Annotated in this window: 54 protein-coding genes and 1 pseudogene (1 of these 55 only partly in view); 33 read left to right on the top strand and 22 right to left on the bottom strand. The window is 55.7% G+C overall.

Annotation, left to right across the window (positions count from 1 at the left end; all coding sequences use genetic code 11):
• The coding region (locus E0L35_RS16100) for an IS3 family transposase (RefSeq protein ID WP_138800849.1) at positions 1–192 on the top strand (192 nt) is incomplete at its 5' end.
• Between the two features lie 61 nt (positions 193–253).
• On the opposite strand, the gene E0L35_RS16095 is transcribed toward E0L35_RS16100, so the two are convergent.
• Together E0L35_RS16095 and E0L35_RS16090 are read right to left on the bottom strand one after the other, a co-directional pair.
• Positions 254–1,342, bottom strand: coding sequence for a histone deacetylase (locus E0L35_RS16095; RefSeq protein WP_138800848.1), 1,089 nt, complete (start codon positions 1,340–1,342; stop codon positions 254–256).
• A gap of 150 nt (positions 1,343–1,492) precedes the next feature.
• Positions 1,493–1,969 (bottom strand): flavodoxin family protein, encoded by a 477-nt coding sequence (locus E0L35_RS16090; RefSeq protein WP_138800847.1) that lies wholly within the window; start codon positions 1,967–1,969, stop codon positions 1,493–1,495.
• A gap of 93 nt (positions 1,970–2,062) precedes the next feature.
• Here E0L35_RS16090 and E0L35_RS16085 point away from each other — a divergent pair, with 93 nt between their 5' ends.
• From E0L35_RS16085 to E0L35_RS16075, 3 genes are all read left to right on the top strand, one after another.
• Entirely contained in the window at positions 2,063–2,464 is a 402-nt protein-coding gene (locus E0L35_RS16085; protein WP_009287121.1) for a DUF393 domain-containing protein, read from the top strand.
• 16 nt (positions 2,465–2,480) lie between these two features.
• Positions 2,481–2,957: a YbhB/YbcL family Raf kinase inhibitor-like protein gene (locus E0L35_RS16080; protein ID WP_138800846.1), complete on the top strand. Its 477-nt coding sequence runs from the start codon at positions 2,481–2,483 to the stop codon at positions 2,955–2,957.
• A 76-nt stretch (positions 2,958–3,033) separates the two neighbouring features.
• Complete coding sequence (locus tag E0L35_RS16075) at positions 3,034–3,375, top strand: zinc ribbon domain-containing protein YjdM (RefSeq protein WP_138800845.1); 342 nt, start codon at positions 3,034–3,036, stop codon at positions 3,373–3,375.
• Positions 3,376–3,451: 76 nt separating this feature from the next.
• Here E0L35_RS16075 and E0L35_RS16070 read toward each other — a convergent pair whose 3' ends face one another.
• Entirely contained in the window at positions 3,452–3,655 is a 204-nt protein-coding gene (locus tag E0L35_RS16070; protein WP_022522973.1) for a putative motility protein, read from the bottom strand.
• 296 nt (positions 3,656–3,951) lie between these two features.
• On the opposite strand from E0L35_RS16070, the gene E0L35_RS16065 reads away from it, so the two are divergent.
• The 7 genes from E0L35_RS16065 (at position 3,952) to E0L35_RS16035 (ending at position 10,766) form a co-directional block, all read left to right on the top strand.
• Complete coding sequence (locus tag E0L35_RS16065; protein ID WP_022522974.1) at positions 3,952–4,416, top strand: SUF system Fe-S cluster assembly regulator; 465 nt, start codon at positions 3,952–3,954, stop codon at positions 4,414–4,416.
• A gap of 78 nt (positions 4,417–4,494) precedes the next feature.
• Positions 4,495–5,937 (top strand): Fe-S cluster assembly protein SufB, encoded by a 1,443-nt coding sequence (sufB, locus tag E0L35_RS16060; RefSeq protein ID WP_022522975.1) that lies wholly within the window; start codon positions 4,495–4,497, stop codon positions 5,935–5,937.
• A gap of 73 nt (positions 5,938–6,010) precedes the next feature.
• Positions 6,011–6,760 (top strand): Fe-S cluster assembly ATPase SufC, encoded by a 750-nt coding sequence (gene sufC, locus E0L35_RS16055; RefSeq protein WP_022522976.1) that lies wholly within the window; start codon positions 6,011–6,013, stop codon positions 6,758–6,760.
• Positions 6,757–8,097, top strand: coding sequence for a Fe-S cluster assembly protein SufD (gene sufD / locus E0L35_RS16050; protein ID WP_027958667.1), 1,341 nt, complete (start codon positions 6,757–6,759; stop codon positions 8,095–8,097). Before sufC ends, sufD begins: the two co-directional genes overlap by 4 nt.
• Positions 8,098–8,123: 26 nt before the next feature.
• On the top strand, positions 8,124–9,419 hold the full coding sequence (locus E0L35_RS16045; RefSeq protein WP_138800844.1) for a cysteine desulfurase: 1,296 nt from the start codon (positions 8,124–8,126) through the stop codon (positions 9,417–9,419).
• Positions 9,420–9,455: 36 nt separating this feature from the next.
• Positions 9,456–10,025: a putative Fe-S cluster assembly protein SufT gene (gene sufT / locus E0L35_RS16040; RefSeq protein WP_009287114.1), complete on the top strand. Its 570-nt coding sequence runs from the start codon at positions 9,456–9,458 to the stop codon at positions 10,023–10,025.
• 18 nt (positions 10,026–10,043) lie between these two features.
• A complete protein-coding gene (locus E0L35_RS16035) occupies positions 10,044–10,766 on the top strand; it encodes an ElyC/SanA/YdcF family protein (protein WP_138800843.1) in 723 nt (240 codons plus the stop codon).
• Positions 10,767–10,843: 77 nt separating this feature from the next.
• Here the strand turns inward: E0L35_RS16035 and E0L35_RS16030 are convergent, their stop codons facing one another.
• The 4 genes from E0L35_RS16030 to E0L35_RS16015 all read right to left on the bottom strand — a co-directional run bounded on the left by E0L35_RS16030 (position 10,844) and on the right by E0L35_RS16015 (position 13,839).
• Positions 10,844–11,290 carry a hypothetical protein gene (locus E0L35_RS16030; RefSeq protein WP_009287112.1) on the bottom strand — a complete coding sequence of 149 codons (447 nt, stop codon included), beginning with the start codon at positions 11,288–11,290 and terminating at the stop codon, positions 10,844–10,846.
• Between the two features lie 87 nt (positions 11,291–11,377).
• Entirely contained in the window at positions 11,378–12,286 is a 909-nt protein-coding gene (gene rimK / locus E0L35_RS16025; RefSeq protein ID WP_009287111.1) for a 30S ribosomal protein S6--L-glutamate ligase, read from the bottom strand.
• Between the two features lie 41 nt (positions 12,287–12,327).
• Positions 12,328–12,768, bottom strand: coding sequence for a RimK/LysX family protein (locus E0L35_RS16020; protein WP_009287110.1), 441 nt, complete (start codon positions 12,766–12,768; stop codon positions 12,328–12,330).
• A 33-nt stretch (positions 12,769–12,801) separates the two neighbouring features.
• Positions 12,802–13,839: a DUF3549 family protein gene (locus E0L35_RS16015; protein ID WP_009287109.1), complete on the bottom strand. Its 1,038-nt coding sequence runs from the start codon at positions 13,837–13,839 to the stop codon at positions 12,802–12,804.
• Positions 13,840–14,167: 328 nt separating this feature from the next.
• Between E0L35_RS16015 and E0L35_RS16010 the strand changes: the two genes are divergently transcribed.
• Positions 14,168–14,503: a YqcC family protein gene (locus tag E0L35_RS16010; protein WP_027958669.1), complete on the top strand. Its 336-nt coding sequence runs from the start codon at positions 14,168–14,170 to the stop codon at positions 14,501–14,503.
• Between the two features lie 80 nt (positions 14,504–14,583).
• On the opposite strand, the gene E0L35_RS16005 is transcribed toward E0L35_RS16010, so the two are convergent.
• Positions 14,584–15,210 (bottom strand): OmpW family outer membrane protein, encoded by a 627-nt coding sequence (locus E0L35_RS16005; protein ID WP_009287107.1) that lies wholly within the window; start codon positions 15,208–15,210, stop codon positions 14,584–14,586.
• 529 nt (positions 15,211–15,739) lie between these two features.
• Between E0L35_RS16005 and E0L35_RS16000 the strand changes: the two genes are divergently transcribed.
• Both E0L35_RS16000 and E0L35_RS15995 read left to right on the top strand, forming a co-directional pair.
• Positions 15,740–16,234, top strand: coding sequence for an ATP-binding protein (locus tag E0L35_RS16000; protein WP_039859235.1), 495 nt, complete (start codon positions 15,740–15,742; stop codon positions 16,232–16,234).
• Positions 16,235–16,325: 91 nt separating this feature from the next.
• Complete coding sequence (locus E0L35_RS15995; RefSeq protein ID WP_035538312.1) at positions 16,326–16,655, top strand: VOC family protein; 330 nt, start codon at positions 16,326–16,328, stop codon at positions 16,653–16,655.
• Between the two features lie 72 nt (positions 16,656–16,727).
• Here E0L35_RS15995 and E0L35_RS26480 read toward each other — a convergent pair.
• A pseudogene (locus tag E0L35_RS26480) lies at positions 16,728–16,856 on the bottom strand (type II toxin-antitoxin system RelE/ParE family toxin); the annotation flags it as partial.
• A gap of 130 nt (positions 16,857–16,986) precedes the next feature.
• On the opposite strand from E0L35_RS26480, the gene E0L35_RS15985 reads away from it, so the two are divergent.
• The 4 genes from E0L35_RS15985 to E0L35_RS15970 all read left to right on the top strand — a co-directional run bounded on the left by E0L35_RS15985 (position 16,987) and on the right by E0L35_RS15970 (position 18,520).
• Complete coding sequence (locus tag E0L35_RS15985; protein ID WP_027958672.1) at positions 16,987–17,313, top strand: hypothetical protein; 327 nt, start codon at positions 16,987–16,989, stop codon at positions 17,311–17,313.
• 51 nt (positions 17,314–17,364) lie between these two features.
• Entirely contained in the window at positions 17,365–17,901 is a 537-nt protein-coding gene (locus tag E0L35_RS15980) for a hypothetical protein (protein WP_041158648.1), read from the top strand.
• Positions 17,902–18,017: 116 nt separating this feature from the next.
• Positions 18,018–18,260, top strand: a complete 243-nt coding sequence (locus E0L35_RS15975) for a type II toxin-antitoxin system Phd/YefM family antitoxin (protein ID WP_138800842.1) — start codon at positions 18,018–18,020, stop codon at positions 18,258–18,260.
• Positions 18,257–18,520: a Txe/YoeB family addiction module toxin gene (locus E0L35_RS15970; protein WP_039859212.1), complete on the top strand. Its 264-nt coding sequence runs from the start codon at positions 18,257–18,259 to the stop codon at positions 18,518–18,520. The genes E0L35_RS15975 and E0L35_RS15970 overlap by 4 nt, the downstream gene beginning before the upstream one ends.
• A gap of 171 nt (positions 18,521–18,691) precedes the next feature.
• Here E0L35_RS15970 and putA (E0L35_RS15965) read toward each other — a convergent pair whose 3' ends face one another.
• The 6 genes from putA (E0L35_RS15965) to E0L35_RS15940 all read right to left on the bottom strand — a co-directional run bounded on the left by putA (E0L35_RS15965) (position 18,692) and on the right by E0L35_RS15940 (position 29,450).
• Complete coding sequence (gene putA, locus E0L35_RS15965) at positions 18,692–22,357, bottom strand: bifunctional proline dehydrogenase/L-glutamate gamma-semialdehyde dehydrogenase PutA (protein ID WP_138800841.1); 3,666 nt, start codon at positions 22,355–22,357, stop codon at positions 18,692–18,694.
• A gap of 78 nt (positions 22,358–22,435) precedes the next feature.
• Positions 22,436–23,926, bottom strand: a complete 1,491-nt coding sequence (gene putP / locus E0L35_RS15960; RefSeq protein ID WP_138800840.1) for a sodium/proline symporter PutP — start codon at positions 23,924–23,926, stop codon at positions 22,436–22,438.
• A gap of 251 nt (positions 23,927–24,177) precedes the next feature.
• Positions 24,178–27,369 (bottom strand): bifunctional proline dehydrogenase/L-glutamate gamma-semialdehyde dehydrogenase PutA, encoded by a 3,192-nt coding sequence (gene putA, locus E0L35_RS15955; protein WP_138800839.1) that lies wholly within the window; start codon positions 27,367–27,369, stop codon positions 24,178–24,180.
• Positions 27,370–27,531: 162 nt separating this feature from the next.
• Positions 27,532–28,353, bottom strand: a complete 822-nt coding sequence (locus E0L35_RS15950; protein WP_022522991.1) for an AraC family transcriptional regulator — start codon at positions 28,351–28,353, stop codon at positions 27,532–27,534.
• Positions 28,354–28,413: 60 nt separating this feature from the next.
• Positions 28,414–28,773, bottom strand: coding sequence for a hypothetical protein (locus tag E0L35_RS15945; RefSeq protein ID WP_138800838.1), 360 nt, complete (start codon positions 28,771–28,773; stop codon positions 28,414–28,416).
• Positions 28,774–29,042: 269 nt separating this feature from the next.
• Positions 29,043–29,450 carry a CBS domain-containing protein gene (locus E0L35_RS15940; RefSeq protein ID WP_022522993.1) on the bottom strand — a complete coding sequence of 136 codons (408 nt, stop codon included), beginning with the start codon at positions 29,448–29,450 and terminating at the stop codon, positions 29,043–29,045.
• Between the two features lie 241 nt (positions 29,451–29,691).
• On the opposite strand from E0L35_RS15940, the gene E0L35_RS15935 reads away from it, so the two are divergent.
• From E0L35_RS15935 to E0L35_RS15900, 8 genes are all read left to right on the top strand, one after another.
• Positions 29,692–30,252 (top strand): YqaE/Pmp3 family membrane protein, encoded by a 561-nt coding sequence (locus E0L35_RS15935; protein WP_138800837.1) that lies wholly within the window; start codon positions 29,692–29,694, stop codon positions 30,250–30,252.
• An 88-nt stretch (positions 30,253–30,340) separates the two neighbouring features.
• The gene (locus E0L35_RS15930; RefSeq protein ID WP_022522995.1) at positions 30,341–31,210 is read left to right on the top strand and encodes a carboxylate/amino acid/amine transporter; all 870 of its coding nucleotides are present in this window, start codon (positions 30,341–30,343) and stop codon (positions 31,208–31,210) included.
• A 63-nt stretch (positions 31,211–31,273) separates the two neighbouring features.
• Complete coding sequence (locus tag E0L35_RS15925; protein WP_027958678.1) at positions 31,274–32,209, top strand: NAD(+) kinase; 936 nt, start codon at positions 31,274–31,276, stop codon at positions 32,207–32,209.
• Positions 32,210–32,211: 2 nt separating this feature from the next.
• Entirely contained in the window at positions 32,212–33,198 is a 987-nt protein-coding gene (locus tag E0L35_RS15920) for a metallophosphoesterase (protein ID WP_027958679.1), read from the top strand.
• Positions 33,199–33,438: 240 nt separating this feature from the next.
• Positions 33,439–34,290: a rhomboid family intramembrane serine protease gene (locus tag E0L35_RS15915; RefSeq protein ID WP_009287098.1), complete on the top strand. Its 852-nt coding sequence runs from the start codon at positions 33,439–33,441 to the stop codon at positions 34,288–34,290.
• Between the two features lie 10 nt (positions 34,291–34,300).
• Positions 34,301–34,585: a DUF1315 family protein gene (locus E0L35_RS15910; RefSeq protein WP_022522996.1), complete on the top strand. Its 285-nt coding sequence runs from the start codon at positions 34,301–34,303 to the stop codon at positions 34,583–34,585.
• Positions 34,569–35,429 carry a DUF2797 domain-containing protein gene (locus E0L35_RS15905; RefSeq protein WP_051430530.1) on the top strand — a complete coding sequence of 287 codons (861 nt, stop codon included), beginning with the start codon at positions 34,569–34,571 and terminating at the stop codon, positions 35,427–35,429. The genes E0L35_RS15910 and E0L35_RS15905 overlap by 17 nt, the downstream gene beginning before the upstream one ends.
• A 78-nt stretch (positions 35,430–35,507) precedes the next feature.
• Positions 35,508–35,933, top strand: a complete 426-nt coding sequence (locus tag E0L35_RS15900; protein ID WP_022522998.1) for a CopD family protein — start codon at positions 35,508–35,510, stop codon at positions 35,931–35,933.
• Between the two features lie 25 nt (positions 35,934–35,958).
• Here E0L35_RS15900 and E0L35_RS15895 read toward each other — a convergent pair whose 3' ends face one another.
• Positions 35,959–36,420: a DUF2231 domain-containing protein gene (locus tag E0L35_RS15895; RefSeq protein ID WP_022522999.1), complete on the bottom strand. Its 462-nt coding sequence runs from the start codon at positions 36,418–36,420 to the stop codon at positions 35,959–35,961.
• Positions 36,421–36,456: 36 nt separating this feature from the next.
• Here E0L35_RS15895 and coxB point away from each other — a divergent pair, with 36 nt between their 5' ends.
• Genes coxB through E0L35_RS15875 form a run of 4 tightly spaced genes read left to right on the top strand, consistent with a single transcriptional unit; the run spans position 36,457 to position 42,580 of the window.
• A complete protein-coding gene (gene coxB / locus E0L35_RS15890) occupies positions 36,457–37,500 on the top strand; it encodes a cytochrome c oxidase subunit II (protein ID WP_138800836.1) in 1,044 nt (347 codons plus the stop codon).
• On the top strand, positions 37,497–40,037 hold the full coding sequence (gene ctaD / locus E0L35_RS15885) for a cytochrome c oxidase subunit I (protein WP_138800835.1): 2,541 nt from the start codon (positions 37,497–37,499) through the stop codon (positions 40,035–40,037). The genes coxB and ctaD overlap by 4 nt, the downstream gene beginning before the upstream one ends.
• A gap of 3 nt (positions 40,038–40,040) precedes the next feature.
• On the top strand, positions 40,041–40,388 hold the full coding sequence (locus tag E0L35_RS15880) for a hypothetical protein (protein WP_138800834.1): 348 nt from the start codon (positions 40,041–40,043) through the stop codon (positions 40,386–40,388).
• Positions 40,389–40,435: 47 nt separating this feature from the next.
• Positions 40,436–42,580: a cation-translocating P-type ATPase gene (locus E0L35_RS15875; protein ID WP_138800853.1), complete on the top strand. Its 2,145-nt coding sequence runs from the start codon at positions 40,436–40,438 to the stop codon at positions 42,578–42,580.
• On the opposite strand, the gene E0L35_RS15870 is transcribed toward E0L35_RS15875, so the two are convergent.
• Positions 42,577–42,876, bottom strand: a complete 300-nt coding sequence (locus E0L35_RS15870; RefSeq protein WP_138800833.1) for a winged helix-turn-helix domain-containing protein — start codon at positions 42,874–42,876, stop codon at positions 42,577–42,579. The genes E0L35_RS15875 and E0L35_RS15870 overlap by 4 nt on opposite strands.
• Before the next feature lie 41 nt (positions 42,877–42,917).
• Positions 42,918–43,991 carry a PA0069 family radical SAM protein gene (locus E0L35_RS15865; protein WP_009287094.1) on the bottom strand — a complete coding sequence of 358 codons (1,074 nt, stop codon included), beginning with the start codon at positions 43,989–43,991 and terminating at the stop codon, positions 42,918–42,920.
• 169 nt (positions 43,992–44,160) lie between these two features.
• On the opposite strand from E0L35_RS15865, the gene E0L35_RS15860 reads away from it, so the two are divergent.
• Together E0L35_RS15860 and E0L35_RS15855 are read left to right on the top strand one after the other, a co-directional pair.
• The gene (locus tag E0L35_RS15860; protein ID WP_022523005.1) at positions 44,161–44,892 is read left to right on the top strand and encodes an SDR family oxidoreductase; all 732 of its coding nucleotides are present in this window, start codon (positions 44,161–44,163) and stop codon (positions 44,890–44,892) included.
• Between the two features lie 60 nt (positions 44,893–44,952).
• Complete coding sequence (locus tag E0L35_RS15855; RefSeq protein WP_009287093.1) at positions 44,953–45,492, top strand: DinB family protein; 540 nt, start codon at positions 44,953–44,955, stop codon at positions 45,490–45,492.
• A gap of 132 nt (positions 45,493–45,624) precedes the next feature.
• Here E0L35_RS15855 and pgi read toward each other — a convergent pair whose 3' ends face one another.
• The 4 genes from pgi to ptsP form a co-directional block, all read right to left on the bottom strand.
• Complete coding sequence (pgi, locus tag E0L35_RS15850; RefSeq protein ID WP_009287092.1) at positions 45,625–47,292, bottom strand: glucose-6-phosphate isomerase; 1,668 nt, start codon at positions 47,290–47,292, stop codon at positions 45,625–45,627.
• 178 nt (positions 47,293–47,470) lie between these two features.
• Positions 47,471–49,210, bottom strand: coding sequence for a PTS fructose-like transporter subunit IIB (locus E0L35_RS15845; RefSeq protein ID WP_138800832.1), 1,740 nt, complete (start codon positions 49,208–49,210; stop codon positions 47,471–47,473).
• The gene (gene pfkB / locus E0L35_RS15840; protein ID WP_138800831.1) at positions 49,207–50,190 is read right to left on the bottom strand and encodes a 1-phosphofructokinase; all 984 of its coding nucleotides are present in this window, start codon (positions 50,188–50,190) and stop codon (positions 49,207–49,209) included. Before pfkB ends, E0L35_RS15845 begins: the two co-directional genes overlap by 4 nt.
• Entirely contained in the window at positions 50,190–53,060 is a 2,871-nt protein-coding gene (ptsP, locus tag E0L35_RS15835; RefSeq protein WP_138800830.1) for a phosphoenolpyruvate--protein phosphotransferase, read from the bottom strand. The genes pfkB and ptsP overlap by 1 nt, the downstream gene beginning before the upstream one ends.
• 300 nt (positions 53,061–53,360) lie before the next feature.
• On the opposite strand from ptsP, the gene cra reads away from it, so the two are divergent.
• Positions 53,361–53,721: the 5' portion of a catabolite repressor/activator gene (gene cra / locus E0L35_RS15830; protein ID WP_138800829.1), read on the top strand. 617 nt of this gene lie beyond the right edge of the window; only the first 361 of its 978 coding nucleotides appear in the window; the start codon lies at positions 53,361–53,363; the stop codon falls past the right edge of the window.

Genomic DNA, 53,721 nt, shown 5'->3' with positions numbered 1-53,721 from the left:
GATAATGCCGCAATGGAGAGCTTCTTTGGTACGCTGAAGTCAGAATATTTTTACCTGAACCGCTTTGACACCATTGAGCAATTACAGGCGGGCATTCGGCACTATATCCATTACTACAATCACGAGCAGATTAAGACCAAATTAAAAGGCCTGAGTCCGGTGCAGTACCGAAATCAGGCCTTGGCTGCTTAGTTTTTCACTGTCCAAGTTTATGGGGTCAGTTCACGAGGTGCCGTTTTTATGAGCAGCGAAATTATTCCGATTGAAAAGCCGTGCGGTGGAAATCCGCCGCGGCTTGGACTTCCGCAATGCCGCAGGTATCGGGCACAGGCACGGTGTTGCCCGCTAATACTGCAAGTACGGCTCTAGTGCCGTTGGACAGTGACTCCAGGTTGTAGCCGCCCTCTAATACGAACACCAAACGGCCATCGCAGTGTTGTTCGGCCAGTTGTTGCATGAAACCGGTCAGTGCGCCAAAACCTTCATAGGAAACGTTTAAGGCTAAATCGTGCCAATGGGGGTCAAATCCTGCCGAGACTAAAATGATGTCGGGCTTAAACCACGCTGCGGCCGGGGCAAGAATGTCACGGAATGCCTTGAGATACGCTTCGTCGCCAGCGCCAGCCGGTAACGGAACATTGATCGTGGTGCCTTCAGCTAAACCGGCGCCCACCTCTTCCAGGTGGCCTGAGCCGGGATAGAAGGGCGCCGCGCGGTGAATATCGAAAAACATCACATCCGGCTCTGCCCAAAAAATATCCTGGGTGCCGTTGCCGTGATGGGCGTCCCAATCAACAATCAGCACTCTTTCGCAACCCAGCGCGCTGCGCGCATGGGCTGCGGCGACCGCTACATTGTTGAATAAACAAAAGCCACGGGCGCGAACGGGCTCTGCGTGGTGCCCTGGCGGGCGCACAAGTGCAAAGGCACTTTTAGCGCGCTTCTCCATGACCGCTTCTACTGCGGCAATGGCCGTTCCCGCGGCGACTTCGGCGGCATCGACGCTACCCGGTGAGACCGCTGTGGTATCCACATCCAACCAGGCATTTTTCCCGCGTAGGCTAAAAATATCGCTTAGATAGGACGTGGTATGCACCCTGGCGAGTTGTTCATGGGTGGCTACTTTGCCACCTTCAATGTGCAGGCCCGCAATGGGCGCTTTCTCAAGCAGGTGCTGAATGGCTTTCAAACGGCCGGGGTGCTCGGGGTATTTCCATGGCACAGGGAGCCCTGCAAGCAGATGTCGAATGCGCTTATCGATCCGTTGGGGTAGAAAGTCGGCGTCAATATTGGGCTCGTGAGCGAGCACCCGATCATCATAGAAAGCAATGACTTTATGCATAATGGCTACCTAATGTACGTGCGTTAAGTAACAGCAGTAAATTCAAGCAAGTACTGCCGCCCTTTAATCGCACAATGGGCACGAAATGCTTATCTACAGTAAGGCAGGCTAGGCGAGGTTATACAATATCACTCTCAAACCATGTCACTTTCAAACAATGCCACTCTCAACACTAAACGCTAGGGTCATGCTGAGCTCTTCTACCTGATCTGCAAATGAGGGCTGCCACTCGCCGCACAAAATGAGCGGTGGCTGTACCCATCGCCAGCGTAAGCCAGTGACGATGCTTTCTACTGCGCGTTGGGTGCCCGTGCCATCGTGCCCCGCGCGAATATAGAGCGCGCAGGGTAATCCCTGTTTCTTTTCAATGACAGAATAGTAGCTGCGATCAAAAAAATCCTTGAGGGCGCCGCTCATATAACCCAGGTTTTCTGTGGTGCCGAGCAGAATCGCATCGCAAGCAAGCACGTCGTCTGGTCCAGCTTCCAAGGGCGCTTTCACCACACAGTGCAGCTGCTCAAGGTCGGGATGACTCGCGCCCTGGAAAGCCGCATCACGCAATAAGCGGGTATTCGCCGAAGGGGCATGGGCAACAATTAATAGCTGTTTTTTGAACTCAGATGTCATAGCCGTAGCCTAAATAAGCAGTGAATATGTAAAGGTTTGCGACTAGTACTGAAAATGCCACACTGCTTTAGTGTCGTTAACTAGAGAGGCTATATGCCCAATAAGACTTCTATCAATGTCTTTTACGATGCGAAGTGCCCGCTGTGCCGTAAAGAGCGCCGCCGCTATGAGCGCTGGTCGGGGCGGCATGCCGCTGATATCGCTTGGCTTGATGTGAGTGAACATCACCAGGCGCTACAGCAAAAGGGCGTCGATCCCGACATGGCACTGCGTTCTCTGCATATCGAAACAGCATCTGGGCAATTGGTGGAGGGGATCGATGCTTACCGTTTATTAATGAAGCGTATTCCCTTGTTGGCGCCGGCTGCCTGGATCATTGGTCTACCGGGCATTAAATCGGGCTTGCGGGCGCTTTATGATGCCTGGGTTAAGCGCCGCCTGAAGAAACAAGGCCGGTGGAGTTGTGAGACTAGGAGCGAAAGGCACATTAGATAAACCAAGGAGATAAAACATGACATTTGCACTTTCATCAATGCAGGTTACCAGCCCGGCGTTTGCTGACCATCAGGCGATACCTGCCAAGCACACCGGGGAAGGTGAGGATGTTTCGCCAGCACTTGCTTGGCAAGACGCTCCCGAGGGAACCCAAGGGTTTGCAGTGATCTGTCATGACCCGGACGCGCCGTTGGTCAAAGACGGTAGCTATGGCTTTGTCCACTGGGTGCTCTATAACCTACCCGGCGATATTCAAGAATTAACTGAAAAGACGGCGGCGGGCACCTTCGGCGCAAATGATAAAGGTGGTACTGGCTATTGTGGCCCGATGCCGCCAGAAGGGCACGGCAAGCATCTTTATTATTTCTGGGTGCTGGCGCTGGATCATCAAACCTCGCTCCCTGAAGGGCTCACGCTGGCTGAACTGCTCAAAGAAGTAGAGCCTCACCTGCTGGGGATGAACCGTTTGGTGGGTACTTACCAGCGCGATTGATCTAGCCTTTGGCTGGACATTTTGCGTAACCCGTGTAGGCTCCATCGCTTTCTAACTGTGGTGATGGAGCCGTCTGATGAGTGACCTGCCTAACTGTCCTGCCTGTGCCTCTGAGTTTAGCTACGATGATGGTCTTCAATATGTCTGCCCAGAGTGCGGCCATGAGTGGTCAAAAGTGGCAGAAGAAGAGGGCGCTGATGACGCTTCAGGCGTGCGCGATGCCAACGGCAATATGCTAGCCGACGGTGATAGCGTAACGGTGATCAAGGACTTGAAGGTTAAGGGCAGTTCACTGGTGGTTAAAGTGGGCACTAAAGTGAAAGGCATTCGCTTAGTTGAAGGCGACCACGATATCGACTGTAAAATTGACGGTATCGGCCCGATGAAGCTTAAATCCGAATTTGTTAAGAAAGCCTAGCGTTAAAACCGATCGTTAAAAAAATAGCCCCCTGGCGTTGGCCAGGGGGCTATTGATTTATCTAGCCTAACGTTTATTACGCAGTCGTATTAATCTGCGTACCTACGCTGCCGCTGGTAGCCAGCTGTGGATCTAAAGCAACGCTATCCATCAGGGCGGTGATTTGCGCTGCCTGGCCGTCTAATGCCTCTTTAAAAACACCGAACTGAGCCTGTTGGATCGCTTGCGCCTGCCTCATATCCAGCGTTGCATTTACCATGTTATTAACTGCTACATCCATAGTCTGCCTCCTACAAATATTGGGATGCCTCATACAGTAGGGGCATCTAATACGTTCTGACGCTATCAGAATCGGCTACTCAATGCAAAGCAGCAGATACAGAAGTAATAGCTTTTCTAAATGATAATGATTGTTGTTTTTGATGCTATCAGCGCCGAACGTGCCGATATTTTGCGTAAATTGCTATCCATTTTGCTCAGGGGCTTCACATCAAATTTATACAGGACTAAAATGGTACTCAATTGACGTGGCGACCATTTGATTTGCTGCGTACTGATGACATAAAGGGAGTCGACATGCTTAAGCTTTCTCGGCTGACAGACTATGCCGCGGTGGTCATGGCGCAAATTGCCCGCCATTCCCAGGCGTCGCATGCAGCGGCAGAGTTAGCAGAGGCCGTGCAGTTGCCCCATCCGACGGTGAGTAAAACGCTCAAAATGCTAGTGCGGGCAGGGCTGCTGGTTTCTCAGCGTGGCGCCCAAGGCGGTTACCGCCTGGCCCGGCCCGCATCGCAGATTACTGCCGCCGATATTATTGCGGCGATTGAAGGCCCCGTCGCCATGACCGAGTGCAGCCAAGCAGAAGGCGATTGTGAGCTTGTGGCTACCTGCGGTGTGGCAGACAACTGGCAGCGGGTCTCTTTGGCCATGCGTACTCTGCTAGAGAGCGTGACCCTGGCGCATCTGGCTGATACAGCGCCGATTAAGCTGCCAGTACAACTGCCTATTCAAACGATCAGCCTGTCGGCGGCGTCGGCCTAACGGCGGCGCGAGTACAGCAGGCCTAATTTATTATTAAAGGCGATGACCTCGCCACCCAACTGCCCGGAGGGTATCACCATGGCAAGCGAAGAAATGGAACAGTTGGTTCGTCGCGAATACAAAGATGGCTTTGTAACCGATATTGAGAGCGACACCCTGCCACCTGGCCTGGATGAAAACACCATCGCCTTTATTTCCAAAAAGAAGGGCGAGCCGGAGTGGATGCTGGAGTGGCGTCTGGATGCCTACCGCCAGTGGTTGAAGATGGAAGCTCCTTCCTGGGCGCATCTCGACTATCCGCCGATTGATTACCAATCGATCTCCTATTTCAGTGCGCCGAAACGCCCGGAAGACCGCCCGCAAAGCCTGGATGAAGTGGATCCCAAACTGCTGGAAACCTATGAGAAACTGGGTATTCCGTTGCACGAACGCGCCGCGCTGGCAGGAGTTGCCGTCGATGCGGTGTTTGACTCCGTTTCGGTCGCCACTACCTTCAAAAAGCAGCTTGGCGAAGCAGGGGTTATCTTCTGCTCCATTTCTGAAGCCATTCGCGACTACCCGGAACTGATCAAACAGTACTTGGGCACGGTCGTTCCCGTGGCGGACAACTACTTTGCCGCGCTGAACTCAGCGGTGTTTACCGATGGCTCCTTTGTGTTTGTGCCAGAAGGCGTGACTTGCCCGATGGAGCTGTCTACGTACTTCCGCATTAACGCGGCCAACACTGGCCAGTTTGAGCGCACGCTGATTATTTGCGAAAGCCGTGCCCAGGTCTCTTACCTGGAAGGCTGTACGGCTCCAATGCGCGATGAGAACCAGCTTCACGCCGCGGTGGTCGAGCTTGTCGCTCTGGACGACGCCTATATCAAATACTCCACCGTGCAGAACTGGTACCCCGGTGATGAAAATGGCGTAGGCGGTATCTATAACTTCGTCACCAAGCGCGGCGATTGCCGTGGTGACCGTTCACGGATTAGCTGGACGCAGGTAGAAACCGGCTCGGCTATTACCTGGAAGTACCCCTCCTGCGTACTGCGCGGCAAAGACAGTATCGGCGAGTTCTACTCCGTCGCCGTTACCAATGGTCGCCAGCAGGCCGATACCGGCACCAAGATGATTCATATTGGCGAAGGCACGCGTTCGTATATCGTCGCCAAAGGTATCTCAGCGGGCAGGAGTGACCAATCCTATCGCGGCCTGGTGAAAATTGGCCCGCGGGCCAAAGGGGCGCGTAACTTCACCCAGTGTGACTCGCTGTTGATAGGTGATAAGTGCGGTGCGCATACTTTCCCTTATCAGGAAATTGGCAATAGCACGGCGACCATTGAGCACGAAGCGACCACCTCGAAAATCGGTGAAGACCAGCTGTTCTACTGCCAGAGCCGCGGTATCTCTGAAGAGGATGCGGTCAGCATGATTGTTAACGGCTTCTGTAAGGATGTCTTCCAAGAGTTGCCCATGGAGTTCGCCGTCGAAGCGGAAGCGCTGCTCAATGTGACCCTGGAAGGCGCGGTCGGCTAACCGCTGCCCATTTATTCCAATTAATTATATTAGTGTCGCCGTGGCGACTCGCCAGAATCAGAAGGTAATCAATATGTTGCAAGTGAATGATTTACACGTCTCCGTCGAAGGTAATGAAATCCTCAAAGGCTTGACCCTGACCATCAAGGCGGGTGAAGTGCACGCCATTATGGGGCCGAACGGCGCGGGTAAATCGACGCTATCCGCGGTGATTGCCGGTAAAGATGGCTACGAAGTTACCCAGGGCACGATTACCTTTGAAGGCAAAGACGTGCTCGAAATGGAAATTGAAGAGCGCGCCCAGGCTGGCTTGCTATTGGGTTTCCAGTACCCGGTCGAGATTCCAGGGGTTAAAAATATTTACCTGCTGAAGTCTGCGCTTAATGCCCAGCGCGTAGCCCGCGGCGAAGGCGAAATGCCAGCGCCAGAGTTTATGAAGCTGGTGAAAGAGAAGCTTGGTTACATGAAAATGGACGCTAGCTTCCTACAGCGCGCCGTTAACGAAGGTTTCTCAGGCGGCGAGAAAAAGCGCAACGAGATCCTGCAAATGCTGGTGCTTCAGCCGAAGCTTGCGATGCTCGATGAGATCGACTCCGGCCTGGATATCGACGCCATGAAAGTGGTCGCCGATGGTGTCAACAGCCTGCGCGCTGAAGACCGCGCCATTCTGCTGGTCACCCACTACCAGCGTCTGCTGGATTACATCGTGCCAGACCAAGTTCATGTACTGGTCGATGGCCGTATTGTCAAAACCGGTGACGCCGAGCTGGCCAAACAGCTGGAAGCCAATGGGTACGAAGGTATCGAGGAGTCTGTGGCATGAGCGATACGCAAACCTTTTTAGACACGCTGAAGGCGCGCAGCTCGAACTACACAGCGGAACCGACCTGGATTGCTGCTCGTCGCCAGGCGGGTGCTGCACGTTTTGAGGCGCTGGGTTTTCCTACGCGTCGCGATGAAGAGTGGAAGTACACCGACGTACGTTCGATTGCCCAGGGCAACTTTGCAATAGCCGACAACGCTGAGTTCTCTCCGGCCACCGCCGCGGCGCTAACGTTGCCGATTGATGCCTACCGGCTGACCTTCGTGGATGGCGTTTTCTCATCGGCGCTCTCTGATTTGGATTCACTGCCGTCAAGCGTTCAGGTATTACCGCTTTCCAAGGCGCTAGCAGAGAACCACGAAGCCGTGGGTGGCCCGCTTGGGCGCTTAACCGGTGTCGATTTTTCGCCCTTCGCCGCGCTAAACACGGCGTTTATGGAAGAGGGGGCAGTGGTTCGCATTGCACCGGGAACAGTGGTTGAGAAGCCCATCCTGCTGCAGTTTCTGTCCCGCGCAGGCCAGCCGGTGATGTGTCACCCGCGGGTGCTGGTGGAGGCAGGAGGCCGCAGCGAGGCGACGCTGATTGAGCACTACACAGGTGAAAGCGAAGCGACGAACTTCACCAACGTAGTTGGCGAGCTGATGCTAGACCGGGGCGCGATACTGGCCCACTACAAGCTGCAAGAAGCGCCGTTGGGTGATTTGCACGTGGCGAGCATTCACGTAGAGCAGGGCCGCGATACGCGCTATACCTCCTATAACCTGAGCCTGGGCGGTGCGCTGGTGCGCAACGATCTGATCAGTGACTTGAACGGCCAGGGCGCTGAAACCAACTTCCTGGGTCTGTTCTTTGGTCAGGGTCGCCAACACGTCGACAACCATACCAAGGTCAACCACAATGCGCCGCTGACGTTCTCCAATGAGAACTACAAGGGCATTCTGGATGATCGCGCCCACGGGGTGTTTAACGGCAAGGTCTACGTCAAGCGCGATAGCCAGAAGATCGAAGGTTTTCAGAGTAATCAAAACCTACTGCTATCGGATCGCGCCCACATTGATGCCAAGCCTGAGCTTGAGATTTACGCCGATGACGTTAAGTGCTCACACGGCACGACTACGGGCCAGCTAGACGAAGAGGCGATTTATGCGCTGCGTACCCGCGGTATCGATGAAGCCACCGCTCGCGGTCTGCTAACGCTCGCTTTCGCTGGCGAGGTGTTGGACAAAGTCACCCTGGATGCGATTGCCGAGCGCGTTGAGTTAGCGGTCGCCGGTAAGCTGCCAGAGCGCTTCAACCTTGCCGGGCTTGTCGAAGCGGCGGTTTCACTTAACGACTAGCGCCACTACCCAATCAGGAGCGTCTGATGCCACATTCCGTTATTGAGCCAACGTCTAGCTCTTCTCAAACAGGCACTGTGCAAACAAGCCCTGCGCAAGCGATCTTTGATGTTATGCGCCTGCGCCAGGACTTTCCGGTGCTGGCCCGTGAGGTGCACGGCAAGCCGCTGATCTATTTAGATAATGCGGCCACTAGCCAAACGCCTCAGCAGGTGATTGACGTGTTTAGCGATTACTACTCGCGCTATAATGCCAATATTCACCGTGGGCTGCATACTCTCGCCGATGAGGCGACGGCGGCGTTTGAAGGCACGCGCCACCGGGTTAAGGCGTTCCTTAATGCGGAAGATGCGCGTCAGATCATCTTTACCCGCGGCACCACGGAAGCGATTAATCTGGTCGTGCATAGCTGGGGGCGTGCAAATCTTGCGCCTGGCGATGAGGTGTTGATTTCGATGTTGGAGCACCACTCCAATATTGTTCCCTGGCAGCTGTTGGCCGCCGAGATTGGTTTTACCATTAAGGTGATTCCCGTTGAGGCCAACGGCGCGCTGGATATGGCTGCCTATCGCTTGCTGCTGAGTGAGCGCACTAAGCTGGTGGCGGTGAACCATGTCTCTAATGCCCTGGGAACCATTAACCCGGTGCAAGAGATGGCAACCCTTGCCCATCAGCAGGGTGCGCTGATTCTGATTGATGGTGCTCAGGCAGCACCTCACCAAGTGGTCGATGTGCAGGCAATCGATGCTGACTTCTATGCCTTCTCTGGCCACAAAGTGTATGGGCCGACAGGCGTTGGCGTGCTCTACGGCAAGCAGGCGCTGCTTGAAGCGATGCCACCCTGGCAGGGCGGTGGTGAGATGATCAGCACCGTCTCTTTTGATGCGGGCACAACCTTTGCCGCTATTCCGCATAAGTTTGAAGCGGGCACGCCCGCTGTTGCAGAGGTCATTGCCCTGGGTCGAGCGCTTGAGTGGATGGAGAGCATTGGCATAGATGCCATCGGCGCCTGGGAAGGCCAACTGCTCGATCACGCTACCCAGGCGGTCGGTCAAATCGATGGTCTACGTATTTTAGGCACTGCGCCGGATAAAGCGGCCGTTCTTTCCTTTATTGTGGAAGGGGCGCATTCGCAAGATATCGGCCTGCTGATCGATCAGCTCGGCGTCGCTATTCGTACCGGCCACCATTGCGCACAGCCCTTGTTGCATCATTTTGGGGTCGACGCGACGTGCCGTGCTTCATTTGCGGCGTATAATACCCTCGATGAAGTGGATCGCTTTGTAGAAGCACTCCAACGTGTCATTGGTATGGTGCGTTAAGGTCGATTCTTTAGGAATCGTCATTTAAGGACAGTTATGGATCTTGAGCAAGTTGCCAGCCTCGAACGTGGCCAACAGTTACCGCTCCAGCGCGATGTGGAAGCCATTGCCATTCCGTTTGGCAGTACGGAAACACTGGCTGAAGATAGCGTTGTTAGCGTTATGCAGGCGAAAGGCAGTACGGTAAGCGTCGGTTTTGAGGGGCGCCTCTATTTGATTGAGGGGCAAAACCTGGATGCCCTGGGGCTTGAGTCGCTCCCGCGTCCTACGCTGCCCGAAACGGCTACCGAGGAAGAGATTGAGCAGTTCGTGTGGGATCAACTGCGCACCTGCTTTGACCCGGAGATACCGGTCAATATCGTTGACTTAGGGCTTGTCTACGGCTGCCGTATCGAGCGCCTTATCAGTGGTGAGCGTATGGTAACTATCCGCATGACGCTGACCGCCCCTGGGTGTGGGATGGGCGATGTAATCGCGGCGGATGCGCGCAATAAGATCCTCGGTGCGCCGCAGATCAGCAAGGTTCACACCGAAATAGTCTTCAGCCCGCCCTGGAGCCGTGACATGATGAGTGACGAGGCCAAGCTTGAACTCGGCATGTTCTAACCCCGGCTGGGGAGCTGGATGCATAACCTTTTGTTGAAATGGCTAAAGCGTTTATTAATGTCGCTAGGAGCACTGTCGCTGCTGGCGACATTGCTGTTTATAGGCGGCAATTTTTGGGTGCTCGCGACGACCGCCGCTTACATTGAGCGTCAGCCGCAGCAGTGTCATCCAGCAGAAGTGGGGATTGTCTTCGGCACGTCTCACTGGACGCGTAGCGGGGTGCGAAACCCGCACTTCCATGCGCGCATGCGAACCGCTGCTACTTTAATTGAGCAGGCTCAGGTCGAGCATCTTTTGCTCTCTGGGGATAATCGTACCCAGGCGTATAACGAGCCGCGCGCAATGTGGCGCGAGCTGTATCGACGCGGTGTCGCGTCTGAACAGCTGACCATGGATTTTGCTGGTTTTAGCACCTACGACACGCTAGCGCGTGCCCGAGACGTTTTTCAGCTGGATAAAGCCCTGCTGATCACCCAGAGCTGGCATCTTCCCCGCGCGGTATTTATTGGTCGTGCGCTAGGTATCGATGTCACTGGCTGTGTGGCGGATGATCCTACCGTAGCAGTGGGGTGGCGTTTAAAGCTGCGCGAGTGGGCAGCACGCGTAGCCACCCTGGGTGATCTCTATGTATGGGGGAGGGAGCCCTATTTTCTCGGTACGCCTGAGCCCATCGAATTACCCAGGCGGACGCCCATAGACCTTATTCTGCCATCACTAAACGAGCGCTTTAGCCCTCCATAGCCCTTTGACCAGGCCCTTGAGCATAGAGGTCCTGAGCATAGATAGCTTAAAGCCCCTAGCAGCGTGTCTATAGGGCGTTAGCGGTGGGTTTTGCGCTTTTGCAGCGCATACAGCTCGCGGATAAGCTTACGGCACCCCTGCATGCACTCTTCTACCACCGGTTCAATCGGATCGGGTAACGGGTGGGTATACAGAGAGGAGAGCGCCTGCATTAATACACGCTCTTGCTCTAATAGCTCATTGATGAGTACTTGGCTATCGTTGCCGACAAAGCTTTTTAGACGGCTCCACAGCCATAAAAAATCATCGCGCTCAACGTCTGCATCCCGGGGCAGCATTTTTAAATGCGCACGGGCCAGATCCTGCAGCTGGCGCATCTGCTTGAGCCGCGCAGCATAATGCGGCTTTAAAGCGTCACGCAGCGACGGGCGCAGGCGTTCAATATTGTCTTGGAAATAATCAATGCTATCGGCCAGCGCTTCCAATACGCTGTCCATCGCCACTTGGCGATTATCGAGAAACATGAGCGTCTACCTCCTTCGGTGACGCAGATTGTGGGGGTGACAGCGACTATTTGCCACCCCCGAAACGGATTATTTTAATATTTTGCCTTAGCCTTTAGGCTTGGGCGGTGCTTTACGGGCTGGTGAAGCGTTTCTTTCAATGTGCTCAATGATCATTCCCGCAATATCTTTGCCGGTGGCGTTCTCAATGCCCTGCAAACCAGGCGAAGAGTTAACCTCCATAATCACCGGGCCGTGATTGGAGCGTAGCAAATCGACACCGGCAACGCGCAGGCCCATGGCTTTGGCTGCACGGATCGCCGTTGAACGTTCCTCAGGGGTGATGCGGATCACGGTGGCGGTGCCGCCGCGGTGTAGATTCGAGCGAAACTCACCGTCCGCCGCCTGGCGCTTCATTGAAGCGACCACTTTATCGCCAATCACGAAGCAGCGAATATCGGCGCCACGCGCCTCTTTGATGTACTCCTGCACCATGATATTGGCTTTCATGCCCATGAACGCTTGAATGACGGATTCAGCGGCTTGGTTGGTTTCCGCCAATACCACACCAATCCCCTGGGTGCCTTCGAGCAGCTTAATGACCAGCGGCGCACCTTTGACCATGGTGATCAGGTCGGGAATGTCATCGGGGGAGTGGGCAAAGCCGGTAATTGGCAGCCCCAACCCCTTACGCGACAGCAGTTGCAGTGAGCGTAATTTATCCCGCGAACGGGTAATCGAGACGTTATCGTTGATAACGTAGGTGCCCATCATTTCAAACTGGCGCAGCACCGCACAGCCGTAAAAGGTGACCGATGAACCAATGCGCGGGATCACCGCATCGAAAGGCTCAATCTCTTGGCCTTTATAGTGGATCGAAGGGTGGTGCGAGGTAATGCTCATATAGCAACGCAGCGTGTCCACCACGCGGGCGGTATGCCCACGCTGCTCTGCGGCTTCAACCAGGCGGCGGGTAGAGTACAAATTGCGATTGCGTGACAGCAGAGCGATATGCATGTAGGAGACTCCGAGCTGAGATTGAAGCGACTAATAAGGGGTTAAGGCTCACCGTGCAAGAATGCGGCACCGGGGGCCACCAGGAGGCGGCGCATGGCACTACGGCCTAGTAGCATCGGGTGGCGCATATTGCTGCGGTCAGTAAGGGTCAGTTCAATGGGGAAATTCAAATCGCCCATCTGCATCGGGGTACGTATAACATAGCGCCACTCGCTATGACCGTTGGAACTGGTGACCCGGCGTCGATCATGCAGGTGCAAACGGAAGCGATGCGCTGGCGTGTCTGGCCCTCCGCTATGGGTGATAAAGCTAACCCACAGTTGACCATGGTCATCTTCATCGGTCTCTATCTCTTCTGCATGCAGTGCAGATGTTCGCGCGCCAGTGTCAGCTTTACAGCATAGGTGAAGCCCTAGTTCAGGTAGCGTCACCATCTCGCGGCGGCCAATGACCGCTTTGGCCTGATAGGGTAATTCCTTCACGGCTCACTCCTTGCAATTAAAAGTGACATCGGATCAAGCGTTCCTCTGTGACATCATCAGTGTCAAACGGCGTTGGGTTGCGGAGCCAGCAGGCGCATCCCGCAGTGCCATCATGACCGGTAAGCGTAGTCGTGGTATTAACGCAATATCACGCACTACGGCGGCAAAATCGCTACGCTCATCTTCTGCTAAGCGTTGCAGAAAAAGTGGCAGGCGCTGCGCGTCTTCAAGATAGCCCCAGCCGCGCCCGGCTATTGCCGCGAGCACATCCGGCCCACAGGCCGCTGAGTTGTTAAGTAAGGCCGTGTACCAATTACCCACCTCTGATGCATCCGTATTGCCCACTGCGCGCAGACAGGCACACAGCGTTTCGATGTCGCCCGCTTGTGCAGCGGCTTCGCCACGACGCTGCAGTGCCGCGACTAACGCCTGTGGCAATGGCTGGTGCTCTAAACAGTAGCACAAGGAGTGGATAACGGCGGTAGGCAGTTCAGGCAACCGCTGCGCGAGCGATTCAGCGTCAAGTGTTTCCATTCTCACGACGTAATCGGCAATCCCTTGTAACCCCAATGCCTGCCAATCGATCGCTTGCTGGCCGCTCAAGTAGGCATCAACCGGCTCAAAATGCTGGCTGGCGGGCAGCCCACGCGCATGGGTGGCGCGTGCATTGAGCATGGCTTGGAAGGTGACGTTAGGCGTGAAGGCGAGGGGATTATCCTTCATTAAGTGATCCACGTCCGCTGTTTCTTCACGACCCACGTTAGAAACCGCGCGCCCCAGTGTTTCCAGCAGCCGGTTTAAAAACGCATCGCGCTGGGCGGGGGCAATCATTCCCTGCTCGTCCAGTGGCAAGGCTAAGAACCAAATAGCCGGTTCGGGCATATCGCCAAGGCGAAACACAATGGCTAAGCGCGCTTGGCCTTGCCAGGGTTCTGGCCAGGCCATTTCGCCACCTTCAAAGGCGGCAAGTGACTCCCGCGGGCAGGAGACGACATGGCGCCCCATATGGTAAAGGGAAACCTCGCCGCCGCTGCGGGTAAAAAACTCATCAAGGGTTTGAATCGGTTGCATGACATCCTTCCGCGTTGCAAGCCTGCACTCTACCTTGCTGATGTGGCACTGTCAGCCGCAGTGACTGATAAACATGGTGTTAATGACAGTGCCTTAAGGCATTAGCATTAATGACAATGCGGTTAAAAATTAATCAACTTTGCCAAAGCCCCATGAGAGCAGGCGCTGCGATACCTTTCCATAGTTTATCCACAGGCTCATGCAGGTTTTCTGTGAGTCTATGGATAACTTCCCGCAAGCGTTGATAGGTGGCAAGGCGCCCGCTGAGTGGGGATAATGGGCAGACGATACACTTACTTCATTTTCCAAGGTAGTGACAAGCGACTTTATGAGTACTTATCAACCGCTGCAGACAGCGCTTCTAGAGCTTGAGGCGTCGATGAAAGCCGCCGATCTATGGCGCATGCCAACACCCGATGCAGAGGCGTTTGCCAGCCAGCAGCCATTTTGCATCGACACGATGTCGCTGCCTCAATGGGTACGCTTTGTGTTTATTGCCCGCTTGAACGCTTTGATGGATGCCCGTGCAGCCATGCCCGCAAAGTGCGAGGTGGCTCCCGCCGTGGCGGCCTATTTACAGCAGGAGAAAACACCCGCCCACCACCAGCTGCTCATCGTGCGGGCGGTAGAGAAGGTCGACCAGATCGTCACTGAAAGCGCTTAAAGCGGCATGCTACTAAACGCACAAAGCCCACCGTGAGGCAGGCTTTGTGGATAACATCCGCTAGCGGTTTTGCAAGTGGCTTAGAAGCGGTAACTGAGGCCTGCCATGACCACGAGAGGATCGATCTCAACGGTACCTGCCGCCGCACCGTTAACGCTCGCATCGGTATCGATATCGATGTACCAAGCAGCGGCGTTCAGCGCCCAATGGTCATCAACTAATAGATCAACACCTACCTGGCCTGCCGCTCCCCAGGAGTCATCCAGGTCTAAATCACCAATCGTCAGCTCCTCATCGGAGAAAAAGGTGTAGTTAATACCGGCGCCGACATAGGGCTGTACGCGTGACTGAGTGCCGCCCAGCGGGTAGTACTGCAGTGTTAGGGTCGGCGGCAGGTGCTTGGTTGAGGCAATGTTATCGCCGTTTAAATGGATGTCGTGTTCAAACGGCAGCGCCGCCAGTAGTTCCACGCCGACTTTATCGTGGAAGCGATAGCCCAAGGTGAACGCGAAATCGGTTTTATCCTGTACATCCACTGATAGCGCACCGTTGGCCAGTGAGCCGTTGTCGCTGGTGGGGGCGACTTTGGCCACACCCACGCGGGTGAAGAAATCGCCAGCGCCGTAGGCGAATGCCTGGCTGCTGGTCATCATTGCCGCAGCGGCAACAGTGGTGACGAATAATGTAGGCAGGGCGGCTTTACGCATGGGATCACTCCAGGTGTTAACGCAGATAGTAAGATTAGACGGCTTTCCGATAGCCGCTTAACGATGAAACCAGTGTAACGAGACCCAGGGAGTGGATTATTGATCCAGGGCAAGAGTTATTAGACATGGGGGGGTAGGGGGAGGGGCGGCTGGAGAGACCTAATTCAGAAGCGGGCTGCTAGCCATTTGGCTTGCCCATTTGTATGGATGCATGCGCAGTGATATGAAGTATTTTTAGTCTGTAATGCGTGTTTTTCTGATACGCTCAGCAAGAGGTATGATCAAATATTGCCAGAATATTGTTTATAAAAATAAATTAAAACAGCGAGTTGTAAAACATCTGCTCGTGTTTATAGGCAATGCGAAAAGATGGTCAGGAATGAGCATGCGCATTTTTCTAGCGAGCATTTGAATGGGAGTTGGTAATTTGCCCATTACTATTAACACATTGGAGTTTTTTTATGGTGTTACGCTTTCTAGGAAAATACGTATGCGCAGAAATAAACTGCTATGCAATACGAGGCAAGAAATGAAGAAAGGAGTGTTGACATTTTTCTGCGGGAAAATGGGGGCAGGGAAAACTACAAAGTCTCTTGAAGTTTCCCAAGAACGAAACGCCGTACTGCTTTCAGAAGACGAGTGGCTTGCGTCGGTTTATCCCGATAGCATTAAGACACTGGAAGATTACGTAAAATATGCTGGACGGCTCAAGCCTCAAATGAAGAAGCTGGCTCAGTCGATCTTGGCGTCAGGCACTAATGTGGTAATGGACTTTCCTGCAAATACGATTCCGCAACGAAAATGGCTTAGAAGTGTCTTTTCAGAGATTCAGGCTCCCCATGAGCTAATTTACATTGACCAGCCAAATGATACCTGCTTAGAGCAGATAGCCAAAAGGCGTGCAGAACAACCGCAGAGAGCGGCAACGGATACTGAAGAGATGTTTGAGCAGATTACAAAGTACTTTGTTGCGCCCACACCCGATGAAGGGTTTAACATAACTGTAATTTCGGCAAATGGATAATAGCCGCAGGTACAGCGACTGCTTGTACGTTGCGGCTGCGCCTTTATTACAAAGCCGCGCACGTTGCAGCGTTATGTCATTTTGGTGAATTATGAAACTTGATTTGTTCGTACTACGGTGCAGCGATTTGCGGGCCAGCAAGCAGTTCTATGAGCAGCTCGGTTTCAGCTTCGTGGAAGAGCAGCATGGCTGTGGGCCAGTGCATTACTCGTCAGAAAATGCGGGGTTTGTATTCGAGTTGTATCCATTGGTTAGCAGCGAATCAGTAGACAACACGCGACTAGGATTTTCAGTGGAAGGTCTGGGCAATATCATCCCTGACTTAGAATTAGTGGACCAGTATAAGTTTGGCGGAAAGCATGTTTATGTCGTCCAAGATCCTGATGGCAGAAAGGTTGAGCTTAGTGAGCAGAAACCATAACAAGCGGCATCACGGTGAGCGCTTTTCCGCTGCTCCAAAGCGCAGCTTGTACCGGGAGTTATAACGTCATTGCTACCGTTTGAGATCGTGGTAGAAATTTTCGTGTGAGCCCAAGACCATCAGTTCAAGGACAAGAGCACCATCATCAAAACTGTAGCCGAGCAGAGTCAGTTGCTCGTTCATTTTGAACTGATGGACTCTAGCGCAAACGCTAAGAAGCTTGTTGCCGCCTGAAACAGCCCATTTAGGCCGTGCACCGGATGCCAACCCCTTCGCTGCGTTTGCCCACGCCGATGACTGTCTTGAGCTGCTTTAAAGAGGAATAATTGCAATGAGCAACAGTATTGAAAACTCAGACCAGTTGGCTGAGGCCAACCAAAAAATTGTTTCAGAAGGTCAGGTTCTTCCTTCTGTTCGACTTAAAGATGGTAGCAAGGTACAGACGGGCACTGTCGCAACCATGCTCCACAACATTAATCTATACAATTCAGGCGAGCGCGGGCAAGTAGAGAAAGAGCTTGAGCTGGCGGTGCCGACACTGATCAAGGTAGGACTGTTTGAACTATTTGCGCCTGATGATTGGATAAACGGCTCTAATCCTGGGCGTCGTTTCGTAGGCGAGCTTGCAAAAGGCTACTTGTCAGAAGCAAGGGGCTAAAGCAATGTACGCAACAAGCTTGGGATTACGGCGTTACGTGGAGAGAAGGCGTTGAACCATAGCGAACACTCGTCTTTTAGAGAAAAGCTCGTTGAGCATCTTTTCATTGGCGAACTGCTAAAGCTTTCCTGGAAGGAATTTGGCTGCACGCTAGAGGTGGCGAGTCCAGAAGTTGATAACGCTGGCTATGATCTAATAGCGGAAGATAATGGGGTCGTGAGGCATATACAGCTTAAAGCTTCATACGTTGGCGGCAAAACAGCCAGCCAGAAAGTTCATACGAGGCTTTCTGAAAAGCCCTCTGGGTGTGTTATTTGGATTTATTTCAACGAAGATACCTTGGAGCTGGGGCCATTCCTCTTCTTTGGCTCTCTTCCAGGCGAGAAATTGCCTAGCCTTGACGGGCTTAAGGTTGCAAAACATACCAAGGGCGACCAGGGCGGATTTAAAGCCGAACGCCCTAATATAAGGGTTTTGCCAAAAGGTTGGTTTAAAAATTTCAGTTCTATCGATGAGGTCTATGAGGCCTTATTTGGGGCAACATGTTACAAGGCCGCTACCACGAAACCGGGAGAAAAGGCTCAATGAGTATCAGGGCCATACACGCGAAAGACGTATTCTGACGATGTTATGCGCAACGTTCGTCTTGACGTACGTACCCAAAGGCGTACATTGTTAGAAAATTGAATGAGCAAGAGGGCGTCATGACCGGAATCACAGCAACTGAGGCGCGCAGCAATCTTTATCGGTTGATCGACGAAACTGCCGAGTCTCACCAGCCCATCGTCATCATGGGCAAGCGGAACAAAGCTGTCTTGGTATCCGAGGAAGACTGGTCGGCGATTCAGGAAACACTTTACCTGCTCTCCGTGCCAGGTATGCGGGAGTCTATTCGTGAGGGGATGAATACCCCCCTAGATGAATGCGGTGAGGAGCTGGACTGGTGACATGGAAGTTGGTTTACACCAAACAAGCCCAAAAAGATGCGAAGAAACTGGCCTCCAGCGGCCTCAAGCCAAAAGCCCAGGATTTACTGGTACTGATTGCAGAAGACCCCTACCGTAAGCCGCCTCCGTTTGAGAAGCTCATTGGTGATCTTGCTGGCGCCTACTCACGCCGGATCAATATCCAGCATCGCCTAGTCTACCAAGTGCTTGAGGACGAGCGAGTGGTAAAAGTTCTTCGGCTCTGGAGCCACTACGAATAATGCATCACCAGCCGCTATTGCCAAAAAAACCGTTCGTTAGATAAAAAAAGCCACTAACGAGTAGTGGCTAACTATTGATTACTGAGACAGTCTGGGAGGAGGGCGAGCGAGCTCAATGAGTCGCTCGCCTCCTAAGCACCGATCCCTAAGCGCCTACCATTTAGCGCCGACCTATTCAGCCGTTGCCAGCAGGCTGGCGTTGCCACCCGCCGCGGTTGTGTCTATGCACAGATGGCGTTCCACCACGTAGCGATCCGGCGAGATGGTCTGGGTCTCGAGCGATACGATGGCACCGTCGCGCTTGGCCAGCGCCATCCGCAGTTCACGAGTCCAGTCGCTGGCGCCAGCGGCGGCGACCGTTGCAATGCCTTTGACTTCGCTCAGTGTCTCGGCTGAAACGCTTCCATCAAGCCCAGCCACCGGTGCGCCGGCATCGGTCAGTGGCTTCACGGCTTGCTCGGCACCTGATGCGACTACGACAGCGGCACAGCCCGCGCCTAGGGCCTGTGCTGCTTGAGCAATGGCGATATCCAGCGTCGGCCCTAGGCACAGAACCACTCCCTTGGGGTACATTGCCAGGCGGTTGCTTTCCCCTGTCGGCCCTGGGAGGGTCTGCGGTGTCATATCTAACGCTGCCGTTTCGGCAAGTGCCTTGCGGATCACGCCGCCTTTGCCGGAGAGCGCCTTGCGCAGTACCTCGATGCGATTGGGTCGTACCGCCCAGTTACGCGCATCCAGCCCGTCTATGGCCGATTGGAGGTCGCCGAGCGATACGGCTTTTCCCTCCGGCGTCTCGTGGCACTCGGCTTCAGCGGTGCGGCGGAAGCGATTGACGTAGAGCGGGCCGCCAGCCTTAGGCCCGGTACCTGAGAGGCCCTCGCCGCCGAACGGCTGAGAGCCAACGATGGCACCGATCTGGTTACGGTTGACGTAGACGTTGCCGACATGGATGCGCTCGACGATCTGCTGCACGCGGTCGTCGATGCGGGTATGCAGGCCGAAGGTCAGCCCGTAGCCCTTGCCATTGATGTCGTCGACGACCTTGTCGATATCCCGCGCCTTGAAGGTGGCCACGTGCAGCACCGGGCCGAAGATTTCACGTTCGAGATCTTCAATGCCTCCAACCTCGATCACCGCCGGGGTCACAAAGGTACCGGTGTACGGCGCAGACAGCTTCTTCAGCACTTTGCCAGCTTTCTCATTCGACGCCACGTAGTCGCTGATTTCCTGTTGGGCGTCAACATCAATCACCGGCGAAACGTCGGTGTCCGTGTTCCAGGGGTCGCCAATGGTGAGTGCGTCCATGGCGCCATAAAGCATGTTGAGCAACCGGTCGCGGGCCTCTTCCTGAACATACAGCATGCGCAGCGCTGAACAGCGCTGGCCAGCCGACTGGAAGGAGGAGATCAGGATATCGCGCACCGCTTGCTCGGTCAGCGCCGTGGAGTCCACGATCATGGAGTTCAGACCACCGGTCTCGGCGATCAGTACGGCGTCGGGGCCTGCGTTGTCCGCCAGAGCCTTGTGGATGATCTGTGCCACCGGGGTCGAGCCGGTGAAGCAGACGCCAGCGATACGTGGATCGCTGGTTAGCGGGCCGCCCACCGTTGGGCCGTCGCCAGGAAGCAACTGTAGTGCCGCTTCCGGTAGGCCAGCCTCACGCATCAGCTCGACGGCGCGGGCGGCGATCAGGGGCGTCTGCTCGGCGGGCTTGGCGAGCACCGCGTTGCCAGCAACCAAGGCGGCAGCGATCTGGCCGGTGGTGATGGCCAGGGGAAAGTTCCACGGGCTGATGCAGACGAAGATGCCGCGGGCGCTGCCGGGCTCTTCCGCTTCCAGCCGCTCGCCCTCGTTGGCGTAATAACGCAGGAAATCCACCGCTTCGCGCACTTCGGCAATACCATCGAACATCATCTTGCCCGCTTCGCGGGTGGCGATCACGGTCAGCTCGGCAATGTGTTCCTCGTAGAGGTCGGCGGTGCGTCGGAGTACCGCGGCGCGTTCGGCTGCCGGGCGCGCCGACCACTCTTTGAAGCCTTGCTCGGCGGCGTCGAGGGCAGTGGCGACCTCTTCCGGGGTGGCTTCATGCACCTTGCCGATCACCCGAGAGCCGTCGGCGGGGGAGACGGCATCGCGCGCCGGGCCCTGGGGAGCGGGGCTGCCCACCAGCATGGGGCCTGCGGTCCAGGTGGCGTCGGCAAATGCTTCGCGGGCATTGAGCAGCGGCAAAATCGAAGCGGGTTCGTTGATGCGGTAGCCCTTGGAATTCTTGCGGTCGGGCTCGAATAGCTGGCCGGGCTGACGGATCAACGGGCTTGAGACGTCGTTGCCGAGTTGCTTGAACCCTTCAATGGGATCTTTTGAGACCTCGCTCGCCGGAATCGAGCTATCCACCACCTGGTTGACGAACGAGGAGTTGGCGCCATTCTCCAGCAGACGGCGTACCAGGTAGGCCAGCAGGTCGCGGTGCGCACCGACAGGGGCGTAGATGCGACAGTGCGTACCTTCTGACTCCTTGACGATGTGGTGTAGCGATTCGCCCATTCCATGCAGGCGCTGGAACTCGTAGCTGTCTTTGTCGTCGCCCGCCATTTCTACAACGGCGGCGCAGGTGTGGGCGTTATGGGTCGCGAACTGCGGGTAGATGCGGTCACGTCGGTCGAGCAGCATTTGCGCGCAGGCCATGTAGCTGACATCGGTGTTGACCTTGCGGGTGAAGACCGGGAAGGTCTTCACCCCCATCTCCTGGGAGAGCTTGATCTCGGTATCCCAGTAGGCGCCCTTAACCAGCCGCACCATAATCTTGCGGTTAAACCGCTCGGCCAGCTCGTAGAGTGTCTCTATCATCGGCGCGGCGCGGCGCCCGTAGGCTTGCACGACCACCCCGAAGCCGTCCCATCCATCAAGACTGGGGTCGGCCATTAGAGCCTCAATCACGTCGAGGGAGAGATCCAACCGATCCTGTTCTTCGGCATCGATATTGAAACCGATATTGGCCTTGGCTGCCTGCTGCACTAGTTCCTTGGCGCGCGGTACCAGTTCTGCCATCACCGTGTCGCGGTGGGTGTATTCATAGCGCGGGTGCAGCGCCGAGAGCTTTACTGAGATGCCGGGGCTTCCGCGCACGTCGCCCTTGGCCTGCTCGGCAATCGCGGTGATCGCCTCTGAATAAGCTTGGTGATAGCGGACGGCATCTTCGTCGGTGCGTGCCGCTTCACCCAGCATATCGTAGGAGTAGGTATAGCCCTGTTTCTCCAGTTCGCGGGCATTCTTCATGCCTTCTTCGATGGTCTGGCCAAGCACGAACTGGCGGCCGAGAATCTTCATCGACTGGCCAACCGCCTTGCGTACCACCGGCTCGCCCATCCGGCGCACCAGGCCGCGCAGCGCTCGGGTCGGGCCCTTGGGGTCTTCTTCCAGCACCTTACCGGTCAGCAGCAGTGCCCAGGTAGAGGCATTGACCATTGATGACGAGGACTTACCCAGGTGGGCGCCCCAGTCGGAGGGCTCGATCTTGTCGTGGATCAGGTCGTCGATGGTTTCTGCATCGGGCACGCGCAGTAGCGCTTCTGCCAGACACATCAGGCCAACGCCCTCAGTGGTCGAGAGCCCGTACTCGGCCAGGAACGCCTCCATCATCGAGGGCGACCTTTCCTTACGCACACGCTCCACGTAGTTGGCGCCAACAGCGGCGACCTTCTTGCGGCCGTCTTCTGAAAGCTTGATGCGCTCGATAAGCCCGTGCAGCACATCTGCCTCATTGGCGTCGTAGTTGTTGCGAATGCGTGAGCGTAGTTCACTCACGTCGCTATGCAGATGGGGTTTGGCTTCGTTCATACAGGGTCTCTCCTTGCTACACGAAAGGGCTCCCGCGGGAGCCCTCCTCGATACTTTGAATGCGTCCTACGTGCTCGTTTAGCGCTCAATATGTTGATATTCACCAGAGTCGTTAGTCATGTTGCTCACCACCAGGATGGCAATGAAGGACGCGATGAAGCCAGGAATGATTTCGTACACACCAGGGCCACCCATGAACTCACCGTTCCAGCCCAGCGAGATCCAGATCATAACCGTGAGAGCACCCACTACCATGCCCGCGATGGCACCATTGCCGTTCGTGCGAGGCCACATCAGCGATAGAATGATCAGCGGCCCAAATGCTGCACCGAAGCCTGCCCAAGCATTACTGACCAGACCCAGTACCTGAGAATTTTCGTCAGAGGCAATAACGGCGGCCACAATACCCACCAGTACCACGCAGACACGGCCGACGGCGACACACTGCGTCTCAGTGGCGTTCTTGTGCAGGAATAGACGATAGAAGTCCTCAGTCAGTGATGAGGATGCCACTAGAAGCTGACTGGAAACGGTACTCATGACCGCAGCCAGTAGCGCCGCGTAGAGGAAGCCGGTAATCAGCGGGTGGAAGAGCAGATTCGCCAGGATAATAAAGATTGTTTCCGGATCCTGGACATCCAGGCCATTGCGGATTGCATAGGCCCGACCAAATATACCCAGAGAAACGGCACCAATCAGGGAGATCAGCATCCAGCTCATGCCAATGTTGCGGGCAATCGGCACATCCTTGAGCGTCCGGATTGCCATGAAGCGCACGATGATGTGCGGCTGTCCGAAATAACCCAGCCCCCAGGTCACCGCAGAAAGCCAGCCGATAAAGGTCAGCCCCGATGTCCAGGATAGCAGGGTGGGGTCGACTTCGTTCAGCGTCTGTGACGCTTGGGAGAAGCCGCCGCCACCTTCACCAAAGAGAACCACCGCCGGCATGATCACCAGTGCCAGCATCATGATGCACCCTTGCACGAAGTCGGTCATACTCACTGCCAGAAAGCCCCCGACAACAGTGTAAATAAGCACGACGCCCAGAGTGATCATGACACCCATGCCGTAGTTGCTCATATCACCGAAGTTGTAAATGCCGGAAAACGCGCTTTCGAACAGCTTGCCGCCAGCCACTAAGCCTGAGGCGGTGTAAACCGCGAAAAAGATCACGATGACGACAGCGGAGACTGTCCGCAGTGACATTGACCGTGTTGGGAACCGGTTTGCCAGGAAAGCCGGAATGGTGATCGCATTGCCATAGTGAACGGTCTGTTCACGCAGGCGCGGAGCAACCAGAATCCAGTTGAATAGCGCCCCCACGAGCAAACCAATACCGATCCACGCCGAGCCCAAACCCGAGACGAACATTGCACCGGGTAAACCCAGCAGCAACCAACCGCTCATATCTGAAGCACCCGCCGACAGGGCTGCCACTTTCGGGCTGAGGGTACGGCCACCCAGCATGTAATCCTCGGATGAAGAGGTGGATTTGCGCATCGCATAAATACCGATGGCGATCATTAGCGCAAAGTACGCAATGAGACTGATCCAAACACCTATAGCCATGTAACTTCTCCAATTATTCAGGACGGAGCTAGCTCCGACAGGTTAGTGCGCATACCGAGAAGAGTACGGTAGTGGCGCAGTCTTGTTGTTGTTAGCCCCTTTTCATATCCATGTTATTGGCCCTGGTGAGCCCGCTATAGATGAAGACAGAAAGGTCTGTGGTGCCTTTGTATGTAACGATCCCTATATTATTTTCGACCATGAGATAGTTTCCTGTTCAGGAGTTCAGGTTAGTGATGTTGATGAGTAGTTCACTCATCGCCTAGCGCCAACAGCGACGCATTCCCGCCTAAGGCGGCGGTGTTATTCGTAATCGTTTTCTCGGTGACAAAGCGCTGCAGATAGTGAGGGCCGCCGGCTTTTGGGCCAGTGCCTGAAAGGCCTTGACCACCAAACGGCTGCACGCCCACCACGGCACCGATGATATTACGGTTGATGTACACGTTACCCACGCGCATTTTCTGGGCGACTTCAGCGGCAAACGATTCGTTGCGGCTGTGCACGCCAAACGTCAGGCCGTAGTTGCGACCGTTGATGTCGTTGATGACCTTATCAAGCTGGCTAGATTTGTAGCGCACGATATGCAGGATTGGCCCGAACTGCTCGCGGGTCAGCGCATCGATGCTGTCGATAGTGAAAGCGACGGGGGCTACGAAAGTACCCTCCTGGGTATGCTCAGCGGCCATTGGCGTTTCAGCGACAAGGCGATTTTCAGCCTTGAGTTTTTCGATATGCTCCAGCAGGCCTTTGCGGGCGTCTTCGTCGATGACAGGACCAACATCGGTTCCCAGTTCGCGGGGGTCGCCAATGTGTAGCTCGTTCATGGCGCCTTTGAGAATTTCGATCACTCGGTCGGCAACATCGTCTTGCAGATACAATACGCGCAGTGCCGAACAGCGCTGCCCGGCGCTCTGGAAGGCTGACTGAACCACATCCACCACGACCTGCTCGGGCAGGGCAGTGGAGTCGACAATCATGGCGTTCATGCCGCCGGTTTCGGCGATTAACGTGGGCAGCGGGGCGTTCTCCCTTGCCGCCAGGGCGCGGTTGATAATTTGTGCGGTGTCAGTGCCACCCGTAAAGACCACGCCGGTAATCCGCGAGTCGGAGGTCAACACGCTGCCTACCGTCGGGCCATCGCCGGGCAGTAGCTGAACCACATCCCGGGGCATACCGGCTTCGTAGAGCAGCTCTATGACCCGGTGGGCAATAATGGAGGTCTGCTCCGCCGGTTTGGCCAGTACGGTGTTACCAGCCACTGCCGCGGCCACTACCTGGCCACAGAAAATTGCCACTGGAAAGTTCCAGGGGCTAATCGCCGCGAATACGCCTTTGCCGCCCATCATCAAGCGGTTGGATTCGCCGGTGGGGCCGGGCAGCACAATCGCTTCGCCAAAGTCCTCTTCTGCGCGCATGGCATAGAAGCGGCAGAAGTCGACGGCTTCTCTGATCTCATCGACGCCATCGGTAAGTAGCTTGCCACCTTCCCGGGAGCAGAGTGCCATTAGTTCCGCCATATGCTCTTCCATCAAATCGCCCAGGCGACGCACGATAGCGGCACGTTCAGCCACGGGCGTAGCATCCCAGCGGGGGAAGGCGGCCCAGGCAGCATCCAGGGCCTGGGTTGCCTGCTCTTTGCTGGTCCACTGCACGCTGCCCACAGTTTTGCGGCGGTCATAAGGGCTGGTGACGCTATGGGTATTAGCTGTGTCGTCTGCGACTTCAAAGGCCAGCAGCGGCTTGGCCGGGTACTGCTTGCCCATAAACGCGGCCATCTTCTCCATCAGCGGGTAGTAGTGGCTGCGAATGTTCAGGTTGACCCCGCGAGAGTTGCGTCGTTTAGGGCCGTAAATATCCTTGGGCAGTGGAATGTTCGCATTGGCCAGGTTTTTCTGCTGGCGCAGGGTCTCAATCGGGTGCTGACACAGTGACTTGACCGGTACATCCGGGTCGACCAACTGGTGAACAAACGATGAGTTGGCACCGTTCTCAAGCAGGCGACGAACCAGGTAGGGCAGCAGGTCTTTATGTGCTCCCACCGGGGCATAAATGCGGCAGTAGGTGCCTTTCGGTGCGCGCTCAAGCGCGGCGTCATAAAGGGCTTCACCCATGCCGTGTAGGCGTTGAAATTCGAATGGACGGCTGTCGCGGTTGGCGAACTCCAGGATCGTCGTCACCGTGTGAGCGTTGTGGGTCGCGAACTGAGGGAAAATACGCCCACGGGTATCGTTAGAAAGCAGGAACTGTGCACAGGCGAGGTAGGCAACATCGGTGCCCGCTTTGCGGGTAAACACCGGGTAGCCGTCAATCCCGAGCTGCTGGGACTCTTTGATTTCAGTATCCCAATAGGCGCCTTTGACCAAGCGTAGCGGAATCTCATCCCCCTGCTGGTCGGCCAAACGATTGATGTAGTGCAGCACCGGCAGGGCGCGCTTGGAGTAAGCCTGGACGACCAAGCCAAAGTGCCCCCAGCCTTTGGCGGCTGCGCTTTCGTAAACCGCGCGGAAGACTTCCAGGGAAATCTCCAGGCGATCAACTTCTTCAGCGTCAATCGTAACGGCCACATCCAGCTCGCGCGCCTTGCTCACTAGCTTGATAACGGTGTCGACCAGCTCAGCTAGCACCTGCTCGCGGCGGCCAAACTCATAACGGGGGTGGAGCGCAGAGAGCTTGATGGAGACCGACGGCGCCGGGGTCTTATCGCTTAAGGTTTTGCAGGTTTTTCCCACTTGCTCGATCGCGCGTGCGTAGTCGTCAAAATAGCGCTGTGCGTCGTCCCGGGTGCGCGCAGCTTCACCCAGCATATCGTAAGAGTAGGTGTAGCCTTTATTGAACAGTGGTTTGGAGCGCTTGAGGGCTTCATTGATATCGCGGCCCAGCACAAACTGTTTGCCCATGATCTTCATCGCTTCGTACATGGCACGGCGAATAACCGGCTCGCCCATGCGATTGACCATGCGATTAATAAAGCTGGCGGGCTGACCCTCCTTAGGGTGATCCATTTTCAGCACGCGGCCAGTCATCAATAAGCCCCACGTAGAGGCATTGACCATCCAGGATTCGCTCTTACCTAGGTGAGACTGCCAATCGGCGGGGCCGAGTTTGTCCTCGATCAAGGCGTCGGCGGTGGCTTTATCGGGGATGCGCAGCATAGCTTCCGCAAGGCACATCAGCATCAGGCCTTCATGGGTATCCAGGCTGTACTGCTGTAACAGTTCGTCGATGGTATCGACAGCCGTGTCCATCTTACGGACGTCCTCAACCAGCGCAGCGGTATTGGCTTCAATGCGGGCGAAATCTTCGCGGTTGGCATTCAGCACCTCGATCAGTTCACTGACGTAACTATTTTCGTCCACTAGGTAGTGGTCGCTAACGCGCGCCATGAGGGTGTCGAGATCGGTTTGCCAGATGGCAGGGTCACGCATGTGGTTGGCATTGAGCATTGAAGCCCCCGAAAGTCTGAACAGAACAAATGGGTAACAGGGCATTTCGCCCAAGCAAATAAGCGAATGTAGAGTGCAGCTACCTTTGGTGTATGTTGATTTCAGGGCAAAACGTGTCAATTTCGCGGCAAGAGTAGCCTTTATACGACTTTAGTAGAGTTTTTACTGGCCTGCTACTGACCCTAAAGCAGCGTTTGATGGGTTAATCGAGATCGGTGGTACATCTGCCTGACGTAATTTCCGCGGCGATAATCCGTAACTGCGGCGAAATGCATGAGAGAGCGCGCTTTGGTTGGCAAAGCCGGTTTGAATCGCAATATCGGTGAGGGGCAAGCGGCTTTGCAGGATCAGTTGACGGGCCGCATGTAGACGTTGGCGCTTGACGTACTGCCAGGGCGAAAGCCCCGTTTGAGCGCGGAAGCAGTCGGAAAAATGCGCTTCGCTTAGACAGGCTAGCCGCGCTAAATCGGCGACGCGCAGGTCTTCGGCGAGATGTTGACGAATAAAGCGGTTAATACGCGTCAAATCCAGGCGCTGCTGCGTACTGTTGGCGGTAGTACCTAGGCGCGCTTTTAGTGAACCCAAAAGCGTGGCGGCTAAACGGTCTTGCTGAAAGGAGTTTGTCGATGTATCCAACCCTTGAGCAAGTTCGCTCTGCATAAACGCTAGGTAGTGGCGTAGTGCGTTATCTAGGCCAAAAAAGCGTGGGGCATCGAATAGTGCTACCAGTTCGCGGTTCTCACCGGTTAGCGCAGGGGCGTCTTCGGGAAGATCGAAAATTAACTGCCGGTTATGGCCGTAACCTGAGTAGTAGTGCTCGTGGTTAGCGGGCACGATACAGCCCGAGAATGCATTTACTCGCCCACCCAAGCCTTCAATTTCAAATTCTGAAGAGCCGCATAGCGTAATCACAATCTGATGAAAATCATGTGTGTGGTGATGTGTAGCGCTAGCTAGCGGTATTTGTCGAATGGTACTGGGCATGCAGTTCTCCTGAATTGCATTAGGTCTCCTGAACCGCAATACGCCTTCAAAACACAACAGCTACTGCTGGCGAAGGGCAGTGTGGGCGGATAAATGGTCGCGAAGGGCCTGAAGCTCTGCCTGTCCCTCTTGATTGAGCAACGGCTTGCCCTGGGCAACCATCCAACGGCGGCCGTGCTGTTCCATCAGGTGTGCGGCACGGCGCCTGATGCCGTCCAAGTACTCGTTGTGCCGAATAGGGTAACCGATTATCGCGTTCCACTCGGTTTCGCTCACTTTGCTGCTGAGCGCTTTATCAAACAGCGCCAGTAAATCTTTAGGCTCAGTACGGTAACGTGGGGTGCTTGACGTCATCAGCACCAGCATTACCGCACCAATCACGAGTAAGCAGACTCCAAACACTAATAAATACAGCGCCATTCGCTCTGCTCCTGGGCGTCATCCGTTAATAAATAGCTACGTTATTATACGCTTGGCGCCGCTCGGGTCGGAAATTTTACTTTTTTGCGAACTTTTACTTCATAGCGTGTCTGAGTATGTACAGGCAACATCGCGATAGCAGTCGCTAAAGTTGTTGTCCTGGCTCTTTGTTTTGATCCCTTGCTTCCGCTACTTCTTGAGTAGCGGCTTTTTTTTGTCTAAAGCTCAACTGTTCTTCGACACCTGATTTGAAACCGTTAAGCACTCTGCTAGTGGCGACGTATAGCCAGCAGCGCTACCAGGATATCACGTCGTGTCACAATTCCTATTAGACGCTGCTGTTCCACTACTGGGTAGACTTTGGGTTTAGGGCCTAGCATCTCCTGGGCTAGGTCGGTAATGCTTTTATTGGGAGAGACGCTGAGCACTTCGTGGCGCATCATCTCTTTCACCAGGGGCGCTTCATCGTCATGATAAATGCTGTCCAGCACACGTCCCATGACATCCTGCTCCGAAATAAAGCCGATTAAACGATCACTCTCATCCACAACCGGTGCGCCAGGCAGGCGATGCAGTGCCAGCCCCTTGGCCAAGGTTGTTATCGAGGCGTTGGGTGAAACGCGGTAGCAATCACGGGACATGATATCGCGGACGATGCTAGGGGTTGCTCTATTCATGGTGGGCGCTCCTCGCTCATCGTATTCAGCGCTATGGCAAATCGGGTATCGCAAATTATGCGAACTGATAAGTCGTCGCTAAGTGCTAAAGTAGCTTCAACACTTTCACTGTAGGCGATTTAAGCCGCTGTGTTCTAACTGCAAGCCGTGTTTTTTCAACGCTATAAGTACTGAATTTTCTAAGCCGTTAATTTTCTAACTGCTCAAATGACCTGCAAGTTAACGAAATAAGGAGCTACTCATGGATGCACGTGAGTACTTAAACCGCAAAGGGGTAGGGCTCGACCGCGACCCTGACCGGCCAAATACCTTGGAAGAGAAGGCCTGGGAGCGTGCGCGGGGTTCCGGTCACCAGCGGCCAAAATCGGGGACGCCTCACGACTGGGAGGATTGGGAGCGTTATCACGATGACCTGGCAGAAGGGGCTGAAACCCTAGAGCAAAAAATTGATAAAGAAGCCCACCGACTTGCCCAGGAGCGGGCAGCTAAGGCCGCGGCTGAACCAGCCTCCAGCTCAGTGGAGCACTTCACTCCGACGTCTAACGTTGATCCAGCGCCTGCCGAAGCCGCGTCTGCCAAAGCCACGCCGCCTAAAGCGACGCCCTTAGAGCAAGCGGAACAAACTGTCCCGGAGCCTGGAGCGTTAAAATTCGCCTACTATGCTCTTGCGTTACTATTGCCGCCGCTGGCGGTAGGGCTAACTGATGGTGGTCGTAAGCGAGTAGGGGTAGCTGTGTTGCTAACCCTAGCGGGCTGGCTGCCCGGTGTCGTGTATGCTTTTTGGTGGTTGCAGCAGCGTTAACTAAAGACCCTTGCAGACGTTAACTACTTGGCAGCCTGATCCAGGTGCGTATAATCCCGGTAAACTAATTTACAAGTCGGGGTTTACGATGGGTTATTTGATAGGCGTCACGGCGCTATGGGCGTTCTCATTTTCGCTGATAGGCGTCTATTTGGCGGGCCAGGTCGACAGCTACTTTGCAGTACTTTTGCGGGTAACGCTTGCTACCCTGGTCTTCCTGCCTTTTTTAAGACCCAGCCTTCTGCGGGGTAAGCACCGGCTGGCGCTTATGGGCTTAGGTGCTATACAGCTGGGAGTAATGTACACCTTCTTCTATCAATCCTTTCTGCTGCTGTCGGTACCTGAAGTGCTGCTGTTTACTATCTTCACGCCTATTTATATCGCGCTACTGGATGATCTGCTGTTTGGGCGTTTTACGCCGATTTATATCGTGACTGCACTGCTCGCCGTCGTTGGGGCGGGGGTGATTCGCTATGACGGCGTTGATAGCGGTTTCTGGGCAGGCTTTTTAGTTGTGCAGGGGGCCAACCTCTGTTTCGCGCTTGGTCAGGTAGGCTATCGCCGTTTAGCCGCTGATTTGCCACCTACCCTGGCGTGGCACAACGTGTTTGGTTGGTTCTTTATTGGCGCGATGGTCGTGGCCCTGCCTGCTTATTTACTCTTTGGTAACAGCGCAGCACTGCCTACCACGTCACTACAGTGGGGCGTGCTCGCATGGTTGGGGCTAGTGGCTTCTGGCGTGGGCTATTTTGCCTGGAACCAGGGCGCCACCAAAGTAGATGCAGGCACTTTAGCGATTATGAATAATGCGCTGGTGCCGGCGGGGCTAATCGTCAATCTAGTGATTTGGAACCGCGATGCGGATATTCCGCGTTTGCTGTTGGGGGCACTTATCATGGCCGCCTCCCTATGGCTCAATCACTGGTGGTGCCAGCGTCGTCAGGTAGCCGTTAGCTAAGCCTATTTGCCCGATAGCTGAGGTGTCCCCATAATGGCGACTTATGTTAGCGAGAGTCGGCCCATGAGCAACACCTTATCAGCAGACGCTAAGTCAGCGCCCTCCAGCGATCCATCAAGCAGAACCTTTAAAACTATTGGGCTGATTGGTCGGCTGGGGAGTGACAAAGTGGTCGACTCCCTTCAGCGGTTGGTAACCTACCTAGTCGCCCATGACTACTCGGTATTAGTGGAAGATCGCACCGCTACTGTCATACCGCACCATGGTCAGCCGGAAGCCAGCCGCCGCATGCTGGGCGAGCTGTGTGACTTGGTGATTGTGGTAGGGGGCGATGGCAGTCTATTGGGCGCGGCGCGTGCGCTATGCCGCAGCGGTACGCTGATTTTAGGCGTTAATCGGGGCCGCTTGGGGTTTCTTACCGATATCTCCCCAGATGAGTTGGAAACCCGCGTCAGTGAAGTGCTGGCGGGGGAGTTTGAGGTTGAACAGCGTTTTTTGCTCGATACTGTGCTCTACCGTAATGGCGTTGCCGTAGGTAATGGCGATGCCTTGAACGAAGTCGTGCTGCACCCCGGTAAAGCGGTGCGCATGATAGAGTTTGAGCTGTTTATCGATGGTCAGTTTGTGTATAGCCAGCGCAGCGATGGCTTGATCGTTGCCACTCCCACCGGTTCTACGGCCTATGCGCTCTCTGGCGGCGGGCCGATCATGCACCCCAAACTGGATGTTGTGACGCTGGTGCCGATGTTCCCGCATACGCTGTCGAGTCGCCCCATTGTGATCGATGCCGCTAGTGAAATACGTATTCACATTGGCGAAACCAACCAGTCCTACCCGCATATCAGCTGCGATGGACAAACTCGCGCGGTAGCCAAGCCCAACGATGTGCTGGTGATTACCCGCAAGCCTGAGCGTATCCAGCTGGTGCACCCCATCGGGCATAATTTTTACGAAGTGCTGCGCAGCAAATTAGGCTGGAGCCATCGGTTGGGGGATTGAGTATGGAGGGATACGACCTCATTGGCGATGTCCACGGCTGCGGTGCTACGCTGGCCTCACTACTGGAAAAATTGGGTTACCACCAGCGCAACGGCGTCTATCGCCACCCGCGTCGCAAAGTGATTTTCCTCGGTGATTTGATTGATCGTGGCCCGAGAATTCGCCTGGCAGTGACCATTGCCCGGCGAATGGTCGAGCAGGGCGAAGCGTATATCGTCATGGGTAATCACGAGTATAACGCCCTGGCGTATACCCATCCTGGGCCTGCAGGTAGCCACAAACGCTGGTTGCGCGAACATACGCCGCGGCATAATCGTATTATTCAGGACACCCTAGAGCAGTATCGCGACTACACCAACGAGTGGGAAGACACCCTGGCGTGGTTTAAAACCATCCCTTTGTGCTTGGAAATCGATGGTATCCGCGTGGTGCATGCCTGCTGGGATGAGGCGCTGATTGAAGAGCTGAAACAGCGCCGCCCTGATTACTGCATGGACACACAGTTTCTGATTGAGTCCACCAACTCCAAAACCCAGGCGTTTCGAATTTTAGACCGCCTCACCCGGGGCCCTCATGTCTCACTACCCAAAGGTATTGCGATACACTCTGGCGATGGCTTTACAAGACAAAGCTTTCGCGCCCACTTTTGGGCCCAGGCACCTCAGCAGTGGGGTGATGTCGTCTTTCAACCGGATAACTTGCCCGGCGACCTTGAAACGCGCGCATTGACCCACGAAGAGCGCCAGAAACTTAGCTACTACGGGCCAGAGCAGCCGCCGTTGTTTATCGGCCACTACTGGTGTGAAGGCATACCGGCACTGCCGACACATAATATTGCCTGCCTAGATTACAGTGCCGTGAAATATGGGCGTTTAGTGGCTTATCGCTGGAGTGGTGAGAGAGTATTAAATGCCGACCATTTTGTGTGGATTAAGGTACCAAAAGAGGAAAGGGCGCTGCCCAAACCCTGGGAAATCGACTTTGATTAACAGTTGTTTCATTTTATTACATAAAATTACATATTTTTTTCAAAACGGCTGAACTAACCCTGCCGCTGGCCATCTGAGTAAGTGTTCCCTTGAATGATCCCTTGCTTTTATTCTCCGGCGGTTCCCACCGCCGGTTTTTTTTGCCTGTTTGTTGGCAACCGTGTGGTTCATTCAGTAGTTGTCTTCAATAGCTACCCGCTGCGGTCAGCATGCCGCAAGCGCTTTGATTAGAGGGATGTCATGCATCCAGTGATGCTTCTGCCCGATCACGCGGATACCAGTGAACTTCGCCAAGCACTCTGGCGCCACCGCATTGGTCACCGCATTACCGATGAAGCGGACGGCCAACTGCTATGGATAGCCGACCCACGCCAGCTTGGCGAACTTAAAGCACTGCTAGAGCGCTGGCAGCGGGGCGAACCCCTGGTGCTTCATCAGGCTGCTCAGCGCCCGCGCACCATGACCAACTTCTTGGCATCGTTAAAGCAAGTGCCGGTAACGGCGCTGATGATTGTCATTAGTCTGGTGGTATTTGCCCTGATTGGTGTTTTTGGTGACCAGTTGATTGTCACTCTAACCATCGTGCCGATAGGTATTTCAGGGGGTGAGCTGGTCTTCGGTAATCTGTCTCAAACGCTTACGTCAGGACAAGTATGGCGCTTTTTATCGCCTGCTTTTCTGCACTTTGGCTGGATGCATTTAATATTTAACCTGATGTGGGTGTGGTACTTCGGACGTCAGATTGAAGCACTCCAAGGCAGCCGTACCATGTTACTGCTGTTGATTGTGGCGGGCGTTGGCGCGAATGTGGCGCAGTACGCGACCGGCACCGTGCTATTCGGTGGCATGTCCGGGGTGGTATATGCCTTACTGGCCCACGTTTGGTTGATGTCACGCAGGGTGCCCCAAAGCGGCTTCTTTGTACCGCAAATGCTGGTGGTCTTTATGCTCGGCTGGATGGTGTTCACCATGACTGATATGGCGGGCAGCGTTGGTTTTGGCAATGTCGCTAATGAAGCACATTTGGGCGGTCTACTCGTGGGGCTTGTCACAGGCTGGTATTATTCATCCCGCCGTTTGAAAAACCGTTAAGAGGCCTGCAATGAGCGAAATGACGTTCGAAAAAATGATCAACCAGATGACCCCAGCGATTTATGAAAGCCTTAAACAGGCGGTATCGCTGCGCAAATGGCCCGACGGTCGCCGCTTAACGCCGGAACAGACCGAACTCTGCTTGGAAGCCGTCATGCGCTTTGAGGTGGAGAACAACGTGCCGGAAGAGAGTCGCGTAGGGTATTTAGAGCAGCGTACCTGCGGTGCAGCGGCTAGCGGTGCTGGCGTAACGCCTGAAATGGCGGGTTTGGCACGGGATGCCACGCGTGATTGAAGCGGCAGTACCGGGCTTTTCAGTACAGGGCTGTTTAAGCAAAATGGCGGCAGCGCTACCTGGCCGCCAAGATCAGCCGGTGGTTTACCACTTACGCGCGGGTGAGCACCGTGTTGCGCTTAACGAGCGTATCGGTGAGCCGCTTAGTTTGCGGTGGACGGGAGCAATTGCCTGTACCCACTGCGGGCGAGCAACCAAGAAGAGCTTTGCCCAAGGCCACTGTTACCCCTGCTTCAAGCGGCTAGCCCAGTGCGATACCTGCATTATGAAGCCGGAAACCTGCCACTTTTTCCAAGGCACTTGCCGTGAGCCGGAGTGGGGCGAGCGGCACTGCTTCCAGCCCCATATCGTCTATTTGGCTAACTCGTCGGGGCTTAAAGTCGGCATCACTCGCAAAACCCAAATGCCTACCCGCTGGCTGGATCAAGGCGCGATCCAGGCGCTGCCGATTCTTGAAGTGGATACTCGTCAGCAGTCCGGTTTTGTCGAAATGCTGTTTAAAGAGCAGGTGGCCGACCGCACCAATTGGCGTGCGATGCTCAAGGGCGACGTCGAAACCATGGATTTAAGTGCCGAGCGTGACCGTTTGCTAACCCTGCTAGCCGATGGGTTGCACCAACTGCGCGAAACCCATGGTGCGGACGCCATTCGCTTGTTGGAACAGCCAGCGCAACATTTTCACTACCCCGTCAGCGTTTTTCCCAAAAAAGTGGTGTCGCATAACTTTGATAAACAGCCGCTGGTCGAAGGCGTGCTGCAAGGCGTCAAAGGGCAGTATTTGATCCTTGATAGTGGGGTCATTAATCTCCGCAAATTCACTGGTTATGAGATCCAGGTAAGTTGAACGGCTAGCCATAAAGGGGGGCTTTGACTAAGGTTAGGGGGGATCTGCCCCCGCCTTACGCAACGCAAGGAAGCCCCGATGCCTTGGCTTAAACTGCTTCACATTGCCGCGCTAGTGATCTGGTGCGGCTCACTGCTTTATCTGCCCGCCTTGCTTAGCCAGGCACTGCAGCTTCGCAAAGACGCGGGCTTCGCTCAGGGCACACCGCCCATGCCGCGGTTTTTTTATAACTCAGTCGCTACCCCGGCCGCTTTAGTGGCTATTGCCTCGGGCACGCTGCTATTTCTCATCCATGGTGTGTTGGGCGGCTGGCTGATCTTAAAGCTGGGTGCCGTAGTGGCCATGGTCGCCGCTCATGGCAGCTTTGGCTGGTTAATCTTGCGCCTTGAGATGGGCCACTACCGCTGGGTAAAACCCGCCAACTGGACGGCGCTATGTGTTGCGTTAGCGGGCATTATAGGTGTGTTGGGGCTTGTGTTAGCTAAGCCACTGGATTGGAGCTAAAGCCGTGTCTTTTAACAGCTTAGTTTTAATCCTCAACGTCGACCCCCACGGCGTGCTCATACACCAACTGCCCACCCAGCCAGCCTGCCAAAGCGATCAACGCGGCGGTGAGCAGCGATACGGCCAGCCCCCAAGGCAAAATCGCACTCGGGTCGTTGAAGCGCAGCAGCCAGTTCAGCGACGCCAACGAGAGCATCACCACCGCGACGATAGCGTGGCTCCAGCCGGTAATCAGGCGGCGAATGCGCGGCACAGTGACCAGGTCAATAATGCCTGCCGTGCTGGCAATCCAACCGCCAAATGCGCCGACACCGGCCAGCCACAAGCTGGCGCGCAACCAGAATGGGTCGCCGCTAAGCAGGAAACCGATATCGCTTGCCACCAGCGCCATCAGGGCCGCGACGGGAAAGTGAATCATTACGGGATGAAGCGGATGGCCGGCGAGAGATGCGTGGCTTTTAATCGAGCGCTGGCGAGGCTTTGCCATGATCACTTCCTGTGGGCAGAAAAAGGAATTCAAGGGATGAGGCTGATTATTCAACGCTTAACCAAGCAGCGGGTCAACTCACTTGGCACACCGCTAGCGCTGTTAGTCGGCCTGCTATTAGCCGGTTGCGCGGGGGATAAGTCTATTCTAGACCCGGCAGGCCAAGCCGCGCGAGACGTGGCGATGATTTGGTGGGTAATGCTGAGTTTTGGCACTGTGGTATTGGTGCTGGTGACTGCTTTTTGGCTGTATACCTTCAAGCGCAAGGAGGTTGTACGTACGCCTGCCGAGGAGCGAAAAATAGCGCGTCGCTGGATTATTGGCGGTGGCATTGTGCTGCCGGTGGTCAGCATTACCGCACTACTGGCCTTTGGTGTGCCCACCGGCCAGCGGCTTTTACCGTTGCCCCTGGCAGAACCGCCGGAGGTAATTGAAGTGATTGGCCACCAGTGGTGGTGGGAAGTGCGCTACCCCGGCGCAGAAGGGGTAGAGGTGGTGACTTCAAATCAGCTCATCATGCCCGCTGGTGAGCCAGTTGATTTTCACGTTACTGGTGCGGACGTTATTCACGCTTTCTGGGTGCCTCGCCTGGGCGGCAAGATCGATATGATCCCAGGGCGAGTGAACAAAATACGCTTGGAAGCGGACGAGCCGGCGGTATTTGGTGCTCAGTGCGCAGAGTTCTGCGGCGCCCAACATGCCCAGATGCAACTCTATGTGGAAGCCGTCGGGCGTGACGAGTACGACGCTTGGCTGGCCGCCCGTCAAACGGAAGCATTATCGTCGCTAGCTGCAAACGATCAGCAGCATGAGCCTGCCAGGGAGGCATTTATGACCCATTGCGCGAGCTGCCACCGGGTAGCGGGACTATCCTCTGGGGAGGAGGGGCCGGATCTTTCTGATCTTGGCAGTCGGACTAGCCTAGGGGCAGGGATAATAGCCATGAAGGAGGGCGCAGTTACCCACTGGCTTAAGCACCACCAACGCTTAAAACCGGGCAACAAAATGCCGCCCCACGATGATATTGAGACGGCCACCTTGGCGTCCCTGGGGGCTTGGCTGGAGACGCTAACCCCATGACCACCATTAACCGTGAAGCGACCCCAGAAGGCGATAACATCGCAGGCCCCAACCAGTTGCACAGTGACTTGCACGATATCTGGGGCAATCCGCGTGGCTTAAAAGCCCTCACCATTGTGAATCACACCACTCTCGGCCTGCGCTTTATGGTGACCGGGATGGCGTTCTTCTTGCTCGGCGGGCTGTTAGCCATGCTGTTGCGAACCCAGCTGGCGCTCCCTGATCAAGACTTTATGTCGCCGGATATCTATAGCCAAGTCACCACCATGCATGGCACGGTGATGATGTTTCTGTTCGCCATCCCCATGCTGGAAGGGTTGGCGATTTATATGATTCCCAAGATGATCGGCGCCCGAGATCTGGTCTGCCCACGGCTAACATCCCTGGGTTACTGGTGCTATCTGTTTGGCGGTATCATCCTATCGTTTAGTTTGATTCTGGAGATGGCGCCTAATAGCGGCTGGTTTATGTATACCCCGCTTAGTGGCAGCGAGTATTCACCGGGTTTGGGCTCAGATTTCTGGCTGTTAGGGATCACCTTCGTTGAGATCTCCGCGCTGTCTGCCGGGGTCGAATTGGTGGTCTCGATACTGCGTACACGCACTCAGGGCATGGCGCTGCACAAAATGCCGCTGTTTGCCTGGTATATCCTTGCCATGGCGCTGATGATCGTGGTCGGTTTCCCGCCGCTGATTCTGGGCAGTATTCTACTGGAGCTTGAGCGCGCAGTGGGGATGCCCTTTTTTGAAGTGACCGGTGGCGGTGATCCGATTCTATGGCAGCACCTATTTTGGCTGTTCGGCCATCCCGAGGTTTACATCATTTTCCTGCCTGCGGCGGGCATTGTCTCCACGCTGATACCAGTGTTTGCTGGCCGTCCGATCGTTGGTTACGGCTGGGTGGTCTTCGCCATTACCGTGACAGGCTTTATCAGTTTCGGACTATGGGTTCACCACATGTTTACCGTGGGGATTCCGCAACTGGCTCAAGCATTCTTCTCCGCGGCCAGTATGCTGGTGGCGGTACCTACCGCGATTCAGGTGTTTGTCTGGCTGGCTACGCTATGGCTGGGTAAGCCCAAAATGAAGCTTCCAATGCTATGGATCATGGGCTTCCTGATTATCTTCGTGTGTGGAGGTTTGACTGGAGTAATGCTGGCGCTGGTGCCCTTTAACTGGCAGGTGCACGATACCCACTTTGTGGTGGCGCATATGCACTATGTGTTGGTGGGGGGCATGTTCTTCCCGCTGATTGCCGGACTCTACTACTGGCTGCCGCTGTTTTCAGGGCGAATGCCTTCTGAAACCCTGGGAAAATGGGGCTTTTGGCTCACCTTTTTGGGCTTTAATGGCACTTTCTTGATCATGCACTGGACTGGCCTTTTGGGGATGCCGCGGCGGGTCTACTCTTATGAAACGGGCATGGGCTGGGATATTTTCAACCTGCTGTCATCCATGAGTAGCTTTATTATGTCGGCGGGGATTGCCATGGTGCTGCTGGATTTTGCGCTGCACTTCCGTTTCGGCAAACCCGCTAAGCATAATCCCTGGAACGCGGATACCCTGGAGTGGGCTAACAGTATGCCACCCAGCGCCTATAACTTTGTCAGCCTGCCAAAGATCGATACGCGCCACCCACTATGGGATGACCCGGATCTACCGCGCACCATGGCAGGAGGGCAACATAGCTTGGCGGTGGCTACCCATGGCCGGCGGGAGATGTGGGGCACCGACCCATTAACGGGCAAAGTGCGTGAAATCATTCACCTGCCGGGTAACTCCTGGTGGCCGCTGTTCGCCGCAATGGCATTGGCCGTGGTGTGTTTAAGCCTGCTGACGCGGCTATATCCGCTGGCGGGTATAGCCGTTGTCGTGGCCGGACTATTTCTACTGCGCTGGTCTTGGGAGAATGGTGCGCATCCAAAAGCGGCGCCAGATGCAGAGGTAGCCCCCGGTGATCCACCGCTGCACTCGCGCACCATGGATGGCCCAGGCTTATGGGCCATGTCGATCACGCTGCTTGCTAATGGTTCGTTCTTTCTCTCTTACCTGTTTGGCTGGTTCTATCTATGGACGGTCTCACCCGAGTGGCGGATGCCTGAGACCTCACCGCTCTCCTTGGTGGGGCTGATCCTTGCCGGGGTGGCGCTAACCGCTGGCATGGGAATTCTCGAAAAACTGGTGCGCGGTTTGCGCCAGGGTAAGGATGCGGGGCTGGCTGTGGGCATGTATTGCATCAGTGCTCTAGGCTTTGTGCAGGTTGCGATAACGCTTTGGGTGCTGCTGAGTGCAGACCTGGCGATTACCCAGACCTCCCATGATGCGATCATTATGGTTGGGCTGGCCTATGCGCTGCTACACGGCGGTTTAGGCGCGGTGCTGACCCTGCTTCAGGGCCTGCGGGTAGGTTATGGCTATGTGGGTGCCCATGCGCCTTTCGAACCAGCTGTGGTTGCTCAGTGGTGGCGCTATAACCTGGTGACGTTCTGGATACTCGTGGGCACGCTTGCCGTGTTGCCGCGTGTGATAGGGAGTTAAGCAATGGCTCAGCGCTTACACTTAACCCATCCATTGCATTTTGTGATTGGCTTAACGCTCTGGTGCATCTGGTTTGTGGCGGTTTATGGCGGACACGCAGTGGCCTGTGCTGTGGCGCCGCCCTCTCCCGAGCAGGGCGTATTCACCCTGGTGAACGCGATGCTGCTGGTGGTTAGTATCACGGCGATTGCGTTACTGGCGGTGCTAACAGTGGGTTGTTGCCGCATGGCTAGGCGCCATGAAGGGCGGCTGCGCTTTAATGCCACTGTTTCCGCCGGGCTGTATCTTTTCTCTACCTTAAGCGTTGTGTTTGCTGCAATGCCGATTATTGGTATTCCGCCTTGCCTGTAAGCGATGCGCTTAACAAAGAGGAAGAGCAGCTCTATACCCTCCACGGTATGTGGTGCACCAGCTGTGCCCTGGCCGTGGAGGGCTCTCTAAAGCGGCTTGAAGGCGTGCGTGAGGTTAGCGTCCACTACCCAAGCGCAACGCTCTGTATCAGCGGTACACCTGTCGCTATCCAGCTCCCAACGCTCGCCCCAAAGGTTAAACGTTTGGGCTATCGGCTTACGGAACTTGAGCCGGTGGCAGATGCCCATGGGCGTTTAGAAGAGGAGAGCCGCTACCTGACGCTGAGGCTAATGGTCGGTTCGCTGTTCGGCATGTGGACGATGCTCGCTTCACTATTGATATATGCGGGTGCATTGCCTTCGGAGCGGATTGAACTGGTGGTGGCGTGGGTATCGGGGGCATTTTCCTTACCTGTCGTGCTGTTCGCAGGCGTGCCGTTTTACCGGGCCGGGTGGCGCACGCTGCTCGCCAAGCGCCCCGGCATGGATGTTTTAGTTAGCCTGGGTGTTATCGGCGCGGTGGTGGTCTCGGTTTGGCTACTAGGGCGCGGTTCTGCAGAGGTCTATTTCGACACGGCGGTGATGCTGATTGTGCTTTTACTGGTTGGTCGGCTGGTGGAAACGCTGTGCCGCCACCGTGGGCTAAAAGCGCTCGATGCCCTGGCGCTTCCTAATGATGACATAACGGTTTGGCAGAACGAGCACTGGGGATCGGTTCCTGTGGATGAAGTGACGAAGGGAACGCGCGTCGAGCTAGAGCCCGGTGAGTCGATAGCCCTTGATGGGATTCTGGAAGCCCCAGGTTGGATCGATACTGCCTCGCTTACTGGCGAAAGCCTGCCTCGCTACTTTAATGCAGGACAGAAGGTCTACGCGGGCTGCCGCTACCTGGGGACAACGCCGATGGTAATGCAGGTGAGTGCTGGGGTAGGCAAGCGGCGACTGGATCGGCTGTGTGACGAAATGCGCCGCTATCAGGCCAAAAAAGGCGAATTGCAGAAACTCGCTGACCGTTTTGCCGCATGGCTAAGCCCACTAGCGCTAGTGCTAGCGATGCTAACGCTGCCCACTGCGCTGCTACTTGGGTTGGGCTGGGAGGATGCCTTTGTGCGCGCACTGTCGGTGTTAGTGGTTGCTTGCCCCTGTGCCGTGGGGCTTGCAGTGCCGCTGGCAAGTCTTGCCGGTAGTGGCCAGGCCATGCAGCAGGGTGTTGCGCTACGCGACCCGGCAGCGCTCGAAACCTTGGCTCACATTCGCTCGGTAGCGCTGGATAAAACCGGCACCTTAACCACTGGCAGCCACTCGGTGCTGCACTGGCAGGCTCGGGAGGGCATTGATAAGCACACTTTGCAGCGCAAGCTCAGAGCCGCTGTTGCTGGCAGCGAACACCCCTTGGCACAAGCGTTAGCGTGCTGGTCGGGCAGCCAACATGATCAACATCGCGAGCAATGCGTGGACGTAAACGAAGCGCCTGGGGAAGGGCGCCATGTGCGCTTAAGTAACGGTGAATGGCTGATGGTAGGCAGCGCCGGTTGGCTTTCTCGCCATCAGATAGCGCTGCCAGACCACGAGGAGGACACGACGCTGGCCTTTGCTTCTCAAGTGATGGTAGCTGATAGTGCAGGCTGGCTAGCCACGCTCTATCTTACTGATCAACCAGTGGAAGATGCTGAAAAAAGCGTGAAACACCTGCTAGATGCAGGGTATGTGGTGGCAATGATCAGCGGCGATCGGCAGGGGGCGGTTAGTTGGTTAGGTGAACAGGTGGGGCTTGGAAGAGAAGCTTGCTATGCCCAGCGCTCGCCTGAAGCCAAAGCGCGGCTTTTGCAGGGGTTGCCATCGCCAACGCTCTACGTGGGGGATGGCTTAAACGATACTCTGAGCCTGGCCGCGGCAGATGTTGGCATCGCTCCGCTAAGTGCCAGCGAAGCCGCCCGCGAAGGGGCTTCCGCACAGCTAATGACGCCAGGTATTAGTGGGGTAGTCAAACTGCTCAGCACTGCTAAACGCACGCGGCGCATCATGATTCAGAATCTGTTCTTTTCAGCGCTCTACAATACCTTGGCACTCGGGCTGGTGGTGCTGATGGCGATCCCCCCGCTAGTGGCGGTACTCGCCATGGCGGCAAGCTCGCTGACGGTTACCCTCAACGCTGCACGGCTGGCCTGGGCAGAGTCGGATGAAAATGGCTAAATTGCATAGCCAAGCGCCTGTTTAAGCCGCTCGGCGTGGGTGGCCACCCAGCGTGGATCTATCGCCCCCCAATCACGTATCTGGTAGCGACCAATGTTGTGGCGCTCGCCGTCATCCTTAGTAAATACACACTCGATATCCAACTCGGCAAGGGAGGCGATCGTATCCTGGGCGGTGCGTCGTGGCATGCCGGTGGCCTCGATTAGTGCAGGCACGCTGGTAGTACCTTGTTCGATCAAATGGGCGACGTATAAGCGGCGGTAAAAACTCGATTTGGTTTTGCTTAGAGCAGGCATTCGGCTTCCTTTGCAGCTGATTTATGCGCGTGCTGCTTAGCTTAAATGAATAAATCCTGCTGCGCTCGGGGTGGGCGAAAATCCCGGGTGTTCAAGCCCTGCTCGGTGCGATCCTGCATGTTCCACTGACGGCTGGCGCGGGCAAAGCGTTGTGCAATTAAATCGGCAAATACCCCTTCACCGCGAAAGCGCTTACCAAACTTGGCATCGTACGCTTTACCGCCACGGCACTGACGCATTAGGCTCATCACTTTTGCGGCGCGCTCAGGGTAGTGCGCTTCTAACCACGCTTCAAACAGCGGTGCCACTTCATAGGGTAAACGTAGCAGCATCCAGGCGGCGGTTCTCGCCCCTGCACGGCTGGCGGCTTCCAAGAGCTTTTCGATTTCATGATCGGTTAGCCCCGGAATAACCGGCGAAATGAGCGCACCAACTGGAACACCTGCGGTATTCAGTTCACGAATGGCCCGCAAGCGCGCCTGAGGCGATGCCGCCCGTGGTTCTAATGTGCGTTTCAAGTTGGCATCCAGGCTGGTCAAACTGACAAACACGCGCACCAGCCGGTGTTCGGCCATCTCCGCCAGGAGTTCCAAATCGCGCAGCACTAAGGTGCTTTTAGTCACCAGCGTTACCGGATGGCGACACTCCAGTAGCAGCTCCAGCAGGCGGCGAGTGGTTTTGTAGGTAGCTTCTAACGGTTGATAACAGTCGGTGTTGCCGGAAAGGTTGATCGGGCGGCACACGTAATTAGGGTGGCACAGTTCTTCGGATAACCGCTCTACCAATCCGCTGCGGGCAATCAACTTGGTTTCAAAATCCAGCCCTGGGGATAAGTCCCAGTAGGCGTGAGAAGGGCGGGCATAGCAGTAAACGCAGCCGTGCTCACAGCCGCGATACGGGTTCAGCGAGCGATCAAAAGGTAAATCTGGCGAGCGATTCCACGACAAAGCACTTTTGCTCACCTCCTCACGCACTTCGGTGGCGATAGTCGTAGAGGCCTCTTCCCGCCACCAGCCGTCATCTTCCTCCTCGCTGCGGGTAGGCGCAAAACGATTGTGCGGATCGTACGTTGCCCCGCGACCCTTATAGGAGCTTGGTGTTCCAAGAGATGTCATGGTTCACCTCTTTTGATATGGTTTTATATACAGTAGTTGTAAGGTGGCAAGAAATCAATAGCCAGTCAATTAATTAACTTGCAGTAGCTAAAAGGGCGCTACCCAAAGAACTATCGTGGGTTTAATGTGCAAGGTGGGTTTGTGACTAAAGAGCCAGCGAGGAAACGTTATGTCGAAAGTGGTCATCGTGACAGGGGGAAGCCGAGGTATCGGAGCGGCCACCGCAAAATTGCTAGGCGCAAAAGGCTATGCAGTGTGCGTGAACTATCTTGCTAATAGGGAGCTGGCAGATGATGTGGCTGATTGCATTATTCGAGCGGGTGGTCGAGCGTTTGCCTGTCAAGCGGATGTTAGCAGTGAAGCTGACGTTATCCGCCTGTTTGATGCAGCAGAAGAGCGCTTTGGCAAGGTGACACATTTGGTTAACAATGCAGGCATTCTGTTTACTCAATCCAAGCTGGTCGATATCGACCTTGAGCGCTTCAACCAAGTGCTTAATAGCAATGTGGTCAGCTGTTTTCTGTGCTCCAGAGAAGCCGTCAGGCGCTTCCCAGCAGGTAGTGCAATCGTCAATGTCTCATCGCTTGCCTCGCAAACAGGCTCGCCCTTTGAATATGTTGACTACGCTGCATCGAAAGGTGCCATGGATACCCTAACCAAGGGGTTGTCTCGCGAAGTTGCTGGCTCGGGGATTCGTGTTAACGCCGTTCGCCCCGGTTTTATCTACACTGATATGCATGCCGATGGTGGAGAACCAGGGCGGGTTGATCGTTTAGCTCCCCAGATTCCTATGCAGCGTGGCGGTAGCGCTGAAGAAGTGGCTAATACCATCGCTTGGTTGCTCTCGGACGAAGCCTCTTATGTAACGGGGTCATTCATTGATGTAGCAGGCGGGCGGTGATGCTGTTCTTCCCCCATATTTCAAACGTTCTAAATAGATGCTGCTTTTGGGTCTTAACTCATGACACTTCAACAACACTTCGAACAGTTAGCCACTTATAACCAGTGGATGAACACTAACCTCTATGATGCCGCCGGTAAGCTGAGCGCCTCTGAACTAGCTGAAGAGCGTGGCGCGTTCTTCGGCTCGATTTTTGGCACACTGAACCACATCGCGGTAGCCGACACGATTTGGCTCAAACGGTTTGCAACACACGCCTCTTCTTCCGCAAGGACGCTTGAAGTAATGGTGGCACTACCTACGCCAGAGCGTCTTGATCAGATTCTCTTTGATGACTTGAAGGGATTGAAAGCGCATCGCCAATGGCTCGATACCGTGATTATTAACTGGGTATCGGCGCTGACAGACGACGATTTGAGTACCACGCTGAGTTATCACAACATAAAAGGAGTGGCCTCAAAACGGCGCTACTCAAGCCTGATCGTTCACTTCTTCAATCACCAAACCCACCACCGCGGGCAGGCATCTACTTTGTTCTCCCAAGCCGGTGTGGATATTGGTGTCACCGATTTGTTGAATCTAATTCCGGATGAGTCTTAAGGGGAAAGCTTAGACAACGGGAACCGAGTTACTGGAATTAGTCATTTATTACAAACCGAAGGTTCCAGGGTTGCGAAGCGCCGTGGCTTGTGAAAGCCACGGCGTTGTTTTCTATCGATTTACCCTATCCATTCAACGCTTCTTCCGTGATGGCTTCTTATCGGCACTGGCCGGTGCGCTTTCCTTTTCGCCGCTACCACCATTGGGGAAGTGAGCGCGAACCAGTTCCAGCAGACCTTGAGTTGAGGTGTCGAAGTCAGCAGCGTTGGTGTCGATGCGTTCGCTGATTTCACCGGCGATGCGCTTGCCAAGCTGCACGCCCCACTGGTCAAAGGAGTTGATGTTCCAGATGACCCCTTGCACGAACACCTTGTGCTCGTAGAGCGCGATCAGTGCCCCCAGGTTTTTTGGCGTTAGCTCATCCAGCAGTAGGGTGCTGGAAGGACGGTTGCCGGGGCAGCTGTAGGGGTCGTGTTGACTGAGCTCTTTGCTGTCCCCTTGGCTGCCTTCCATAAAGGCGTTGGCCTGGGCGAGCATATTAGTCAGCAGTGCGAAGTGGTGGTCTTCAACGCCGGGCTCGGGCTTGAGTGAGGCAATAAAGTCGATAGGTACGTAGCGCGTGCCCTGGTGCAGCAACTGGAAGAAAGCGTGCTGGCCGTTGGAGCCGGTCTGGCCCCAGACAATCGGGCCGGTTTTGTAATTCACCGGGTGACCGAAAATATCCACCGATTTACCGTTAGACTCCATATCCAGCTGCTGCAGGAAAGAGGGTAGTTGGTTCAGCGCCTGGTCGTAGGGCACGATGGCTTGAGTTTCGGCGCCAATAAAGTTGATGTACCAAATACCAATCAGCGCCATTAGCACGGGCATGTTTTGCGAGAAGGGCGCGTTGATGAAATGGTTATCCATCTCATGAGCGCCTTCCAGCAGTTCGATAAAGCCTTCGAAACCGATCGACAGCGCAATCGGCAGCCCGATGGACGACCACATGGAGTAACGGCCGCCCACCCAAGCCCAGAATTCGAACACGTTCTCTTCGCGAATGCCGAACTCCATGGCCGCTTTGCGGTTGGTGGAGGCGGCAATAAAGTGCGCGCCTACGTCGGCGTCTTCGCCAGCGTTCTCCAGGAACCAGCGCCGCGCGGTTTTGGCGTTAAGCAGGGTCTCCTGGGTAGAGAAGGTCTTGGTGGAGACGATAAACAGCGTGGTGGCGGGGTCGAGGCGCGAAAGTACCTTCTGAATATGGGTGCCGTCCACATTGGAAACGAAGTGGAAGTGCAGCTCCGGGTGGCGGTATTTGAGCAGTGCGCGAACCGCCATATTGGGCCCAAGATCCGAGCCACCAATGCCGATATTGACCACATCTTTAATGCGTTTGCCGTTGTAGCCTTTCCATTCACCGCTGCGCACCGCTTCCGAGAACAGCTTGATCTGCTCGCGGGTGCGGGTTATCTCCGGCATAACGTCTTCGCCGTCCACATATACCGGCTCATCGCCTAAGTGACGCAGAGCCGTATGCAGTACCGGGCGGTTTTCCGTAACGTTGATAATATCCCCGGAGAACATCTGTGCCCGGCGCTGTACCAGTGCGGAGTGGTCGGCTAGCTCAATCAGCTTGGTAAGCACTTCATCGGAGACATGGTGCTTGGAGTAGTCGAGAAACAGACCGCCCACCCGTAAACTCATTTTCTCAAAGCGCTGCGGGTCATTGGTGAAGTAGTCACGAATGCGGTCGTTTGCGGTTTTGTCGCGCAAGCGTTCAAGTGCCTGCCAGGTAACACTGCGAGTGAGCTGAAACATAGGATGATCCGTTTGTTATAGGTGAATTGGTGATCAAAAAGTAGGTTATGTAAAAATACTACATAAAAAATGACAAAGAGTAGAGGGTATAAGTGGCGTAAAGAGGTACTAAATGCGTAAAGCGACGTATTTAAAAGGGCAGGCATGTTCGCCTGCCCTCATTTTTTGGTAACAGCGGTTAGGTGGCGAGTGCTACCTGGGCCGCATCACGTTTGATAAACGCATAGCTTAAACCCGTCACCAACGAGCCAGCCACAATAGCGCCAAGGTAGAGCAGTACCGGGGTAATGGCGTTGGGAATCAGCAGTACGAAGATACCACCGTGAGGAGCCATGAGTTGCGCGCCTACCAGCATCGAGAGGGCGCCTGTGAGTGCGCCGCCCACCATGCAAGCGGGGATAACGCGTAGCGGGTCTTTCGCCGCAAAGGGAATCGCGCCTTCGCTGATAAAACAGAGACCCAGTACAAAAGAGGCTTTGCCCGCTTCCCGCTCCGGTGCCGAGAACTTGTTGCGCGCTACAAAGCTGGCAATCCCCATACCAATGGCAGGTACCATCCCAGCCGCCATAATCGCCGCCATGGGGCCGTAAGTTTCCGAGGCGAGCAGGCCCACACCAAAGGTATACGCGGCTTTATTAACCGGGCCGCCCAGGTCGAAGCACATCATCGCGCCCAGCAGAATGCCCAGCAGCACCGCATTGGTGGAGCCCATGGATTCCAGGAAGCTGGTTAGGGCACTAAGCAGCGCCGCGACCGGTTCGCCAATCACGTAAATCATGGTTAGGCCGGTGACCAAACTGGCGACTAGCGGAATGATCAGAATCGGCTTTAGGGATTCAATGCTGGAGGGCAGTTTGACGTGGCGAGTAACCGTCAGCGCCACGTAGCCCGCCAGAAAACCGGCCAAAATGCCGCCGATAAAGCCGGAACCGATATTAGCCGCCAGCATGCCGCCAATCATACCCGGTGCGATGCCGGGGCGGTCGGCAATGGAGTAGGCAATGTAGCCAGCCAGTACGGGAATCATCAGGGCAAAGGCGGTGCCGCCACCGATCTGCATCAGCGCGGCGGCCAGGGTGCCTTCCTGCTCAAAGGCTTCAATGCCAAACACAAAGGAGAGCGCAATCAGCAGGCCGCCCGCCACAACCATCGGCAGCATAAAGGAAACGCCGGTGAGCAGGTGCTTGTAAACGCCTTTCTCTTTGACGCTCTTATTGGCTGTGCCCGCATTGCTGCTGCCGTTCTCTATGGCGGCCTCGCTGAGCGCAGCTTCAAGGGTGGGGCGTGGTTTTTTCAGCGCGTTGCCGGTAGAGGTGCGGTAGATGCGTTTACCAGCAAACCGCGATGGATCAACGTCGATATCGCAGGCCAATACGACTACGTCGGCGTCGGCGATCTCTTCTTCGGTCAATTTATCTTGTGCGCCCACCGAGCCTTGGGTTTCCACGCGAATGGCGTGGCCCATGGCTTTGCCCGCCTCTGCGAGTGCTTCGGCGGCCATAAAGGTATGCGCCACGCCGGTGGGGCAGGCAGTGACAGCAACGATTTTCTTGCCACCCGCGCTGTTTGCAGCGGTAGATGTGCTAATAGTAGAGGGGGCAGGTGCGCTATAAATCGGCGCTTCACGCTTAGCCTGGGCTAGAAAAGCGCTGGGGTCGGGGAGTGCGCTGGCAATCGGTGCTTGGAATAGCCGCTTGCCTTCAAAGCGCTCTGGGGCAGGCACGTGATCGGCGGCGACCACGATCAAATCGGCATTGGCGATCTGCTCGGCAGTAGCGGCCTGGAGCGGCGCGACTTCGCCGTGCATTTCCACATGCGCCGACCAGCCTTGGCGCTGGGCGGCTTGTTCCAGGCGCTTAGCCGCGAGGAAGGTGGTCGCCATGCCGCTGGGGCAGGCGGTAATCAGAATAATATTCATAGCGTGGCTCCCTCGGTGATGGTGTCGTCAAGACGCCGTATCCGGGTGTGTTGTTGGAGTGAATCGAAATCGGCAGCGTGGGGGTTGCCCACGCCAACATGGCGCACGGCCTCGGCCGAGAGCGCGGTGGCAAAGCGCAGCGTCTGTTCAGCGTCTTGCTGGCCGTTCTGATGAGTCAGCAGGCCGTGGAGCATGCCCGCGACAAAGGTATCGCCAGCGCAAACGGTATTCGTCGCGGTAACCTTAGGAGGTGTGGCGTGCCAGGCACCTTGAGCGTTAACCCACAACACCCCTTCGGCACCCGCTGAAATCAGCGCATGGGCGATGCCGCTTTTATGCAGCCGTTTAGCCGCATTCAAGCGAGCATCGGATGAGGTCATATCTTCGCTCGCCCACTCTGCCAGTTCGTTTTCATTAGGCTTAACACCGGCGGGGTGAGTCGCTATGGCCGCATTGAGTGCCGGGCCACTGGTATCTACCCAGAGCGGTACGCCGCTGGCGTTTAAGTGGTTTAACAGCGCGCTGAAATCGTCCAGTGACAGCCCCGGGGGGAGGCTGCCTGCCACAACGACCGCCTGGGGTGGCGTCGCGCTGGAAAGCTCAGTATTTAGCGTGTCGATCAGCACTTGCAGATGCGTGGCGTCAATGGGCATGCCGGGGCCGTTAATATCGGTAACGCGACCGCTCTGTTCAGCAATTTTGGCATTGATACGAGTTTCCCCCGGCACACGCACAAAAGCGTCGGTCAGGGAGTACTGGGTAAATGCCAATTGAAAGGGAGCGTCGTTATCGGCACCTAAAAAGCCGCTGACGGTGACGTCGTGGCCAAGGCCTGCCAATACGCGGGCAACGTTAACGCCTTTGCCTGCCGCTTCTAACTGCGCGCTGGTGGGACGGTTGACGCTGCCTAGCACCAAGGCGTCAAGAGTAAACGCCAAATCCAGTGCCGGGTTCAGGGTAATGCATAGCACGCGGGCCATTAGCGCGCCTCCAGTGCATCGCGCACTTCATCGCTAGTCGCCTGATTCAGCGCTAACTGAGCGCTGGCTTGGGCATCAGCGAAGTCAAACTCGCGCAGGCGGGCTTTGACCAGCGGGATCTGCCGCGCGCTGACGGAGAGCTCGTCCACGCCAAGGCCTACCAGTACCGGAATGGCCACGGCGTCTGAAGCCAATTCGCCGCACACGCCGACCCATTTGCCTTGGGTATGGGCAGCCGCCACGGTCATTTGAATCAAACGCAGCACAGCAGGGTGCAAACCATCGGCTTGGGCAGAGAGTTCCGGGTGGCCGCGGTCGATAGCCAGGGTGTACTGAGTCAAGTCGTTGGTGCCTACCGAGAAGAAATCGACTTCGGCGGCAAGACTGGGTGCCAGCAGCGCGCTAGAGGGTATTTCAATCATCACCCCCAACTGCACATCGGTGGCGCGCTGGGAAGTAGGGATCTCTTTGAGTAGGCGATCGTAGATGGCTTTTACAGCGCGGAACTCAGCGATATCTTTGACCATCGGCAGCATAATCCGCAGGGGACTATCCTTGCCTGCCATCAATAACGCGCGCAATTGGGTCTCGAGCACATCGGGCTGTGTCAGCGCTAAGCGAATACCGCGCAGACCCAGGAAGGGGTTGTCTTCTTGGGGTACCGGCCAGTAGGGCAGTGGCTTATCACCGCCGACATCTAATGTGCGCGCTACCAGCGGGCGGCCATCCAGGGCATCAATTGCCTGACGGTACTCGCTAATCTGAGTGGCTAAGTCTGGTGCGCTGGCGTGGGCCATAAACAGGAATTCAGTACGCAGCAGGCCAACGGCCTCAGCACCGCGCTCCACTGCATCAGCGGCGTGGGCAGTGTTGCCCAGGTTGGCGGCGACTTCGACACGGTGCCCATCGCGAGTTTGGGCGATCTCGAAGCGGCTTTCCCAGGCATCGGCTTCGCGCTGCTGGAGGTCTAGTAACTGCTGCTCGGCACGCTGTAGGCGCTCTTCGGAAGGTTGCGACGTCACTCGGCCACGCTCGCCATCCAGAATCATCATACTGGCGTTGTTAAGCGCCATCACCGCTTGACCCGCGCCCACCACGGCGGGAATGCCCAGTGCACGGGCCAGAATAGCGCTGTGCGCCGTGGCGCCACCGCGAACGGTAAGCAGGCCGCGGACACGGGAAGTATCCAGCCGGGCCACATCGGAAGGGCCGATATCGTCCATCACCAGAATATAAGGGTGATCCGGCGGTTCGGGGAGCGTCACATCGCAGAGTACGCCCAACACCCGACGACCTACGTCGCGCAGGTCGGCAGCGCGTTCGGCCAGCAGGCGGTCAGCGAGCATCTCCTGGGCGTGGGCCGCGGTTTCAATCGCTTCCCACCAGCCCGCTTCCGCTGAGCGCCCTTCACGAATGGCATCCGTCGCCGCGTGATGGAGCTCCGGGTCGTCGAGCATCTCTTCGTGCATTGAAAGAATATCGGCGACTTCGCCACCGGGGGCGTTATGCACCAATGTCTGCAGCTGGGCGGCGCCCTCTTTCAGCGCGCTATTTAAACGGCTGATTTCGTGTTCAGCGTCGCTTGCGTGCTCGGCGTACTCGAACTGCATCGGGCGAATGACAAATACTGGTGCAATGGCCAAGCCCGGCGAGGCGGCCACGCCGGTGTGGGGCGTATCGGCAGCGAGGGGCTCAACGGCCGGTGTAGCGGTGCTCGTTTCCTGCGTGCTATCAAAGCCGCCGTCAAAGGGCGTTACTTTTTCTCCCAGGCCCGATTCAACAGCCTCGGCGACGGCCTCTAGCGCCGCGCTTGCCTGCTCACCCTCGGCTGACAGCACCAGCCACTGGCCGCGGCGTGCGCCCAGGCCAATCACTTTGGTTAGACTGGCGGCGGAAACCGGGGTGGCGCTGCCTTCTTCCAAACGTGCCTGAATCGGCATGGCCTGGGCGCGCGCTATCTGTACCAACTGTTTGGCGGGGCGAGCGTGCAACCCATGGGGGTTGAGCACCCGTACCCGACGGGTTTGGGTATTTGCGGTTTCGCCCGCCAGGGTGGCTAACAGCTGATCGCTGGTTTTGCCCACCAGGCTTTGGCTTTCGCTGTTTTCCAACACCGCCATCAGTTGCTCTAGCAGGGGGCGGTGGGCATCGCCATGGGCGGCCAGGCAGAACAACGCATGCACCGGATGACCAGCACTTTCCAGGGTTTGTTCAGCAGGTGTGGCCACCCCAAGCGCGGGCTGATTAACGCCCTGGGCGCTGCTAGCCAGCCACAGTCCTTTACCTAACCAGGTCGGCTGTGCCGCGGCGACGGCGGAAATAAAGCTGTTATCGACACAGCCGCTTTGGCGTAAGCGGGCGGCTGCAGCCAGAGCGAGTTCTTGTGGGTCGCGTGCCGGAAAGTTGACGCATAGGGTGTCGGCATCCAGGCGCGGTTCTAATGCTGGTTTCGAAAGCAGCCGCGCTACATCTGCCGCGGAGGTGGCGTTTGCCAGTTGCTCGGAAACGCCTTCGCGATCCAGCACATGGGTGAGCTGGCGCAGAATATCCAGGTGCTCATCATTCTGGGCGGCAATCGTTACCAGTACGTGCACCTGCTGGCCGTCGTGCCACTCGATCCCTTGTGGAAACTGCAACACGCGCACGCCTGTCTGCTTCACATACTGACGGCTTTCCGGTGTACCGTGGGGTATTGCGATGGCGTTTCCTAGAAACGTTGATGATTGTGCCTCGCGGGCGTGTAGGCCGTCGCGGTACTCGGCCTCAACCAATCCGGCCTCAACCAGCGCCTCAGCGGCACTGTCCAGCGCGGTTTGCCAGCTGTCGGCGTGGCGGCCTAGCAAGATGTCATCGGGGCCGAGTGTCAACATAGTATTCTCCTGTAAACGCGCACTGTCGGCATTTTAATGGGGCAGCGTCGACGCAGCGTCGTGTACATAAAGTGATCGTCGTTAAATGATCATGGTAATGGCGTTGATGCCAATGAGATGAACCGTGCCGTTTCAGTCGGTTTATCCTTGCCATTAAATCTGGGTATGGTGCTATTAAATCTGCACATAGTGCTATGCTGAATCGATTCACTGAATGACACAAGGTTTGAGCTTTTAGACTTTGGTCTGGTAGGCGCTAACTTGCTGATAAACTGCCCGGTCACACCAGGGGGAAACCGCATGACACTTGCCGATATTGCCCGGCTAGCCGGCGTCTCGCGCACAACTGCTAGCTACGTCATTAATGGTCAGGCCGAGCAGCGCCGCATTAGCTCAGCGACAATTGAAAAAGTGATGGCGGTGGTGCGGCAACACCGCTATCACATTGACCCTCAGGCGGCTGCGCTGCGCCGGGGCGCAAGCCGCTTGCTGGGGCTTATCGTGCCGGATTTGGAGAATATTAGTTATGCTCGCCTAGCCAAACGCCTGGAGCGGGGTGCACGGGAGCAGGGCTATCAGCTGTTGATCGTAAGCTCAGATGACTGTGCAGAGAGTGAACGGACACTCGCGTTGGCGCTGCGTGCGCAACGCTGTGAGGTGT

The organism is Halomonas sp. ATBC28, from assembly GCF_005937175.1.
GTDB lineage: Bacteria > Pseudomonadota > Gammaproteobacteria > Pseudomonadales > Halomonadaceae > Vreelandella > Vreelandella titanicae.
Note: the sequence above shows the minus strand (reverse complement) of the source record. Positions and strands in the feature narration are given on the sequence as shown.

Excerpts from the sequence above, each read along its gene's own strand:
- E0L35_RS15895 (WP_022522999.1), bottom strand. The coding sequence starts at position 36,420 with ATGGCAAAGCCTCGCCAGCGCTCGATTAAAAGCCACGCATCTCTCGCC.
- E0L35_RS16030 (WP_009287112.1), bottom strand. The coding sequence starts at position 11,290 with ATGTTTCTCGATAATCGCCAAGTGGCGATGGACAGCGTATTGGAAGCG.
- E0L35_RS16010 (WP_027958669.1), top strand. The coding sequence starts at position 14,168 with ATGAGTACTTATCAACCGCTGCAGACAGCGCTTCTAGAGCTTGAGGCG.
- E0L35_RS15870 (WP_138800833.1), bottom strand. The coding sequence starts at position 42,876 with ATGCCTGCTCTAAGCAAAACCAAATCGAGTTTTTACCGCCGCTTATAC.
- E0L35_RS15930 (WP_022522995.1), top strand. The coding sequence starts at position 30,341 with ATGGGTTATTTGATAGGCGTCACGGCGCTATGGGCGTTCTCATTTTCG.
- coxB (WP_138800836.1), top strand. The coding sequence starts at position 36,457 with ATGAGGCTGATTATTCAACGCTTAACCAAGCAGCGGGTCAACTCACTT.
- sufC (WP_022522976.1), top strand. The coding sequence starts at position 6,011 with ATGTTGCAAGTGAATGATTTACACGTCTCCGTCGAAGGTAATGAAATC.
- E0L35_RS16080 (WP_138800846.1), top strand. The coding sequence starts at position 2,481 with ATGACATTTGCACTTTCATCAATGCAGGTTACCAGCCCGGCGTTTGCT.
- putA (WP_138800841.1), bottom strand. The coding sequence starts at position 22,357 with ATGAACGAAGCCAAACCCCATCTGCATAGCGACGTGAGTGAACTACGC.
- E0L35_RS15975 (WP_138800842.1), top strand. The coding sequence starts at position 18,018 with ATGACCGGAATCACAGCAACTGAGGCGCGCAGCAATCTTTATCGGTTG.
- E0L35_RS15845 (WP_138800832.1), bottom strand. The coding sequence starts at position 49,210 with ATGAATATTATTCTGATTACCGCCTGCCCCAGCGGCATGGCGACCACC.
- E0L35_RS15935 (WP_138800837.1), top strand. The coding sequence starts at position 29,692 with ATGGATGCACGTGAGTACTTAAACCGCAAAGGGGTAGGGCTCGACCGC.
- E0L35_RS15920 (WP_027958679.1), top strand. The coding sequence starts at position 32,212 with ATGGAGGGATACGACCTCATTGGCGATGTCCACGGCTGCGGTGCTACG.
- E0L35_RS15880 (WP_138800834.1), top strand. The coding sequence starts at position 40,041 with ATGGCTCAGCGCTTACACTTAACCCATCCATTGCATTTTGTGATTGGC.
- pfkB (WP_138800831.1), bottom strand. The coding sequence starts at position 50,190 with ATGGCCCGCGTGCTATGCATTACCCTGAACCCGGCACTGGATTTGGCG.
- E0L35_RS16070 (WP_022522973.1), bottom strand. The coding sequence starts at position 3,655 with ATGGATGTAGCAGTTAATAACATGGTAAATGCAACGCTGGATATGAGG.
- E0L35_RS15875 (WP_138800853.1), top strand. The coding sequence starts at position 40,436 with ATGTGGTGCACCAGCTGTGCCCTGGCCGTGGAGGGCTCTCTAAAGCGG.
- E0L35_RS15910 (WP_022522996.1), top strand. The coding sequence starts at position 34,301 with ATGAGCGAAATGACGTTCGAAAAAATGATCAACCAGATGACCCCAGCG.
- E0L35_RS15855 (WP_009287093.1), top strand. The coding sequence starts at position 44,953 with ATGACACTTCAACAACACTTCGAACAGTTAGCCACTTATAACCAGTGG.
- E0L35_RS16090 (WP_138800847.1), bottom strand. The coding sequence starts at position 1,969 with ATGACATCTGAGTTCAAAAAACAGCTATTAATTGTTGCCCATGCCCCT.
- ctaD (WP_138800835.1), top strand. The coding sequence starts at position 37,497 with ATGACCACCATTAACCGTGAAGCGACCCCAGAAGGCGATAACATCGCA.
- E0L35_RS15945 (WP_138800838.1), bottom strand. The coding sequence starts at position 28,773 with ATGGCGCTGTATTTATTAGTGTTTGGAGTCTGCTTACTCGTGATTGGT.
- E0L35_RS15925 (WP_027958678.1), top strand. The coding sequence starts at position 31,274 with ATGAGCAACACCTTATCAGCAGACGCTAAGTCAGCGCCCTCCAGCGAT.
- pgi (WP_009287092.1), bottom strand. The coding sequence starts at position 47,292 with ATGTTTCAGCTCACTCGCAGTGTTACCTGGCAGGCACTTGAACGCTTG.
- sufT (WP_009287114.1), top strand. The coding sequence starts at position 9,456 with ATGGATCTTGAGCAAGTTGCCAGCCTCGAACGTGGCCAACAGTTACCG.
- E0L35_RS15985 (WP_027958672.1), top strand. The coding sequence starts at position 16,987 with ATGAGCAACAGTATTGAAAACTCAGACCAGTTGGCTGAGGCCAACCAA.
- rimK (WP_009287111.1), bottom strand. The coding sequence starts at position 12,286 with ATGCATATCGCTCTGCTGTCACGCAATCGCAATTTGTACTCTACCCGC.
- sufD (WP_027958667.1), top strand. The coding sequence starts at position 6,757 with ATGAGCGATACGCAAACCTTTTTAGACACGCTGAAGGCGCGCAGCTCG.
- E0L35_RS15940 (WP_022522993.1), bottom strand. The coding sequence starts at position 29,450 with ATGAATAGAGCAACCCCTAGCATCGTCCGCGATATCATGTCCCGTGAT.
- E0L35_RS16095 (WP_138800848.1), bottom strand. The coding sequence starts at position 1,342 with ATGCATAAAGTCATTGCTTTCTATGATGATCGGGTGCTCGCTCACGAG.
- E0L35_RS15860 (WP_022523005.1), top strand. The coding sequence starts at position 44,161 with ATGTCGAAAGTGGTCATCGTGACAGGGGGAAGCCGAGGTATCGGAGCG.
- E0L35_RS16065 (WP_022522974.1), top strand. The coding sequence starts at position 3,952 with ATGCTTAAGCTTTCTCGGCTGACAGACTATGCCGCGGTGGTCATGGCG.
- E0L35_RS15905 (WP_051430530.1), top strand. The coding sequence starts at position 34,569 with ATGCCACGCGTGATTGAAGCGGCAGTACCGGGCTTTTCAGTACAGGGC.
- E0L35_RS16005 (WP_009287107.1), bottom strand. The coding sequence starts at position 15,210 with ATGCGTAAAGCCGCCCTGCCTACATTATTCGTCACCACTGTTGCCGCT.
- E0L35_RS16075 (WP_138800845.1), top strand. The coding sequence starts at position 3,034 with ATGAGTGACCTGCCTAACTGTCCTGCCTGTGCCTCTGAGTTTAGCTAC.
- E0L35_RS16015 (WP_009287109.1), bottom strand. The coding sequence starts at position 13,839 with ATGCAACCGATTCAAACCCTTGATGAGTTTTTTACCCGCAGCGGCGGC.
- E0L35_RS15865 (WP_009287094.1), bottom strand. The coding sequence starts at position 43,991 with ATGACATCTCTTGGAACACCAAGCTCCTATAAGGGTCGCGGGGCAACG.
- E0L35_RS15950 (WP_022522991.1), bottom strand. The coding sequence starts at position 28,353 with ATGCCCAGTACCATTCGACAAATACCGCTAGCTAGCGCTACACATCAC.
- E0L35_RS15995 (WP_035538312.1), top strand. The coding sequence starts at position 16,326 with ATGAAACTTGATTTGTTCGTACTACGGTGCAGCGATTTGCGGGCCAGC.
- ptsP (WP_138800830.1), bottom strand. The coding sequence starts at position 53,060 with ATGTTGACACTCGGCCCCGATGACATCTTGCTAGGCCGCCACGCCGAC.
- E0L35_RS16000 (WP_039859235.1), top strand. The coding sequence starts at position 15,740 with ATGAAGAAAGGAGTGTTGACATTTTTCTGCGGGAAAATGGGGGCAGGG.
- putP (WP_138800840.1), bottom strand. The coding sequence starts at position 23,926 with ATGGCTATAGGTGTTTGGATCAGTCTCATTGCGTACTTTGCGCTAATG.
- E0L35_RS15915 (WP_009287098.1), top strand. The coding sequence starts at position 33,439 with ATGCATCCAGTGATGCTTCTGCCCGATCACGCGGATACCAGTGAACTT.
- putA (WP_138800839.1), bottom strand. The coding sequence starts at position 27,369 with ATGCTCAATGCCAACCACATGCGTGACCCTGCCATCTGGCAAACCGAT.
- E0L35_RS16045 (WP_138800844.1), top strand. The coding sequence starts at position 8,124 with ATGCCACATTCCGTTATTGAGCCAACGTCTAGCTCTTCTCAAACAGGC.
- E0L35_RS16085 (WP_009287121.1), top strand. The coding sequence starts at position 2,063 with ATGCCCAATAAGACTTCTATCAATGTCTTTTACGATGCGAAGTGCCCG.
- E0L35_RS15900 (WP_022522998.1), top strand. The coding sequence starts at position 35,508 with ATGCCTTGGCTTAAACTGCTTCACATTGCCGCGCTAGTGATCTGGTGC.
- E0L35_RS16035 (WP_138800843.1), top strand. The coding sequence starts at position 10,044 with ATGCATAACCTTTTGTTGAAATGGCTAAAGCGTTTATTAATGTCGCTA.
- sufB (WP_022522975.1), top strand. The coding sequence starts at position 4,495 with ATGGCAAGCGAAGAAATGGAACAGTTGGTTCGTCGCGAATACAAAGAT.